Raw genomic sequence first — 55,120 nt, forward strand, 5'->3', positions numbered from 1 at the left:
GTCGACGCGGTCGGGCAGTCGGCCGCGGTCGTGTCGGCATCGTTCGACGTCCGCGAGGACCCCGGCCTGCTGGCCCGGCACGTGTCGGAGGACATCCGGCGCCGGGTCGACCGCTGCGAGCCGGAGCTGTTCTTCGCGCTCTCCGGAGTCGAGAAGCTGCCCGTCGGGGAGGCGACCGACAAGGTGGTGCGCCGCTGGATGGAGAGCGCCACGCCCGCGCCGAACCTCAGCAACCTCGGGGTGGTGACCGGCGAGGCACCGGCCACCGTGCGGCGGGTCTGCGTCGGCCTCGCACCGACCCCCAACCAGGTCTTCTTCATCGCGGCGACGACGTTCCGCGGGAAGACGACCTTCATCCTCAGCTTCGACCGCAACCGGGTGTCGATCGACCCCCAGGTCTTCACCGACACCCTCCGCGGCGAGCTCGCCGCGCTCATCGAGGAGGCTCCACCCGCCGTGACCCAGCCGTGATCGAGCTCCTGCGCCGCGGCGCCGAGCGCCAGCCCGACGCCCTCGCGATGATCGCCGAGGGCGGCGAGTGGAGCTATGCACGACTCACCGCCGAGGCGGAGGCGCTCGCCGGAGGACTGCGCGCGGCAGGCGTCACGCGCTTCGCGATCGTGTCCAACGACATCCCGCTCGTGGTCGCGCTGCTCGCCGCCTCGTCGCTGATCGGAGCGGAGGCGTGCACCTACGCGCCCGACATCACGGTCGAGGAGATGGCCCGACAGGCCGCTGCCTTCGCCCACGACGTCGTGGTGTCGGACCGTCCGGAGCTCGCCTCCGGTGGGGTGCGCATCGTGGCACCGGACGAGGTGCGGGGTGAGCGGGTCGCGGACGCCGTACTCCCGGAGCGGCGACCGCTCCTCGTGCTCACCACCGGCAGCACCGGCACGCCCAAGGGGGTGCGGCACGACTGGTCCCGGCAGCTGTCCCGGATGGCCTCTGCGCGCGACGGTTCCGGCCAGGTGTGGTTGCTGGCCTACGGTCCGCAGCAGTTCGCCGGCCTGCAGGTCCTGATCCACGTGCTCGGGACGGGCGCGACGCTGGTGGCGCCGTCCGTACGGCGACCGCAGGCCGTCCTCGAGCTCATCCACGACCACGCGGTGAGCCACATCAGCGCGACGCCGACCTTCTGGCGGTTCATGCTGGCGGAGTTCCGCGCCGACGCGCGGCCCGTGCCGCCGCTCCGGCAGGTCACCTTGGGCGGCGAGGCCGCCCCGGGAGCGCTGCTGGAGGAGCTGCGCGCGACCTGGCCCGAGGCTCGCATCTCGCACATCTACGCCGGGTCGGAGTTCGGATCGACGGGTTCGGTGCGCGACGGCGACGACGGTCTCCCGGTCTCCCTGCTCTCCGGGGCCAACGACGCCGACGTCAGCCTCAAGATCGTCGACGGCGAGCTCTACGTGCGGTCCGGGGCCAGCATGCTCGGCTACTACGGCGACGACGACCGCCCGCCCGACGAGTGGTGGCCGACCGGCGACCTGGTCGAGGTCGTCGGCGACCGCATCGAGTTCCGGGGCCGCAAGACCGACGTCATCAACGTGGGCGGGGTCAAGGTGCACCCGCTGCCCGTCGAGGACCGGGTCACGGCCGTCCCCGGCGTCCAGGCGGCGCGGGTCTACGGCCGCGCCAACGCCCTCGTCGGCGCCGTGGTGGCTGTCGACGTGGTGCTCGGGCCCGGAGCCGACGACAAGGCCGTCAAGGCCGCCATCCGCGGGGCCTGCGCCGACCTGCCGCGACCCTGGCAGCCCAAGAGCATCGTGGTCGTCGAGGAGCTGGTCATGAAGGAGAACAAGGTCGTCCGGGGTGGCGCGGGCGCGGACTAGGGGTCAGTCCGTCGGCGCGAGCTCCTCCTGGCGCCGAGGACGCGGACGCGTGCCTTGTGCAGCTGCGGCATCAGTCCGTAGATGACGATCGGGACCGCGACGGTGGCGAGCACGAAGGTGCGGAGCACCGGCGACATCGGGCGGAGCCAGTCCGCGAGCGTCAGGTTGATCAGGGTCAGGGTCGGGAACACGCAGAGCCAGATCATCAGCGCGAGCTGGTGCTTGGTCGGCGGGCCGATCGGACGGGCGTTCGGTTCGGACACGGTTACCTCTTCTCGTTCGTGAGTACGGCGTCGAGCACGTCCTGCTCGACGAGGTCGTTGTTGATGGCGATGGCAGCGGCGGAGCCCTGCCCTGCCGCGGTGATCACCTGGGCCCGGGGGTCGGCCGCGTTGCCGGCGGCCCAGACGTCCTCGACGGTCGTGCGACCGGAGGCGTCGACGAGGGGCCAGCCGAGGTGGTCGACGCCGGCGCCGAGTGCGACGAGCAGGGCGCTGTGCGGCACGAGGTGAGGCCGGACGAAGACGGCCGCCCGCGGGACCACCCGGCCGTCGGCGAGCTCGACGCCGGTCAGCCGGTCGTCCTCGACGACCAGCCGGGCGACCTCGCCCACGACGACCTCGATCCCACGTGCCGCGAGCCGCTCGACCTCCTCCCCCGTCAGCGGCGAGCTGCGCGCGAAGTACACGACGTCGGCGCTCCACTGCCGGACGAGCAGCGCGTGGGCAACCGCACCCGGCGCACCGCCGAGCACCCCGAGCGGCTGGTCGCGCACCTCGTGCCCGTGGCAGTACGGGCAGTGCAGCAGGTCTCTCCCCCAGCGTCCCGCGACACCGGGCAGGTCGGGAACCTCGTCGCGCAGCCCGGTGACCATCAGCAACCTCCGCGCGACGACGCTCCCGCCCGACGCGAGCGACAGCGCGAGCTCGCCCGTCGGCGTACGGACGACGTCGGTGACGGTGTCGGCGACGAGCTCGCCGCCGTACCCGAGGACCTCCTGGCGTCCCACGGCCAGCAGCTCGCTCGGCGCCATGCCGTCGCGCGACAGGAACCCCTGCATGCGCGCGGCAGGGGCGTTGCGCGGGCGGGCGGCGTCGATGACGACGACCGAGCGGAGCGCCCGGGTGAGGACGAGGGCGGCGGAGAGCCCGGCGGCTCCCCCGCCGATGATCGCGACGTCGTAGGTCCGGTCGGTGGTGTCCATGACAGGGAGCGTGCGGGCCCCGTCCCGACAACGGCAACATTTGTTGCCAGAACTGGGACGAACCGGGCCTGATGGGGCCATGGACGACGCCAGCACCCGCATCGCCGCCGCGCTCGACCAGGTCGGCCCGCGCCTCAAGAGCCTGCGCTCGCTGCGCAAGGTGAGCCTCGCGGACCTCGCCGAGCGCACCGGCATCTCCAAGAGCACCCTGTCCCGGCTCGAGACCGGGCAGCGCAGGCCGAGCCTGGAGCTGCTCCTCCCCCTCGCCCAGGCGTACGGCGTCCCGCTCGACGAGCTCGTCGGCGCCCCCGCGGTCGGCGACCCCCGGGTGCACCTCAAGCCGCACCAGGTCAACGGCCGCACGGTCATCCCGCTGACCCGCCAGGCCGGCGCCGTCCAGGTCTGGAAGATCGTCATCCCGACCACGAAGAGCAAGGTCGACCTGAAGACCCACGAGGGCTACGAGTGGATGTACGTCATCGCCGGCCGGCTCCGCGTCGTGATCGGCGAGCACGACCTGCTCCTCGGACCCGGCGAGGTGGCGGAGTTCGACACCCGGGTGCCGCACTGGTTCGGCAGCGACGGCGAGGCGCCCGTCGAGGTGCTCTCGGTGCTCGGCAAGCAGGGCGAGCGGATGCACGTGCGCGCCCGCCCGAAAGCGCGGTCACGCGACGACTGACGAGGCGTCAGCCCCGCAGCACCTTCTCCATCGCCTTGCCCTTCGCGAGCTCGTCGACGAGCTTGTCGAGGTAGCGGATCTTCTGCATCAGCGGGTCCTCCACGTCCTGCACCCGGACGCCGCAGACGGAGCCGGTGATCAGGGAGGCGTTGGGATTGAGGGTGGCGGCCGCGAAGAACTCCTCGAACGTGGTGCCGTCCGTCAGGCGCCTGCCCAGCTCGGCCTCGTCGAAGCCCGTCAGCCACGAGATGACCTCGTCGAGCTCCGCCTTCGTGCGGCCCTTCTTCTCCACCTTCGTCACGTAGTGGGGGTAGACCGATGCGACGCTGGCGGTGAAGATCCTGTGCACCGAACCAGCGTAGGTCCGGACCCGCCCACGAGGAGCCGAGGACATGACCACTTCTCCCATCATCGGAAGAGCCACCACCGGCCTCATGGGCCGGATGCTCGCCGGTGGCCTCGTGCTCCAGGTCGCCGGACTGCTCGTCGCCTGGTACGCCGTGCCCCGCACCACCATCTCCGTCGACGGGCCGGACGAGGTCGGCGACCGCACGGTGATGCTGCTCGGTGTCCTCATGTTCGGCCTCGGCGGGGTGCTGTCCCTGATCGCGGTGGTGGCGTTCGGCGTGCTCCTCGGTCTCCGCGCGCGTTCCGGCGACTGAGCCGCCGCAGGGGGTGGGCCGTCGGGCCGTCCACCTCGTGCCCGTACGGTTGCCACGTGGCGAAGGCGTTGCTCCTGGAGAACATCCACCCCGCGGCCGTCGAGGTCCTCGAGAGCTCCGGCTACGAGGTGGACCTCCGGCTGGGCTCGATGTCGGAGGAGGAGCTGTTCGAGGCGCTCCCCGATGTCAGCCTCCTCGGGATCCGCTCCAACACCACGGTCACCGAGCGCGTGCTCGAGCAGGCGCCCGAACTGGTCGCGATCGGCTGCTTCTGCATCGGCACCAACCAGGTCGACCTCCCCGCGGCCGCTGCGCGCGGCGTCGGGGTCTTCAACGCGCCGTACTCCAACACGCGCAGCGTCGTCGAGCTGGTGATCGCCGAGATCATCTCGCTCGCGCGACGGCTGCCGGAGAAGACGCAGCGGATGCACGAGGGCGTGTGGGACAAGTCCGCGCGCGGCAGCCACGAGGTCCGCGGCCGGGTCCTCGGCATCGTGGGCTACGGCAACATCGGCACCCAGCTCTCCACAGTTGCCGAGGCGCTCGGGATGGACGTGGTGTTCTACGACACCGCCGACAGGCCGGCACACGGCACCGCACGTCGCCTGCGCTCGCTCCGCGAGCTCCTCGAGGTCGCCGACGTGGTGAGCCTGCACGTGGACGGGCGGCCGGGCAATGCCGGCTTCTTCGGTGCGAACGAGTTCGCGGCGATGAAGCCGCGGGCGCTCTTCGTCAACGCCTCGCGCGGCATGGTCGTCGACTACGACTCGCTGCGCGACCACCTGCTCTCCGGGCACGTCGCAGGCGCCGCCGTCGACGTCTTCCCGTCCGAGCCGAAGGCCCAGGGCGACACCTTCGAGTCGGTGCTGCGCGGCCTCGACAACGTGATCCTCACCCCGCACATCGGCGGGTCGACCCAGGAGGCCCAGGAGGAGATCGGCTGGTTCGTCGCCGAGAAGCTGGCGCGCTTCGCCGGCGAGGGCAGTACGGCGCTCTCGGTCAACCTGCCGGCCGTCCTTCCCGCCCCGTTCACGCCCGGCCACCGGCTCGGACTGTTGCACCGCAACGTGCCCGGGGTGCTGGCCGAGCTCAACGCGGCGTTCGCCGCGGCCGGTGACAACGTCGTCGACCAGCGGCTGTCGACGCGCGACGACCTCGGCTACGTCGTCGTCGACGCGTCCGCACCGCTCTCGGCCGAGGCGGTCGCGCAGGTCGGCCAGGCGCCGTACACCCTCTGGGTGCGCACCTGGTAGCTGATGGCCCGGGCCCCCGCCCTCAGGTGCGGAGGTGGAGGTTGATGCGGGGTCCGTGGGTGTAGACCTCGCCGATGGGACGGGTGTGGTCGGGGGTGTGGAGGAGCCGGATGCGGCGGGTGCCGGCGGGGGTGACCAGGCGTGCGAGGCCGTGGGGGCTGGACCAGCGGTAGACCGCGAGGTCGAGCTGGTCGCAGCGGTAGGCCAGGTGGGTCTTGGCCCGGTGGTGGCGTCGGGTCAGGGGTGCGTCGTTGTGGTCACCGGTCTGCCCCGCCGGCCCGTCGGGGTCGTAGGGGTGAGGGTGGTCGTGGTCCAGGCGCTTCAACCCCCGGCTGGTGGAGTGGGGGAACACGTCACCGCCGGTCCTGAGCAGGGTGCGTTGCCTCACGAGGGTGGGGTGCTCATAGCCACTGACCCGGGTGGTCTTGTTGAGGTCGACCACCGGGAGGACCTCGACGTCGCGGTCTCGGAGGAGGTCGCCGAGCTGGTCGATGAGGATCGGACCGAAGTCCTCCACCCGCGCGACCCCGGCCAGGATCCCGCACAGGACCAGGTCGGTGACGTGCACCACGACCTGCGCCGGACGACGGTCACGACGCCGCTTGACCGGCTCAGGCCGGGACGGGTCAGGTTGGGAGGGGTCGGTGTCCTGGGTGGCGAGGAACGCTGCGGCCCTCTCCGGTGCGGTCAGCAACATCTCGAACGCCGCGGTGCGGCACTCCTCGATCGAGGGCCGGTCACCGGCGGCGTCGGCCTCGGAGTGCTCGTAGAGCGCTTCGGCGAGGTCCTCGACGTTCTCATGACCCCGCACCGCGGCCCCGGCGGGCAGCTTCGCGCTGATCCGCCGCGTCGCCGGCTCCCCGGTCTCCTCCACCACCTCACCAGGACGCACCCGCGACAGCCACACCCCGGTGCGGCGGGCATCCTCCTCCAACCGCGCCCGGTGCGCGGCGGGGTCGGCCTCGATGATCTTGGCCTCCGCGATCCGCAACAGCTCCCCCGGCGGCTGCAACCGCGCCCGCCAGATCGCCGCGTCCACGACCCCCACCCGGTCAGCGGGGAGCTTGCGCGTCATCCGGGCGATCCTGCGACCCACCCACGCATCGACCTCCAACCCCACCACCGCGCTCAACACCCGGGGAAGCCGGTGGCGCAGGTCCAACGCATCGGCCGCATCGTGCTCGGTGGCGACCACCCCCGCCTGCCGCGCCCACGCCAGCTCAGCGAAACACAGGTCCGCCACGCCCGGCGTCCCCTCACCACCGATCCGCCGCAGGTGGTCACCGCCCCGCCGCTTCGACACCGCCCCCGGGGCCTCCTGCGGATCACCCGAGTGCAGGTCACACCACGCCAACAACACCCCCAGGTCCCCCACCTCCGCCCGACGCCGCTCCCGCACACACTCCTCCGATGCTGCGAGCACACCCGCAGCATCGAGATCGGAGAGATCGGCGAACGCCATACGGTGATTCTAATAGAACATCTGTTCGTTTTCAAACCATGTCGACACCCTGTGGAGCAACCCCGCTCGGTACGTTGGGGACCATGCGCCCCACCCGCCGACGCCTGCTCTGGACGGGGCTCTGCGCAGCGCTGGTGCTCGTCGTCCTCGGGGGCCTGACCATCCACGGCACGCTCTGGCCCAACCGCCTCCTCGCCGCCCACTACGACGTCCGCGGCGTCGACGTCTCGCACCACCAGGGCCCGATCGACTGGGAGGCCCTGGCCGGCGACGACGTCGACTTCGCCTACATCAAGGCGACCGAGGGCTCCTCGCACGTCGACGACCGGTTCGCGGCCAACTGGCAGGACGCTCGCGACGCCGGCCTGGTCGTCGGCGCCTACCACTTCATGAGCTTCGACTCCCCTGGCGAGGACCAGGCGAGGAACCTCGTCGCCGCCGTACCTCCGACGCCGGGAATGCTGCCTCCGGTCGTCGACCTCGAGTCGTACGGCGAGTACGTGGACCACCTCCCCGACGCGAGCACCGTCCGGCCGATCCTCGACGACCTCCTCGCCGCGCTGGAGGAGGAGTACGGCGTCCCGCCGATCATCTACACGACCGGCGACGTGTTCGACGCCTACGTCGATGGTGCGTACGACGACAACCCCGTCTGGATCCGCTCGGTGCTCCTCCCACCCCACCTCCCGGGAGGCCGTGACTGGACCTTCTGGCAGTACTCCGACCGCGACCACCGGGACGGCATCGACGGTGGCGTCGACATGGACGTGTTCGCCGGGACCGAGGAGGAGTTCGCCGACCTCCGCCTGTAGTGCGCGAGCTGTGGCAGGGTGCCGCCCATGAGGCTCTTCGGCCGGCGCAGGCCCGACGACCCCGATGCCATGTGGTCCCTGGCGCAAGGCGTGGTGGACGGGCATCCCACGATCCTGCGCCGCAAGCACACCCGGCGGGACAGGTCGCGGCCCGTACGGGTGACGGTCAAGCTCGGCGTGGCCCGGCCCGACGAGCACGGCTTCCCCGACGGTGCCGAGATGGACCAGCTCTCGGAGATCGAGGAGCAGCTCTTCACCGAGCTCGAGCAGCACGGCGCGGAGCTGGTGCTCGTCATCACAGCCAACCGGGCCCGCGAGTTCATCGCCTACGGCGCCGACCACGAGTGGCTGGAGGCGTGGGGACCGACGGTCCTCGAGCGCTGGGCGGAGGGGCGCCCGGGCACCGGGGTCGAGGCCGCGCTGGAGCCCGACTGGGCGACGTACCGGGCCTTCCCCGTGCGCTGACGGCCCGGTACGCACGTCATCAGATGAACATTCGCGGGTTTTCGGTGCGGCGCCCTTTCGCTGCCCCACCCCTACCTGCGTATGCTGTTCCTTGTTGAAGGGGTGACCCCCACAAGGCCACTCCCCGCCGCCGATTGCTGGCGGTACATCTTCAATGTTCTTGGTTTTCGGTTCAGCTGGACATCAGACGCATGCAGATGTTTTCAGCTCCCCGCGGCCGGCACGGTGTCGGCCGCAGAACAACCGAAGGAAAGAACATGACGCAGGGCACCGTGAAGTGGTTCAACGCCGAGAAGGGCTTCGGCTTCATCGCGCAGGACGAGGGCGGCCCGGACGTTTTCGTCCACTTCTCCGCCATCCAGACCCAGGGCTACAAGAGCCTCGAGGACAACCAGCGCGTCGAGTTCGACGTCACCCAGGGCCCCAAGGGTCCCCAGGCCGAGAACGTTCGCGCCGTCTGAACCACGCACGACCGACAGCCCCACTCGCTTGCGAGTGGGGCTGTTCGCATTTCGGGGCGGTCAACGAGAGCGAGGCTCCTCGACCTCGCCAGAGAACTCGGCGACCTTGTCCGCCTTCACCCAGTCGCCGTTGGAGAGCTTGATCTCGAGCTGGTCCTCGCTCGTCCAGCGCGCACCGTCGACAGTGGACTCGCCCTGTTTGGTCGAGACCTTCAGGTGCCGATGGAAGGCCGCTAGGGCGAGCATCGTCTGCAGGTCGGACGGACGAGTCGCTTCGTCAGCCGTCGGCTTGCCCGGGCCGGCCCCCTTGCCCGCCCCGCGCCCTGGGTCGCGGCGCTGCCGTAGATGTCGATGAGTGCGCGGGCAACGAGTCCTCTTGCCTCGACGGCAGCGGTCGCAGCCGAGGCCCTCCCGCGTACGTCGCCGTCCATCACCTTGGCCAGCGAGAAGAGTCCGACGGCCAGCACCAAAGCGGTCGACAGGAGGGAGCTGGCGAGCACCAGGTCGTTCTGGTCCTTCAGCCACGCCGTGATCGTCGCGACAGAGCCGGCTGCCGCGCCCGTACCTGTGATTGTCTTGATGAGTTTCTGGGTCGACGTGGTGATGTTGAGCGTGAAGTCCTCGATCGCAGACTTCGTGCCCGCCGCCTGCTCCTCCGACTTCGGCAGCAGCGACAGCGTCCCCAGGACGGTCGTCAGCGCCTTGAGCTCGTCATCCGAGATTGCGAGTTTCCGGTCGTTCTCCCCCATGTCACGACTCTCCGCCCAGCGTTGTAGGGATGCTGACTCAGCATGAAACTCCTCGCCCCACCCAGGCGTGGCAGGTTCCGTCAAACTTTGCTTTGGCGCTCCCGTGGTACACAGACGCCATGGCGGACGACTTCAATCGGTCCTCGTGGGAGAGGCGGTGGTCCCAGGTGCTGAGGGACCACCCCGAGATGCTCGCCGAGAAGCCGCCCAACCGGATGCTGGTCGCCGAGGCGGGCGGCCTGACCCCCGGCCGCGCGCTCGACGCGGGCTGCGGGCACGGCGCGGAGACGATCTGGCTCGCATCGCAGGGCTGGACGGTGACGGCGGTCGACTTCTCGGCGGCCGCCCTCGACCACGGCCGCACGACGGCAGCGGCCCTGGGGCGTGAGCTCAGCGACCGCATCGACTGGGTGGAGGCCGACCTGGACAGCTGGGCGCCGACGCCTCGGGCCTACGACCTGGTGAGCTGCCTCTACGTCCACGTGGCCGGCGACATCCCCGAGACGGTCGCCCGGCTGGGCTCCGGGGTCGCGCCTGGCGGCACGCTCCTCATGACCGGCCACCTGCCGGTGGATCCCGAGACCGGCGAGCCGACCCGCGCCGCTGGGCAGACGCAGGTGACGGTCGACGGAGCGCTCGCCGCGCTCGGCGTCGGCTGGCAGGTCGAGGTCGCCGAGGAGCGGCGTCGCGAGGACGGGTCGGGGGCCGACGCCGTCGTGCACGCCGTGCGCCTCTAGCCCCTCAGGGCGTCAGCGCGGCCGTGATCTCCGCGGCCGACCCCTCGCGCACGGACGCGTGCCCGGTGCCCGCCCACAGGTGCGCGACCTGCGCGTCACCCGCGGCGGCCGCCGCGGCCCGGAGGGGCGCGGTCAGGTGGTGCAGCTGCGGATAGCCGGGCGGCGCATCGCGGTGCTCGGTCATGAACCGGTTGACCAGTCCGCGCGCCCACCGGCCGGTGTAGGCCCGGGTCACCCCGGTCTCCGCCGTCGACGGATCCCGCAGGGCCGCGCGATGGACCGGCCTGGTGCCGGCTTCGCCGGCGAGGAGGTACGCCGTCCCGACCTGTGCCGCGACCGCCCCGGTGTCGAGGACGCCTGCCACAGCGGCAGCGTCGGCGATCCCGCCACCGGCGACCACCGGCACCGGCACGGCCGCGACCACCGCGGCGAGCAGCTCGAGCAACGGCGTCCCGTCGGGCTCGGCCTCGAGGTCCCACGTGCCTCGGTGCCCGCCGGCCTCCGGCCCCTGCACGGCGAGCGACGCGGCGCCGCGCGCCACGGCCGAGCGCGCCTCCGCGACCGTGGTGACGGTGACCGCGGTGAGCACGTTGCGGTCGGCCAGCCGCCGCAGCGCGTCGGCGCTCGGGCAGCCGAACGTGAACGACACGACCTCGGGGCGAGTGTCCAACACGACCTCGAGCTTGCGCTCCCAGTCGTCGTCGTCCCACCGCGGCTCACCCAGTGCCGCTCCCAGCCGGGTGGCTTCCGGCTCGATCGCCCGCCGGTAGGCATCGACCGCGGCGGGATCGGCCTCGAAGGGAGCGACCAGGAAGAGGTTGACCCCCAGCGGACCCGAGGTCAGCGCGCGAGCGGCTTCGAGGTCGGCGGCCAGGGCGTCGCCGCCCCGGTAGCCGGCCGCCAGGAAGCCCAGCCCGCCCGCCTCGGTGACGGCTGCCGCGAGCGCCGGCGTGGTCGGTCCGCCGGCCATCGGGGCGCCCACGACGGGCACCCGCAGCTCCCGGAGGTCCAGCACGTGTCCAGGCTAGCGAGGCGGCGGGCGGCTACTCGGGCTTCTGCAGCGAGATCCACCGCCACAGCAGCACGGTGCCGGCCACCAGGCCGACGCCGATCAGCGCGTACCAGCCCTTGCTGGGCAGCGGGTCGGTCAGCAGGCCGATGACGACGCCCACCACCGGGACGGCGATCCAGACCAGGGCCATGCTGACCCACATCTGGGTGACGGACGGCGGCGGTTGGTCGCTCATCGGTGGCTCCTAGAGGCGGTGGGCGGCGGGGACGAGCTGTTCGATGGCGGCCAGGCCGGCGGTGTCGTCCTGGTGGACGACGGCCACGTCCCAGTAGGTCTGCGCCCGGATGCCGACCTTCTCCTCGAGCGGAGCGGTGTGCTCGCCGATCTCGTCGACCGTCGTACGGCCCAGGGCGTTGCCGCCGTTGCCCCACACGGCGACGTCGCTGTAGCCCAGCTTCGCCAGCCTCGGCCAGACGGCGAGCGGGTCGTTGCCGGCGATCCGGGACAGGCGGTGGTCGTACTCGAAGAAGAGCACCGGCCGGGCTCCGCCCCACGCCTCGGTGATCGCGGGCACCAGCTCGACGTCGTAACCGTCGGTGTCGCTCTTGATCAGCCGCAGGTCGGCGAAGGAGGGGTACTTGTCCCTCAGCGCCTCGGGCGTGATCGTCGGCAGCGCGTCGCCGACCTCGCCCTCGGCGAAGCGCGTCGTGCCGCCCGTACGGACGGCGGTCGTGGCCCCCGTGCCGGGGTCGGGGGTCAGCAGCGCCTCGACGACGGCGACCCGGGGATCGTCGTCGACGTTGAGGTGGAGGTACTCCAGGAAGTAGGGATCGGCCTCCACGCAGAGGATCTGGGCGTCGGTCGCGTGCAGGATCTGCAGCGCTGAGTCACCGACGTTGGCGCCGACGTCGAGCACCGTGACCGGCGCCGAGGGACCCGACTGGTCGGCGAGCGCGGCGGCGAGCTGCACGAGGTTCTGGCCGTAGGGGCCGTCCCCGGCGTAGTCGGGGAGGCGGTGCGGCCACGGCAGCACCATCTTCACGCCCTGGACCTCCCGCACCACCTTGCGGTGGGGGAAGCGGTCGCGCACCCACCACCCGACGTGGTGGCGGACGTTCGACGGCAGGTCTCGGAGCTTCGGGGGCACGACGGGCAATTTAGTGCTGACCTCCGTTGTCTTTCAGCAGGACCAGCCGGCGAACGCCTGGCCGGTCATCTCACGGAGGGCGGCGACCTCGGGGGCGAGCTCGGCGCGCAACCGGGCGAGGGACTCCTCGCTCGGCTCGGGACGCTCGACGGGCTTGCTGATCCGACGGGTCACGAAGTTGCGGAACTGGGTGAGCCGGTCGGTCGGCAACCTGTGCATCAACCGGATCAGGGCGGGACGGCGCAGCGCCTGGTACCACCCCGGGAGGGTGCCCTTGTCGCCGTAGGAGTTGCGCGGGCGCAGCGCCTCGTCGTCGAGGTCGATCGCCTCCAGCCCGAGGAACTCGAAGATCCGCTTCATCGTGGTCTGCGGGTCGTCGCGCAGGTCGGCGAGGTCGATCACCATCACCTGCGCGGCGTCGAAGCGGCGGTGGAGCTCGCGCAGCTGGGTGGCGTAGCGGCTCGGGGCCACGATCCGGTTGTGCGGCTGGTCGACGTCGGACAGCGCCGACTCGATGTCCTCGGTGATGACGCCCCAGGTCGCCTCCTCGACGTACTCCGCGATCGCCCGCTCGACGGGGTCGCGCACGAGGTAGAGCAGCTTGGCGTCGGGCACCAGGTCGGCCATGCGGTCGACGACGCCGGGGAAGACCGGCCACTTCGTGTACTGCGGCGTCGACTCCCCACGGTAGGTCGCACCGGCGTCGTAGTAGTCCTGGTAGCGCCCGATCCACGACCGGCAGTCGGGGTCGGTGAAGAACCGCATCTCCTTGTCGCGCGACATGGAGATCGCCGGGTGCAGCGCCAGGTAGTTGTGCAGGCTGGTCGACCCGGCCTTCGCCGCACCCACGACCACGAGGTTGGGGAGCCGGGACGGGTCCGGCGCCACCGGCGTCGAGTCACCGCGCGGGCGCCGGTCCTTGGCCGCGACCGAGAGGTCGCACCAGGGGCAGATGTCGTGCGGGTGGCCGTCCGCGGCCAGCAGCCAGCCGAGCTTGCGCATCTCGACCGTGGTGCTGCAGGAGATGACGGGCGGCACGCACAGGTCGCACTGCAACGAGACGAGCTCGTCGCGGCCGTCCCGGGCGAAGCGGGTGAGGACGGTCATCGACTACCGGCCGAGGAGGCGCGACATCTGCTCCATGTCGGCGTCGACCATCAGCTTGGCCAGCGCCTGGGCGTCGGTGTCGGGCTTCCAGCCGAGCACCTCGCGCGCCTTGCTCGCGTCGCCGATGAGCGCGTCGACCTCGGTGGGCCGCTCGTAGGCGTCGTTGTAGCGGACGTGGTCCTCCCAGTTGAGGCCGGCGTGGGAGAAGGCGTAGTCGCAGAACTCCCGCACGGTCGTGCCGATGCCGGTCGCGAGCACGTAGTCCTGCGGCTCGTCGTGCTGCAGCATCCGCCACATGCCCTCGACGTACTCCTTGGCGAAGCCCCAGTCGCGGATCGCGTCGAGGTTGCCGAGCGTGAGGTGGTCGGTGATGCCGAGCTGGATCGACGCGACACCGAGGGTGATCTTGCGGGTCACGAAGCTCTCGCCGCGGCGCGGGGACTCGTGGTTGAAGAGGATCCCGGAGACCGCGAAGAGGTCGTAGGCCTCGCGGTAGTTGACCGTCACCCAGTGGGCGTAGACCTTCGCGGCGCCGTAGGGCGAGCGCGGGTAGAACGCCGTACTCTCCGACTGCGGCGGCGGGGTCGCGCCGAACATCTCCGAGGTCGACGCCTGGTAGAAGCGGCAGTCGATCTTGGCCGCGCGGATCGCCTCGAGGAGGCGCAGCGTGCCGGTGGCGTCGGTCGACGCGGTGTACTCCGGCATCTCGAAGGACACCTTCACGTGGCTCTGGGCGCCGAGGTTGTAGACCTCGTGGGGCTCGATCTCGCGGATCAGGTTGACCAGGCTGACGCCGTCGGTCAGGTCGCCGTAGTGCAGGTGGAGCGAGGTGTTGGTGTGCAGGTGGTCGATCCGGCTGCGGTTGAGCGTCGACGCGCGCCGCACGAGCCCGTGCACCTCGTAGCCCTTGTCGAGCAACAGCTCCGCGAGGTAGGAGCCGTCCTGACCGGTGATGCCGGTGATGAGTGCGCGCTTCGTCACGCGGGTCACCGTATACGGCCGGTAGGGTGCTCGCGCTCCGAGTCCGCAACTTCGCAGCATCCGCCGCTCTCACCGTGAGGATCTCCCCCATGCACCTGGTCGTCGACGCGGTCGTCGTCCGGTCCGGCAGCTCCGCGATCGTCATCGAGCACCTGCTCCGCGGCTGGACCCAGGAAGCTCCCGACGACGAGGTCACGGTGCTGGTGGGCCCGGAGGGTCCGGCGTTCACGGTGCCCGACGGCTACCGCACCGAGACCGTCACGCCGCCGGTCCGTGGACCTGCCGGTGCGCTGTGGCTCCGCACCTTCGGCGTACGGCGGGCCGCCCGGGCCCTGCGTCCCGACGCCGTCCTCGCGGCCGTGCCCGCGACCGGGCTGGTCGGCTACGGGTCGGGCACCGGCAACCGGGGCCTGATCCTCTACGACCTGCGCCACGAGCTGCGCCCGCACCAGTTCTCGCGCAGGACCCGCTTGTCGCGCACCGTCTCGTGGAGCTGGACGATGAGTCGCGCCGACGGCATCTACACGATCTCCGAGCGCACCCTGCACGACCTCCAGGCGCGCCACCCGCGGCTGGCGCGCAACGGCGCGGCGGCACAGCTGGGCGCCGACCACGTCGACGACTGGCCGCGGGCCCACGGCGCGGGCGGGACGCCGTACGCACTGGCCTTCGGGCACTTCGGCAACAAGAACGCCGACGCGGTCATCGAGGGCTGGGCGCGGTTCTGCGCGACCGACCCGACCTGGCGGCTCCGGCTCGTCGGCATGGGCTCGGCCGACCGCGCCGCTGCGACCGAGCGCGTCGCCGCGCTCGGGATCGAGGACCGCGTCGAGCTGATGCCGTGGCTCGACGACCAGCAGTTCCAGGACTGCTTCGTGGGCGCCGGCCTGGTGGTCTTCCCCTCCGACTTCGAGGGCTTCGGCCTGCCCGCCATCGAGGCGCAGCGGCTCGGGATCCCGGTCGTCGTGTCCGACGACCCCGCGCTGGCCGAGGTGACCGGCGGCCACGCGGCGGTCGCGCGCTCGACCTCGCCCGCCGACCTCGCCGCGGCGATCGCCGAGGCGCTCGCCGCCACGCCCGAGCAGCTCGAGGCGGCGCGCGCCTTCACCGACCGCTTCGCCTGGCGGCGCACGGCACGGGTGGTGCGGACGTCCCTGCTCGCCTCAGACTGACAGGTAGCGGGCGTCGTGCTCGACGCCCGTGCGCAGGCGCTCGCGGTGCACCTGGACCATGCGACCGACGAGGTCGGCGAAGGTCGTGGTCGCGCGCCAGCCCAGCACGGCCGCGGCCGGCTCCGGGTCGGCGACCAGCACCGCGGTGTCGGCGGGCCGGATGAGCTCGGGATCCGTCACGACGTAGGGCGCGGGGTCGTCGATGCCGGCCGCGGCGAACGCCGTGACGAGCAGCTGGTCGAGCGTGTGGGTGACGCCGGTGCCGATCTCGAGGTCCTGCGGCTCGTCGCCACCGAGCATCCGGCTCATCGCGTCGACGTAGTCGCCTGCGAACCCCCAGTCGCGGCTGACGTCGAGGTTGCCGAGGCGCAGGCCGGTGCTGAGGCCGGCGGCGATCTCCGCGACCCCCCGCGTGATCTTGCCGGTGACGAACACCGCGGGCCGCAGTGGGCTCTCGTGGTTGAAGAGGCGCGCGGAGCAGGCGTGCAGGCCCCGCTTCAGGCGGGCCTCACGCACGGCCTCCTCGGCCGCCGCCTTGGCCGTGGCGTAGGGGCTGTGCGCGGCGGACCCGGCGACCTCGGCCGACGAGGCCTGGAAGAAGCGTGGCTCCCGGCCGGTGCGGTCGCGGAGCTCGACGAGCGCGTCGAGCAGCGTCACGACGGCCGTGTGGTTGACCGCCTCGGTGATGGCGGGCTCGTCCCAGCTGCGCGCGACCGAGCTGACGGCGGCCAGGTTGTAGACCTCGTCCGGCTCGACCGAGCCGACCAGGCCGCGCACGTCGTCACGCGCGCAGATGTCCATCTCGACCAGCTCGACACCGGTGAGGTAGGCGGCACACAGGTCCGCGGGCGCGGTGCCCGGCAGCGTGGCGCCGACGACGCGCGCACCGGCAGCCAGGAGCAGGCGGGAGAGGTAGATGCCGTCCTGCCCGGTGACCCCGGTGACCAGGACGGTCCGTCCCTGGAGATCGCGCACGGGCGTCAGCGTAGGGAAACGCCCGCGCCGGCGGGCGCCTTCGGGCGCTTCCGGACGGCGCGGCGCCCGACCGGGGCGGTGTCGCTGGGGGTCTGGAGCAGGGCGGGGTCGAGCATCGCCAGGGCGGCCAGGGAGGCGGGGACCCACATCGTGCGGTCCCAGAGCCCGGGGAACGTCGGCGCGACGCCCATGAACACCCACACGACATAGGTCAGCCGTCGCATCGGGTGGAGGGAGAAGAGCGGTCGGGCCAGCGGGTAGAGGACGAGCAGGTACGCGAGCAGCCCGATCACCCCGGTGGCGACCGCCGCCTCGAGGTAGACGTTGTGGAACTGCTCGACCCCGTCGAAGCCGGACCCGAGGATGGGTGAGCTCCAGAACCGGTCGAACCCGACGCTCAGCGCGGCGTCGCGCACGTTGTCGGACGCGGTCGCGGTCCCTTCCCCAGCCAGCCGGCCGATCGCGGAGCCCTCGCCGCTGAGGCTGACGATCAGCGGCAGGCTGATCACGCCCAGCGAGGCGAGGATCGCGAGGCCGATGCCGGCGAGCGCGGACCGCTCGACGATGGGGACGAGCAGGATGATGACGACCAGCACCACGACGGCGGCACGGCTGCCGCTCATCACGATCGAGGCCATGCTGGTGGCCACGAAGCCGGCCAGGATCACGCGGGTGCGCACGTCCTTGTGGTGGCGGACCAGGTAGAGCACGATCGCGATCGACGTCAGGCCTGCGACGCCGAACGCGTTGGGGTGGTGGGTGAGACCGTCGTAGCGGCCGCCGTACACCGGACCCTCGACGACCGCCTTCATCGTGCTGAGCAGGTGTCCGCCGAGGTAGGACCAACAGAGGATGTCGACGATCTTGTAGTGCGGGCGCCACCACGCCATCACCAGCGGGAGCGCGCCGACGAAGAACAGCCACTGCACCGCGTAGAACGCGTTGACGAAGAGGTTGCCGGTGATCATGACGGCGATCAGGCTGCAGATCGACATCAGCATCAGGCCGAGGATGTAGATCGTCGGCACCTTGAGCCGGTTGCCGACGAAGGTCGGCGCCAGGTGGATGATCGCGGCGATCACGAAGACGTCGGTCGGCGGGACGCCGCCGGTGATGTTCTCGATGCCGCGGTACATCGGCGCGGACGCGAAGGCCGCCATCATGCAGGCGATGCCGGTGGTGCGGGGCCCGACGGTGAGCAGCACGACGAGGTACGCCGCCAGGACGATCGCGACCGCTGCGTAGAGCAGTCCCTGGCTGGCCACGGCGACGAGTGCGGCGGTCAGCAGGAACGCGACGCAGGTGACGATGATCCCCCGGTCCGTCCTCGTGCTCACTGGTCCTCCACTCCCGGCAACGCCCGGAGTCTACGGTGACGCGTCATCCCCCGGCGAAGGGCGGCAGGAACTCGACCGTCGCCCCTGGCTCCACAACGACCGAACCCGGCTCCCGGCTACCGACGGGTCGGTCGCCGACCAGGACGGAGCAGACCGCCAGCACGTCGGCGAACCGGCCACCGGGGTGGCGCGCGACCGCCGCGGCGACCACCTCCGCCAGCGTCAGCGGACCGGTCGTGTCGAGCGCGTCCTCCGCGACGCCCGCTGCCGACCGGGCGGCAGCCCAGTAGCGGACCCGGATGACCTGCGTCTCATTCACCGCTCGCTCCCTTCCGCGTCGTCCGCACGTTTCGGTATCGTGCCCCAAAGGAAAACCGGCCGAGGCCCAGTGTTGCGTTTCGGTCTCTCAACGGCACGTCGTGCCAGTGAGGAGACCCGCGATGAGCACTCTCCTACTCCTGACCAGCGCCCTGCAGCCCTCGGCCGAGGTGCTGCCCGGTCTCGCCCTGCTGGGCCACCAGGTGAAGATCCTGCCCGCCGAGGGCAGTGCGCTGCTCGAGGCCCCCGACTCCGACCTCGTGCTCGTCGACGGGCGCCAGGACCTCGCCGGCTCACGCGACCTCTGCCGGCTCATCCGCACCACCGGCACGGACGTGCCGGTCCTCCTCGTCGCCACCGAGGGCGGGCTCTCGGTCGTCTCGCACGACTGGGGCATGGACGACGTGGTGCTGCACACCTGCGGTCCCGCGGAGCTCGAGGCCCGCATCAAGCTCGCGATCGGCAGGCTCAACGCCACCCGCGACGCGGCCGACCCCGAGGCCCACGTGATCCGCAGCGGAGAGGTCGTCGTCGACGACGCCACCTACACGGCCAAGGTCGGCGGCCGGGTGCTCGACCTGACGTTCAAGGAGTTCGAGCTGCTGAAGTTCCTCGCGCAGCACCCCGGCCGGGTCTTCTCGCGCCAGCAGCTGCTCCAGGAGGTCTGGGGCTACGACTACTTCGGCGGCACCCGCACCGTCGACGTCCACGTGCGGCGGCTGCGTGCCAAGCTCGGCCCCGAGAACGAGACCCTCATCGGCACCGTCCGCAACGTCGGCTACCGCTTCGTGCTGCCGGCCAAGGACGGGGCCAAGGACGCGACGGCCGAGTCCGCCCGCGCGGCCGAGTCCAGCGACGCCTAGAGTCGCGGGCGTGAGCGCGCCCGACCCCCTCGCCGCCATCGCGGCCGTGCGACGGGCCTGTCTCGTCGCCGACGGGCACGACCCGGTCGACGAGGCGGTCCACCTGCGGCTCAAGCACCGCGGCCTGGACGCGACCGACTCCTGGGTCGAGGACGACGGCTTCGCGCTGCGACACGCGGCCGCGCTCGACCTCGCCGTGGCGCCCGACGCCCGCGGCGCCGGGCTGGGCGGGCGGCTCGCCGCCCTCGCCACGGCCGACGACGGCCCGCTCGCGGCCTGGTCGCACGGCGACCACCCCGCCGCGCGCCGCCTCGCCGCGCGCCTGGGGTTCGCCCGCACGCGGGAGCTGTGGGTGATGCGCCGGCCCGCCGCCGTACCGCTGCCGGAGGTGGCCGTGCCGCCGGGCGTGACGATCCGCGGGTTCGAACCCGCGGACGCCGACGCGGTGCTGGCCGTCAACGCCGCCGCCTTCGCGCACCACCCCGAGCAGGGCGCGATGTCGATGGCCGACCTCGAAGAGCGACGGGCGGAGCCGTGGTTCGACCCGGCGGGCCTGCTGCTGGCGGTCGACGAGGACGGCGCGCTACTGGGCTTCCACTGGACCAAGCAGCACGACGCCGAGCACGGCGAGGTGTACGTCGTCGGGGTCTCCCCCGACGCCCACGGGCGCGGTCTCGGCAAGGCGCTCACGATCGCCGGCCTGCGCTATCTGGCCGCGTGCCGTATCGAACAGGTGCACCTGTTCGTTGAGTCCGACAACGAACCTGCGCTCCGGCTCTACTCCGGCCTCGGGTTCACCCACCAGCCCGCGGACACGCACGTGCAGTACGAGCGCACATCCCACCAGCCGCAACCGTCACACGAAGCCCCTTCTCACAGATAGCATCGACCATCATGAGCTCGGTCACCGACGACGAGCCCACGCCTGACGAGCCTGGGCTCGATGAGTCGCGCCGTGGACGCGGCCGCTCGCGCCTCCCCTGGCGCCGTCGGGAGGAGGAGCCCGAGCTCGCCGAGATGGACGCCGAGGAGGTCGAGGCCTTCATCCGGCGCAGCGCCGAGCTCGACGATGCCGAGGAGCCGGACGACCTCGACGACGACCCCGACGAGGCACTCGACCTCGACGAGCCCGAGGACGAGGGGCCGTTCGAGGACATCGCGGGTCGCGTGACCAGCCGGCCGAAGCCGATCCACCGCGAGCAGCCCGACTACGACCAGTTCGCGCCCGACGGCGACGACGACGTCGACTGGTCCTCGCTCGTGGTCCCCGATCCGGCGCCCCGCAGCCGGGCCAGCACCTCCGCCCCCACTCCGGGACCGGCGAGGACCCCCGACCCGCTGGGCGACCCGCTGGCCGACCCGCTGGACGAGACGCTGGACGAGACGTCGGGCGACCCGTTGGGGGATCCGCTGATCGACCCGCTCGACGCCGAGGCGATCGCGGCCGTCGCGGCCGAGCCGCTCCCGGCGGAGTCCCTGCTGCCGCTGGAGCGCGAGCACGTCGAGGTGCCCGAGGGGGGTGAGGCGCTCGCCGCGCCCGACATCGACGCGGCCCGCAAGGTGATCGCCGACGCACTCGACATCGGGTTCGCCGAGCCGCTGCCCGACGCGCCCGCCGGCCGCAAGCTCTGGCCGCGCCGCAAGGGCGACGTCGTCGTCCCCCGACTGACCCCCGCACCCGAGACGCCCGAGGGCGCCGAGGTGCCGCCCGAGCTCGACACCGCCCACACCGAGGCGGTCGCCGCGCTGGCCGCCCAGCTGCGCCGCGACGCGGAGATGGCCGCGGCCGAGCAGGCCGCCGAGCGGCTCGCGGCCGAGGAGGCTGCCGAGCGCGCGGCACGGGCACGCGCCGAGGCCGACCGGCTCGCCGAGGAGCAGGCCGCGCTCGCCGCCGACGCCAACCGCGCCCGCACCGAGGCCGAGGACGTCGCCCGACGCGCCGCCGAGGCCCGCGAGGCCGCCGAGGCCGCCGCCCAGCAGACCGCCGAGCTCGCCAACGCCGAGTCCGCACGCCGTGAGGACGCCGAGCGCAACGCCCAGCTCCAGGCCGACCGCGCGGCCGCCGCGCACGCGGAGCGGGTCGAGGCCGAGGCCTTCGCCCGCCAGCAGGCCGCGCTGGCCGCCGAGGCGGCGTCGGCCCGGCAGGAGGCCGAGATCGCGGCCGAGGAGTACGCCGACCTGGCCCGCCGCGCGCACGAGGAGCGGGCCGCCGCCGAGGACCGCGCCCGCGCGGTCGCCGAGGCCGCCGCTGCCGCGGCCGCCGAGCACGCAGAGTTCTCCCGGCGCATGCTCGAGGAGCGCGAGGCCACCGAGCGCAGCTCTGCCGAGATCGCCGCCGCGCGCGCCGCGGCCGAGGAGTCGGCCCGTCAGCAGGCCGCGCTCGCCCAACAGGCCTACCAGGCGGCCGAGGTCGCCGAGCACCGCGCCCGGGTGCTCGCGGAGGAGGCCGCCACCAGTGCAGCCGTGCACGGTGCCCGCGCCCAGGAAGCGGTCGACCACCGCCTCGCGGCCGAGGCGGCCGCCGCCGAGCACGCCCAGCTGGCCCGCGAGGCGCACGAGGCCCGCGAGGCTGCCGAGATCGCCGCCCAGGAACAGGCCGAGCTGGCCCGGATCGCGCTCGAGACCGCCGAGGCCGCCGAGCAGCGGGCGCAGCAGGCCTCCGTCCGCGCCGAGGAGCAGGTCAACGCCCGTCTGGCCGCCGACGAGTCGGCCGCGCAGCAGGCGCGGGCCGCCGCCGAGGCGCACGAGGCACGCCGGCTCGCCGAGGAGGCCGCCCGCGAGCAGGTCGAGCTCGCCCGCGAGGCCCAGGCCGCGGCCGCCGCCGCCCACGAGTCCGCCGCCGCTCTCGTCGCCGAGGGTCAGGCCGCGTCCGAGGCGTTCGCCGCCGAGCGCGAGGCCGCCTCTGCCGCGCTCGCCGACGCCGAGCGGATCGCCGCCGACGCCAACCAGGCCCGCGTGGACGCCGAGAACCGCGCCCGGGACGCGATGACGGCCCTCGAGGAGTCGTTCGTCACCCAGCAGAGCGCGCTCTCCGCCGTGCAGGCCGAGCTCCTCAAGGCCGAGCAGCAGGCCCTCCAGCACGCCCAGGCGCGCGCCGAGGCCGAACGCATCGCCGCCGAGCAGGCCCAGGCCCGCGCCGAGGCCGAGACCCGCGCCGCCGCACTCGCTCTCGAGATCGAGGAGGCGCGCGCCCGCGCCGCGTCCGTGGCGTCCGCGGCGCCGGTCGTCCCCGAGGTCGTCGAAGAGCCGGAGCCCGAGCCTCAGCCCGAGCCCGAGCCGGAGACCGTGCTGGAGCCGGAGCCGGAGCCGGAGACCGTGCTGGAGCCCGAGCCGGAGCCGGAGCCCGAGGTCGTCGAGGAGCCGGAGCCCGCTGGGCCCACGGCCGCGGAGAGCCTGCTCGACCGATGGGCCGCGATCAAGCAGAACACCGGCTGGGAGGCCACCGCCCCGGTGCCGGCCGAGCCGCAGCCCGAGCCGGAGCGCGACCTCGGCGACCAACCCGACCTCGACGACGAACTGGGCTTGGACGGCGAGCTCGACCTCGAGGACGAGCCACCGGCGGACGGCCCCACGGCGGCCGAGAGCCTGCTCGACCGGTGGACCGCTCTCACCGCTCCTGTGCCCGCGCCCGCGCCGGTCGCCGACGTCGAGCCCGAGGAGCCGGCCCCGCAGGAGCCTCAGCACCGGACCCTGTTCGACCGCTGGAACGCTCTGAAGGAGTCGACGTCGGGCGCGCAGGTCACGCCCGAGCCCGAGCCCGAGCCGGAGGAGCCCCTAGCCGAGGTTGACGAGGTTGACGAGGTTGACGAGGTTGACGAGGTCGACGAGGTCGACGAGGTCGACGAGGTCGAGGACGACGGGTTCGACGTCTTCGACGAGGACTTCGCGGCCGACGATGACGACTTCGAAGACCTGGCCGCGACCGAGATCGAGCCCGAGCCGGAGCCCGAACCGGAGCCCGAACCGGAGCCCGAGCCCGAACCGGAGCCCGAGCCCGAGCCGGAGCCCGAGCTGGTCGGGACCGCGGCCAAGCACACGCCGTACCACTCGCGCCGCGGCAGCGGCATCCTGCCGCTCTTCGCGATCCTGGCGGCCCTCGGCTGCGCGGCCCTCGTGGGCAAGGCGGCGCTCGAGGGCACGCTGCGCGACGACATCCAGTACAACGCGATCCTCAGCGGTGTCACCTTCGTGCTGCTCCTCTACGCGCTCCGCGCGATCGGCAGCACCCGCAAGGTCGACCTCGACGACCACGGTGTGCTCAAGGTCCTGATCGGCGACTACAGCAGCACGTTCGACCTCACCAGCCCGAGCACCCAGATCGAGCAGGTCGGCAACCCCGGCCAGCGGACGTGGAAGATCCAGATCCTGCGCCGCAGCATGGCGCCGGTCGAGATCGACGCGAAGAGCGTGGACCCCCGTACCTTCGTCGAGGCACTGCGGCAATGGCGACCGGACCTGTAGGCGAGTCCCCCGTGGACTCGCTGGAGGCCGAGCGCGACGCCCTCGCCGCGCGGTGCGCCGAGGCGGAGCAGCTGCTCGAGGAGGCGATGACCGAGCTCGCCGCCGCCCAGCAGCGGATCGTGGAGCTCGAGGCCACGGTCGCCGCCGACGAGCCCTTCTCGATCTTCGACAGCAGCGGCGACGACCTGCGCCCCGCCGGTGGCTTCGCCCGCGACGGCAGCGACCCCCGCGTGCTGTCGATGCTGCTGGCCGCCACCGCCGTCGTCGCCGGGCTGGTGGCGCTGCTCGCGCTCCTCAACGGCAACCTCGGCACGCCGTTCGGGTTCGCGATGGTCCTCGCCACGCTCGCGCTCGCCTGGGCAGCGGCTCGCACGCGCGTGCAGTCGGTCGAGGTCAGCGTGTCGAACGGCGTCGTGTACGTCGAGCAGGGCGAGTCCAAGCACCGCTTCGACCTGCGCAACGAGGGCACCCGGCTGGAGATGCAGGGCTCGCCGGGCGACAGCTACTGGCAGGTGAGCTTCCAGCGCCGGGGGCTGGACCCCTTCGTGATCGACGGCGACATGGTCGACGCGGAGGAGTTCGTCCGGCAGCTGCGGGAGTGGCGACCGGACCTCTGAGGGTCCCTGCCTCAGACGAGGGCCGCGCGCAGCCGGCCGGCCAGCTCCTCGACAGCCGCGCGCGGGGCGGTGCCGACGCCGACGATGTTGAGGAAGCCGTGGATCAGGCCGGGGTGCCGCTGCAGCTCGACCTCGACGCCCGCCTCGGCGAGCCGGCGCGCATAGTCCTCGCCCTCGTCGCGGAGCGGGTCGAAGCCGGCGGTGACGACGTACGCCGGCGCCAGCCCGGCCGGGATCTCCGCGTCGACCACGGACGCCCGCGGGTCGAGGAGGTCCTCCTTGGTCTCGAAGTGGCTGCGCTCCGCGCGGTCCATGAACTCGCGGGTCAGGTAGAAGCCCTCGCCGAAGAGCTCGAGGCTGCGGTTGTCGCGGTCGAGGTCGGTGCACGGGTAGATGAGCAGCTGCCAGGCGAGCGGCAGGCCCTCGCGCGCGGCCGTCAGCGCGGCCGAGGCGGCCAGGTTGCCACCGGCGGAGTCGCCGCCGATGGCGATCCGCGCCGGGTCGGCACCCAGCGCGTCCGCGTGCTCGTGCACCCAGCGCACGGCCGCGTCGATGTCGTCGTGCGCCGCCGGGAAGACGTGCTCGGGCCCGAGCCGGTAGGTCAGCGCGAGGACCGGCACGCCGGAGAGCTCGGCCAGCACGCGGCACGGCGCGTCGTGGGTGTCGAGGTCGCCCTCGATGAAGCCGCCGCCGTGGACGAAGAGGAACAGCGGCCCGGGTCCCGCGACGGCCGGGCGGGTCGGCAGGTAGTGCCGGGCCGGGCGCCCGGCGACGCTGAGCTCGCGGGTCTCCCCGATCGGCTGGGTGCCGCCCACCAGCGCGGTCTCGCTGCGCATCGCCCGGCGCATCCGCTCGATCGGCACCTCCTCGTCGCGCCGGCGCACCAGCGACTGCAGCACGAGCATGACCTGCAGGTCGGGAGCCAGGGTCTGCCCGTCGACGACGACTGGGCGCAGTCGGGCGAGGTGCTGGAGCGGGGTGGACATCGCGGCGCGCAGGGCGAGGCGCTCGGCCACGGCATAGGGGTTCACGCCGACCAACGGTAACTGTCAGTCAGATGACTTGCACTTCGCCGACGCCATCTCCCGTTCACCCAGCGGTGCCACACTCTGCGCATGCCGCACGAGCACGCTGACGCCGCGGGCGCCGACCCTGCCGGTCCCGCGCACGACGGGACGCCCCCGACGCTGGCCGCCGTGCCGTCGTACGCCCCGACGGAGGTCGACCTCGAGGCCATCGCCGAGGTCGCCGACCGGTTCCTCGACCGGGAGCTCTCGTGGCTGCGGTTCAACCAGCGGGTGCTCGAGCTCGCCGAGGACGACAGCCTGCCGCTGCTCGAGCGCACCCGCTTCCTCGCGATCTTCACCAGCAACCTCGACGAGTTCTTCATGGTCCGGGTCGCCGGGCTCAAGCGCCGCATCGCGACCGGGCTGGCCGTGCGCGCCGTCTCCGGCCTGATGCCGCGCGAGGTGCTCGAGACCATCTGGAAGGAGGCCGACCAGCTCTCCCAGCGCCAGGCGGAGGTGTTCCGCGACCAGGTCGCACCGGCCCTGCTCGAGGAGGGCATCGAGCTGGTCCGCTGGGGCGACCTCGACAAGGACGAGCAGCGCGCCTGCAAGCGCCTCTTCAAGGAGCGCATCTTCCCGGTGCTGACGCCGCTGGCGGTCGACCCCGCCCACCCGTTCCCCTACATCTCGGGGCTCTCGCTCAACCTCGCCGTCGTCGTGCGCAACCCCCGCACCGGCAAGCAGCACTTCGCCCGGGTCAAGGTCCCGTCCAACTTCGACCGGTTCGTGCCGCTGGGCAACGACCGCTTCGTGCCGCTCGAGGACGTCATCAGCGCCCACCTGGAGCGGCTGTTCCCCGGCATGGAGGTGCAGGAGGCGCACACCTTCCGGGTCACCCGCAACGAGGACGTCGAGGTCGAGGAGGACGACGCCGAGAACCTCCTCGCCGCACTGGAGAAGGAGCTGCTGCGCCGCCGGTTCGGGCCTCCGGTGCGACTGGAGGTCGAGGAGTCGATCGCCCTGTCCGTGCTCGACCTCCTGGTCTCCGAGCTCGACATCAGCAGCGAGGAGGTCGTCCGGCTCCCCGGGCCCCTCGACCTCCGCGGGCTGCACGGCATCGCCGACCTGGCCCGCGAGGACCTGAAGTACCCCGCGTTCGTGCCGAGCACCCACCCGCTCCTGGCCGAGGTGGAATCGGCCGCGCCGGTCGACGTCTTCAAGGCGCTGCGCCGCCACGACGTGCTCGTCCACCACCCCTACGACTCCTTCGCCACCTCCGTGCAGCGGTTCATCGAGCAGGCGGCGGCCGACCCGCACGTGCTCGCGATCAAGCAGACCGTCTACCGCACCTCCGGCGAGTCCCCGATCATCGACGCGCTCATCGACGCCGCGCAGGCGGGCAAGCAGGTGCTCGCGCTCGTGGAGATCAAGGCGCGCTTCGACGAGCAGGCCAACATCCGGTGGGCGCGCAAGCTGGAGCAGGCCGGCTGCCACGTGGTCTACGGCCTGGTGGGGCTCAAGACCCACTGCAAGCTCGCCATGGTCGTGCGCGACGAGCCCGACGGCATCAAGCGCTACATCCACATCGGCACCGGCAACTACAACGGCAAGACGGCACGTTCCTACGAGGACCTCGGCCTGCTGACGACCAACGAAGCAATCGGCAACGACGTCGCCCACCTCTTCAACAACCTGAGCGGCTGGTCGCGCAAGGCGCGCTACGACGAGCTGTTGGTGGCGCCCGACTCGGTGCGCGCCGGCCTCGTCGACCAGATCCACGCGGAGATCGCCCACCACCGAGCCGGGCGGCCGTCGGGCATCCGCTTCAAGGTGAACTCGATCGTCGACGAGCAGCTCATCGACGCCCTCTACCTCGCCTCGCGCGAGGGGGTGCCGGTCGAGCTGCTGGTCCGCGGCATCTGCGCGCTGCGCCCGGGCGTCCCCGGCCTCTCCGAGAACATCACCGTGCGGTCGATCCTCGGGCGCTTCCTCGAGCACAGCCGGATCTTCTGGTTCGCCGGCGGCGGCGACCCCGTGGCCTGGATCGGGTCGGCCGACATGATGCACCGCAACCTCGACCGCCGCGTGGAGGTGCTGGTCAGGCTGCCGACCGAGGAGAGCCGGGTGGAGGTGCAGACCCTGCTCGAGCAGGCGTTCTCCGCGGACACCGATGCCTGGGTGCTCGGACCGGACGGCGAGTGGGTCCGGCACCCCGGTGCGGTGCACCTGCAGGAGTTCCTGATCGAGCGGCACCGCAGCCGCCGAGGCTGACTCCGAAGGTGGACGGCAGGTGAACAACGGGTGACGAGCCCGTGGCCGCCCGCTCACGGTGTCCGGAGTCACGCCTGATCACCCCACGACAGGTTTGGCAGCAGGCGATGTTCACCCCCTAGCATGATGGCGTTCGTCTCCACCTCAACGGGAGTCACTGTGGGTCTGCGTCTGCGTCCGGTCGACACGTCGTTCTACGACTTGTTCAGCAAGTCGGCCCAGCACCTCGTCACCGGGGCCGAGCTCCTGGCCGAGATGCTCTCCGAAACCTCTGACAACGACGACGTCGCTCGCCGGATGCGCGAGGCCGAGCACGCCGCCGACGAGACCACCCACGAGATCGTGCGGAAGGTCAACAGCACCTTCGTCACGCCGTTCGACCGGGAGGACATCTACAACCTCGGGTCCGGCCTCGACGACGTCATGGACATGATGGACGAGGCCGTCGACCTGATCCTGCTCTACGAGGTGGTCGCCATCCCGGCCGAGTTCTCCGAGCAGGTGAGCATCCTCCAGCGCTGCGCGGAGCTGACCGCCGAGTCGATGCCCAAGCTGCAGTCGATGAAGGGGCTCGACGACTACTGGATCGAGATCAACCGCCTCGAGAACGCCGGCGACAAGTTCCACCGCCGCACCCTCGCGAACCTCTTCTCCGGCGAGCACAAGACGATCGAGGTGCTCAAGCTCAAGGACGTGGCGGAGTCCCTCGAGGGCGCGATCGACGCTTTCGAGAAGGTCGCCAACATCGTCGAGCAGATCGCCGTCAAGGAGTCCTGAGCAGGTGGAGCTCGCGATCCTGATCGCGTTGGTGTGCATCGCCCTGGCGTTCGACTACACCAACGGGTTCCACGACGCCGCCAACGCGATCGCCACGTCGGTTTCCACGCGGGCGCTGACGCCACGGATCGCGCTGACGCTCGCGGCCGTCATGAACTTCATCGGCGCCCTCATCGGCACCGAGGTGGCGCACACCGTCGCCGACACGATCGGCGCGATCAACGGCAGCCACGGACTGCTCATCGTGCTCGGTGCCCTGGTGGGCGCCATCACGTGGAACCTCATCACCTGGTACTTCGGGCTGCCGTCCTCCTCCTCCCACGCGCTCATCGGCGGCCTGGTCGGCGCGGGCATGGTCGGTGGCGCGACGGTCAACTGGACCACCATCAAGGAGAAGGTGCTGATCCCGATGGTGGCCTCGCCCATCATCGGCTTCGCCCTGGCGTTCGCGCTGATGATGCTGTTCCTCTGGGTGCTGCGGAAGCGCAACCCGCACGCCATCAACCGCAACTTCCGCGCGCTCCAGGTCTTCTCCGCGGCCGCGCTCGCACTCGGTCACGGCCTGCAGGACGCGCAGAAGACGATGGGCGTCATCCTGCTCGCCCTCGTCACCTACGACCCCGAGCGCTTCGACATCGACCACCTCCCGATCTGGGTGATCCTCGCGGCGGCCGGCGCGATCAGCCTCGGCACCTACTCCGGCGGCTGGCGCATCATGCGCACCCTCGGCCGGAAGATCATCAAGCTCGACCCTCCGTCGGGCTTCGCCGCCGAGACGGTCGCCACCAGCGTCCTCTACGTGATGGCGATCCACTTCAAGGCTCCGGTCTCGACGACCCACACCATCACCTCCGCCGTGATGGGTGCCGGCGCGACCCGCGGCCGCGGAGCGGTGCAGTGGAACATGGCCGGCACGATCCTCATGGCGTGGGTGCTGACCTTCCCCTGCGCCGGCCTCGCCGCCGCAGCGGCCTACGGCCTGCTCAACGGCGTCCTGCCGGTCTGACGGCCGGCACCCCGGCTCACACGGTCAGCGAGTAGCCCCGGCCACGGATCCGTCGTACGACGGCCGCGGAGCCCAGCCGCCGGCGCAGCCGTGTCACGTGCATGGCGATCGTGTTGCCACCGGGCCGGGTCTCCTCGGTACCCCAGAGCGCCTCGCGGAGCTCGTCGTCGGTCACCACGCCGGGCGCGCGCAGCATCAGGGCGCGCAGCAGCTCGAACTCCTTCAGCGGCAGGTCGGCGATCCGCTCCCCCGCGATGAGCACCCGGTAGGCCGCCGCGTCGAGCTCGATCGGACCGACCGCCACGCGCGCGTGGTCCTCCAGGGAGCGCGAGGAGTGCCTGAGCAGCTCCCACAAGCGGTCGGCGGTGAACGGCCGGGCGGCGATCACGCACAGCGTGCCGTGCCGTCGTACGACCGAGGCGAACTCCACCACCCCCATCCCGGGAGCGTCCGGCGCGACGACGACCGTGTGCGGGTCGAGGCGGCCGTACTCGACGAGTCCGTCCACGGTGGTCGCGACCCGCGTGAGGTGGACCCCCCGTCCTGCCATGGCATCGGCCAGCTCGGCATCCTCCGGCCCGGGGTCGACCAGGAGCAGCTGGGCTCCGACCGTCTCGGGCCACCGGTGGAGGAAGAGGCGACGCCCGGAACGCACGCCCATCGTCAGGATCAGCCGAAACGGCCCGAGATGTAGGCCTCGGTCGCTGGGTTGTCCGGGTTGGCGAACATCTTCGTCGTCGGGTTGAACTCCACGAGGTGGCCAGGCTCGCCGGTCGCCTTGAGGTTGAAGAACCCCGTCTCGTCGGAGACGCGCGCCGCCTGCTGCATGTTGTGGGTGACGATCACGATCGTGAACTCGGACTTGAGCTCGTGGATCAGGTCCTCGATCGCCGCCGTCGAGATCGGGTCGAGTGCCGAGCACGGCTCGTCCATGAGGAGCACCTGCGGCTCGACCGCGATGGCGCGGGCGATGCAGAGCCGTTGCTGCTGACCGCCGGAGAGGCCCATGCCGGGCTTGCCCAGGCGGTCCTTGACCTCGGTCCAGAGGTTCGCCCCGCGCAGCGACTTCTCGACGATCGCGTCGGCCTCGGACTTCTTCATCTTCTTGGAGTTCAAGCGGTTGCCCGCGAGGACGTTGTCGTAGATCGACATCGTCGGGAACGGGTTGGGCCGCTGGAACACCATGCCCACCTGCCGGCGAACCGCGACCGGGTCGACGTCGGCGCCGTAGAGGTCCTGCCCGTCGACGACGATCTTGCCCTCCACGCGAGCGCCCGGGATCACCTCGTGCATCCGGTTCAGCGAGCGCAGGAAGGTGGACTTGCCGCAACCCGAAGGACCGATGAACGCGGTGACCGCGCGGGCGCGGATCGACATGGTGACCCCCTCGACCGCGAGGAAGCTCCCGTAGTAGATGTTCAGGTCCGAGACGTCGATGCTCTTGGCCATTGCCGAATCCCTTTCAGTGCCCGGTCTTCGGGGCGAAGATCTTGCCGATGATGCGTGCGGCCAGGTTGAGGACCATCACGATGATGATCAGCAGCAGGGCGGCGCCCCACGCGAGCTCGAGGGGGTCCTGGCCCTGCTTGTACTTGCTGATGATGAAGACCGGCAGCGTCTCCATCCGGCCCGAGAGGATGTTGGTGTTGACCACGTCGACGGCACCGACGGCGACGAGCAGCGGGGCGGTCTCGCCGATGACCCGGCTGATCGCCAGCATCACGCCGGTCAGGATCCCGCCGAACGCGGTCGGGATCACCACCTTCAGGATCGTGCGCCACTTCGGCACGCCGAGGGCGTACGACGCCTCGCGGAGGTCTGCCGGCACCAGCCGCATCATCTCCTCGCCTGCTCGCACGACCGTGGGGATCATCAGCAGGGACAGGGCGACCGAGCCCATGATGCCGCTGCGCGTGCCCGGGTCGCCGAGCTCGGTGAAGAGCGCGACGGCGAAGAGGCCCGCCACGATGGAGGGGATGCCGGTCATCACGTCGACGAGGATCGTGACGATCCGAGCCAGCGCGCTGCCCTTGCCGTACTCGACGAGGTAGATCGCGGTCATCAGGCCGATCGGCACCGAGATCACCGCGGCACCTGCCGTGACGACCAGGGTGCCGAGGATGGCGTGCTTGATGCCGGCGCCCGGCAGCTGCTTGAAGGTCACCGGGTCCAGCCGCGAGGTCTGGTCGTGGGTGAGGAACGACCAGTCGATCGCGGGGATGCCCTGGATGAACGTGTAGGACAGCACCCACACCAGCGGGACCAGTGCGCCGAGCACGGCGTAGCAGACAAGGATCGTCATCAGCCGGTCGACGGCGCCACGGCGGCCCTCGACGGCGTAGGCCCAGGTGGGGAGCGCGACGACCAGCACGGCGGCGGCGAGGACGAGGACCGCCACCCAGGGGATCTGGAGGACCACGCCCACCAGCCCGCCGAGGGCGAGCGCGACCACGCCGGCGAGGAGCGGCGCCTGCCGCGGCAGCCGGGCAGCGGTCAACGGGAGCGCCGTCGTCGCGAAGTCAGCGGCGTAGTCGTCGGTGACGCTCACGAGAACCGCCTCTCCGACCGGGCCACGATCCAGCGGGCCGCGAAGTTGACGAGGAAGGTGAAGACGAAGAGCACGAGGCCGGTCGCGAGGAGCACCACCTGGAGGTCGACGTCCTCGCCGTGGAAGTTCTGCGCGATGTTGCTCGCGATGGTCGCCGGGTTGTCGGAGGTGAGGATCTTGAACGTCACCTTCGGGCCCTGCGCGTTGAGCACGAGCAGCACGGCCATCGTCTCTCCCAGCGCCCGGCCCAGGCCGAGCATCATCCCGGCGATGATGCCGGAGCGGGAGTGCGGGAGGACCGCGTAGCGGACCATCTCCCAACGGGTGGCGCCGAGCGCCAGGGCCGCCTCCTCGTGGAGGCGCGGCGTCTTGCTGAAGACCTCGCGGCAGATCGCCGTGGCGATGGGCAGGATCATGATCGCCAGCACGATGGCGGCGAGGAAGACGGTGCGACCGGTGGCGGAGAGGGTGCCGCCGAAGAGCGGCACCCAACCGAGCTCGGCGTTGAGCCACTCCTGGATCGGCTTGCTCGCGGGAGCGAGGGCCTTCAGGCCCCACAGGCCGAAGACGACCGACGGCACGGCAGCGAGGAGGTCGATCACGTAGGCGATCGGGGTGACCAGGCGGCGCGGGCCGTAGTGCGACAGGAACAGCGCGACGCCGATCGCGAAGGGCATCGCGATCGCCATCGCCAGCACGGCGACGAGAGCCGTGCCGAACAGCAGCCCGGCGGCGTACGGCGAGAAGCTGGTGTAGGGCGCGTAGAGCGACTTGTCCGCGGTGAACCCCGCCGACCCGCGGATCGCGAGGAACACGAACACGGCGGCGAGCGCGACCATGATGCTCACGCCCGCCGCCGTTGCGGCGCCCTGGAAGATGCGGTCGCCCAGCCCGCGGCGCCCGAGGAGGGACTCCCCCTCGGGCGCCGCGGGCCGGTCAGTCGTGGAGCTCACGATCAGGAGATCTTGTCGATCTGCGCCTGGGCCTGGTCGGCGATGTCGCGAGGCAGCTCGGCAGAGAAGGCGTTCGCGGCGGCGGCCTTCTGGCCGTTCTCCGAGATCACGTAGCTGAGGAACCCCTTGACGACCTTCGCCGCGTCGGCGTCGTCGTAGCTCGGGCACGCGATCTCGTAGGAGGCGAGGAAGATCGGGTACGTGCTCGGGTCGGTGCTCGTCCGGTTGAGGTCGAAGGTGATGATCGACTCCTCCGTCCCGGCGGTCCGCTCCGAGGCGGCCAGCGCGGCCGCGGCACCGTCGGCCGACGGCGCGACGTAGGTGTCGCCGACCTTGATCTTCGCGATGGCCAGGCCACTGCCCTGCACACCGGCGTCGTCGGCGTAGCCGATCGTGCCGTCGCCGGCCTTGACCGAGTCGACCATGCCCGAGGTGCCCTCGCCGGTCTCACCGGTCGTGGTCGGCCAGTCCGAGCTGTGCGGGGTCTTCCACACGTCGCCGGCGGCCTTCTCGAGGTAGTCCGTGAAGTTGTCGGTCGTGCCCGACGAGTCCGACCGGTGCACCGGGGTGATGTCGGTGCTCGGCAGGTCGGCGTCGGGGTTGTCGGCCTTGATGGCGTCGTCGTCCCACGTCGTGATGGAGCCGTTGAAGATGCCGGCGATCGTCGCGGGCGAGAGCTGCAGGTCGTCGACACCGTCGAGGTTGTAGACCACGTCGACCGGCGAGATGAACGCCGGGAACTCGATCGGGGTGGCGCCGCAGGTCTCGGTCGCCGAGGCGATCTCGTCGTCGCTCATCGCCGAGTCGGAGCCGGCGAACAGGTAGGCGCCGCTGATGAAGTTCTCGCGGCCGGTGCCCGAGCCGACCGCGTCGTAGGTGATCGTCACGTCGGGGTTGTCGGCACCGAAGCCGGCGCGCCAGGCCTCCTGGGCCGACTCCTGGGCGGACGAGCCGCCGGCGGCGACGTCTCCGCTGAGTCCGCTCACGCCCGAGCCGCCGTCGGTGCCGCCCTTGTCGTCGTCGGAGCAGGCCGAGAGCGAGAGCGCCAGGGCGAGCACGGCGACGCCCGGGACGACTGCCCGGCGAATGTGGGTCACGTTCAAGAGATTGCCTCTCAGAAGCTGAGGGGCTGCGGTGTCGGAGGCCCCCCGTAGGTACTGGACGAGAAGGACGTTAGGGAGCACTGGTAACGCAACATCCGGACACGACTGAACGCGAGGTGAACAGGCAGCGTCGACTGCGCGACCGGGCGCGACGCGGGTCACACGCCCCGTCGCAGGAGGCCACGGAGGCCTGGGCTCAGTGGGTGCGGTGCCGCTCGACGGCCACCACGACGCCCTTGCGCACGTGCAGGACGAGCAGCTCGGCGAGGTCCAGCTCCTCCCCACGCCGACCCGCACGCAGACCGGCCGCGTCGAGCACGAGCGGGAGCACCGGCCGGTGCGAGCAGAGCACCGCGCCGGCGTCGCCCTCGAGCAGCTCCTCGACGATCTTGCGCACGCCCTTCTCGCTCACGAGCTCCTCGCTCAGGCGGCGACGGGTCTCGACCTCCCAGCCGGTCATCTCGGCGTAGGGGGCGACGGTCTGCCGGCACCGCAGGCTGGGAGAGGTCACGACCCGGGTGACGTCGTAGGCCGCCAGGAGGGGCACGAGGCGGTCGGCGTCGGCCGCACCCGACTGCAGCAGCGGCCGCTGCCGGTCGTCGCCGCGCCACGCGCTCCGGGCGCGGGCGCGGGCGTGGCGCAGCACGACCACGGGATGGGTGCGCCGGCGTACCCTCACCGCCTCGGCGAGCGTCGCCTGGTCATAGGGGTACGTGAGCATCGCCTCCGCCGCGTCGAAGCGCACCCACGCGACCTGGTCGATCTCGTCGTTAGGGCGGTAGAGCGAGACGTCGTCGCCGCCGACCACCCGGCCGGTCCAGTAGTCCACCCTCTTCATCCGCCGGCCGTTGGCATAGCGCTGGCCTGTCAGCGGCGGGCCGAGCCGGACGTGGACGCCGGTCTCCTCCGCGACCTCACGCACCGCCGCGGCCGTCGGGTGCTCCCCGCGCTCGAGCTTGCCCTTGGGGAAGGACCAGTCGTCGTACTTGGGCCGGTGCACCAGCAACACCTCCCGCCCGGGCCGGAAGGTCACCACCCCGGCGGCGCGCACGTCCGGGGGCGACGCGGGCTTGCTGGTCGTCACGGCGTTAGTGTCACACCTGCCCGCCCCGAGAGGAGAGACCGTTTCCATGTCGGTGCCCCGTCGTCGTCTCCTGTTCATCGGGGCCGTCGTGATCGTCCTCGTCGCGGCCGCCGCGGGCGTCGCGTGGTTCGTCACCTCGCGCGACGACGCCGACCCCACGCGCCTCGAGCGCGCGGTCGGCATGGCCCCCCAGGACACCGAACGCTTCAGCTGGACCGACTGGGCGGGCGTGCGCAAGGAGCTCGGCAGCGACGTGTCCGCCGCCTCCTCCACCGACGACGTCGACGCCTTCCTCTCCGACGGATTCGACGCCGACCTCACGTCCGTCTCGGCGCTCGTCGAGTCCGCACCGACGATGCAGACGGAGTACGGCGTCTCTCCCGCCTCGGCCGACTGGGAGCTCCTGGCGCAGGGCGAGCACGGTGCGCTGCTGCTCATCGGCGTGCCGGCCTCGCTCGACCTCGACCGCGTCGGCGACAACCTCGAGGGGCTCGGCTACAGCCGGCCGAGCGTCGCCGACGGGGTGTGGATGGGCGGGCCCGACGTGCTCGCACGGATCGGGCAGGTGACCCAGGAGCTGGCCTTCGCCTCCGTCGACGCCGACCGTCACGTGCTGGCCTTCAGCGACGAGGCGGAGACGCTGGAGACCTGGCGCGACTCCCAGCGCGGCACCTCCGACGACGACGGCCTCGCCGCGACCCTCCCGCACCTGACCGGCGCCCTGTCCGCCGCGCTCTACACCGGCGCCTACGCCTGCGTGGCGCTCTCGATGACCCAGGCCGACGACGTCGACCGCACCCGCGCCGGCGAGCTGATCGCGCAGGCCGGCAAGGTCAACCCGCTGAGCGGCTTCGCGATCGCAGCCCTGCGCGGCGGCGACGTGCGGGTGGCGATGTCCTTCGAGAACGAGGACCAGGCCCGCACCAACGCCGACTCCCGCGCGAAGCTCGCCTCCGGCCCCGCACCCGGCCAGGGTGGCGCCTTCTCCGACCGGTTCGAGCTCGGTCCCGTGAAGGCCGACGGCGACGTCGTCACCATGGAGCTCGACCCGCTCCCCCAGACCTACACGTTCTCCGACCTCGCCAACGGTCCGCTGCTCTTCGCCACCTGCTGAGGGGGATAGTCCCCCACCTTTGGCATCTCAGATCGACGATAAAAGGTGCCGAACGTGGGGGACTATCCCGAATTTCGCGGGTCACCGGTGCCTGTAGCCGAGGAGTCGGGCGCGGTCCTCGGGGCTCAGCGCGCGTCGCGCGGCGACGGTGTCGGTCGAGATCCACCCGGGAGGTGGCTCGATGGTCCAGGTCCGAGGCGTACGACGGCGGCCGGCCCGCCGGTACGCGGCCTCCACCCTGGTGAGGAAGTGATCGCGGCGGTCCCCCGCCGAACGCACGACAGCCTCGAGGTAGTGGTCGCGGAAGCGAGCGTCGCGACGGACGTCGACGAGGTATTGACCCGGCTCGAGGTGGTCCGAGCCGTTGTACTCGATGACGACGCCGGCGGCAGGGTCGATCAGGTCCGGGGTGCCGACATGACGCCCTGCGAGGTCGAAGACCGGTCGGTTCTGGAGCAGCGGACCGTAGCCGGCGATCTCGCACAGCAGCTTGCTGTCGGCCTCCATCGGCGACCAGGCGTTCTCGCCGACGCACGGCAGTGCTTTCCGCGCTTGGGGCACCCCGGTCCACGACGACTGGGCACCGATCATCGCCGTTGCCTCGGCGACCGACACCAGGTCGGCGTAGGCGGCCATCGACAACGCGATGACCGCGTCCCCGAGAGTGTCGGCGTAGCGCATGGCGAACGATGCCGACCACAAGGCGTTCGTCACCCTGACACCATCGACGACCTCGATCACCTCGGGCGAGCAACCTTCCCCACAGGGGAGGATCCCGTGCTGCGGCCGAATGTTGTGCGTGCTGATGAGGATCGGCACCGGCTGTCGTGCGCCCGACCGATCCCGTCCTGACAGCCATCGCGCGCCCAGCCAACGCAGGGCGGCCCATCCGGTGACCGCGCCCTGCGGCGGCACGACCGCCGAGGCCTCGAGGATCCGCTGCTCGACGTCGCCACCATCCACGTGCGCCGGCACGTAGAAGCCTCGGCTCGTGCGTCGCCAGCGCGGCCCCCGTGCCTCGCCGCGGGTGGGACCGTCGACGCCCAACGGATCGCGACGGACCGGCCGCACCAGGCCCCTCCGCGTCGTTCCGATGTCCGGATCCACGCGAGCGAGCGTCACCCCACGAGGCTGCTCGGCGCGACCACCGGCGGAGTTGTCCACAGACGGCAGGCCGTCACGCGAGGTAGTCCCCCACGTTCGGCACCTCGAAATGCCGAATTCAGGTGCCGAACGTGGGGGACTATCCCCCGTTGGGGGATTCAGCGCTCCGGGCGGAAGCGGCGCAGGCGGAGGCTGTTGGTCACCACGAAGACGCTGGAGGCGGCCATGGCGGCGCCGGCGAGCATCGGGTTGAGGAGGGCGGCGGCGGCGAGCGGCAGCGCGGCGACGTTGTAGGCGAAGGCCCAGAACAGGTTGCCGCGGATGGTGGCGAGGGTCCGCCGCGAGAGTCGTACGGCGTCGGCGGCGACCCGCAGGTCACCCGAGACGATCGTCAGGTCGCTCGCCTCGCGGGCGACGTCGGTGCCGGTGCCCATCGCGATGCCGAGGTCGGCCTGCGCGAGCGCAGCGGCGTCGTTGACCCCGTCGCCGACCATCGCGACGACCCGGCCCTCGTCCTGCAGCGCGCGGACGAACGCGACCTTGTCGGCAGGGAGTACGCCGGCGCGCACCTCGTCGATGCCGACCTCGGCGGCCACGGCGCGGGCCGCGCGCTCGTTGTCGCCGGTCAGCAGCACGGGCCGCAGCCCTAGGCCGCGCAGGCGGGCGACGGCATCGGCGGAGGAGTCCTTCACCGTGTCCGCCACCACGAGCACCCCGCGCGCCCGGCCGTCCCAGCCCACCGCGACGGGGGTGGCACCGGCCGCCTCGGCAGCGGCCACGGCGTCGGCGAGGACGTCGGACACCGCCAGGCCGCGGGCGGTCAGCAGCGACGGGCGACCGATCACCGCCGCGAGGCCGTCGACCGTGCCGCTCACGCCGAGCCCCGGTTCGTTGACGAAGTCGGCCAGCGAGCCGGAGACGGTGGCCGTCGTGACGGCGCGGGCGATCGGGTGCTCCGAGCCGCTCTCGAGCGTGGCGGCGATCCGCCGTACGTCCTCCTCGGAGGCGCCGTCCGCGACCACCTCGGTCAGCCGCATCTCCCCGGTCGTGACCGTGCCGGTCTTGTCGAGCACGACGGTGTCGACCACCCGCGTGGCCTCGAGCACCTCGGGCCCGCGGATCAGGATGCCCAGCTGTGCGCCGCGGCCGGTGCCGACCATCAGGGCGGTCGGCGTGGCCAGGCCGAGCGCGCACGGGCAGGCGATGATGAGGACGGCGACCGCGGCCGTGAGCGCGATGTCCCACCCCGCTCCGGCGCCGATCCAGAAGCCGAGCGTGCCGACGGCCAGCGCGATCACCACCGGCACGAACACCCCGGAGATCCGGTCGGCCAGACGCTGGGCCCTCGCCTTGCCGGCCTGGGCGTCCTCGACCAGGCGGGCGAGCTGGGCGAGGTGGGTGTCGGAGCCGACGCGGGTCGCCCGCACCACGAGCCGCCCGGAAGCGTTGACGGTGGCACCGACCACCTCGTCGCCAGGACCGACCTCGACCGGCACGGACTCGCCGGTCAGCATCGAGGCGTCGACCGCGGACCGGCCGGTGACGACCTCCCCGTCCGTGGCTACCTTCTCCCCAGGGCGTACGACGAACAGGTCCCCGGGCTGCAGGGCCTCGACCGGGACCCGGGTCTCCGGACCGTCGGGACCGTCGCGCAGCACCGCGACCTCGCGCGCACCGAGGTCCGCGAGCGCACGCAGGGCGTCGCCCGCGCGCCGCTTCGAGCGCTTCTCGAAGTAGCGCCCGGCCAGGAGGAACGTGGTCACGCCCGACGCGGTCTCGAGGTAGATGTCCCCCAGCCCCGACGACGGGCCGGCGCCGCGGTCGGGCACCAGGTCGAACGGATGGGTCATCCCCGTCATGCCGGCGTCGCCCCAGAAGAGCGCCACCAACGACCACCCGAACGCCGCGAGCACCCCGACGGAGACCAGGGTGTCCATGGTCGTCGCACCGTGCCGGAGGTTGGTCCACGCCGCCCGGTGGAAGGGCCACGCACCCCAGGTCGCCACGGGCGCCGCGAGGGTGAGGGACGCCCACTGCCAGTAGTCGTACTGCAACGCCGGCACCATCGCCATCGCGATCACCGGCACCGTCAGCAGGGCCGCGGTCACCAACCGTTGGCGGAGCGCGGTGAGCTCGGTGTCCGCCTGGGATTCGCCCTCCTGCGGAGGGGCGACCTGGGGGCGTCGCACGGTCGCGCCGTAGCCCGCCGCCGCGACCGTCGAGAGGAGCGTGTCCTCGTCGACGGAAGCCGGGGCCCTGACCGTGGCGCGCTCGGTGGCGTAGTTGACGGTCGCGACGACGCCGTCGAGCTTGTTGAGCTTGCGCTCGATGCGGTTCGCGCACGACGCGCAGGTCATGCCGGTGATGTCGAGGTCGAGCTCAGTGGTCATGCCCGCCCCTCTCCATCTCCATCTCGGTGTCGTCCTGGTCGCCGCCCTCGGGGCCGTCGACCGTGATCGTGAAGTCGGCCGTGTGGACCCGTCCGCCGTGCTGGAAGTCCAGGAACAGCCGGTAGCGCCCGGCCTGGTCGAGCTCGGCGTGGAACGGGATCTCCGGTCCGGGACCCGCGTCCTCGGGGTGCACGTGCAGGTAGGCCAGGTCGTCGGCGCGGATCGCCACCAGGTGGCCGTAGGCGCCGAGGTAGGGCTCGAGGTCGGTGACGTCGTGGCCGCCACGGCTGACGTGGAGGGTGAGCATGGCGCCGTCGCGCTCGAGGCGCACCACGTAACCGTCGACGTGCGACACGACCTGGTCGGGACCGATGCCGCGCGGGGCGAAGTCGCCGGCCACGCTCAGGTCCGACTCCGCCACCGCCTGCTCGCCCCCGGTAGGGACGAAGTCGGCGTAGAGCCGCCAGGTGCCGGCATCGAGCCCGACGGGCACCGACCACACGCCGCTCGCACGGTCGAGGGTCGGGTGGACGTGGCGGAACTCGGCGAGGTCGCGTCGTACGGCGATCAGGTGCAGCTCCTTCTCGTGCTGGAGCTCGTAGGAGGTGACCGGCGTCCCCGACGCGTCGAGGATGCGGAACGCCAGGTGCGCGCGGCCGCCGTCGACGACGTCGTGCGCGAGGGCCAGGCGGTACTCCCCCGCTGTCGTCGCGTCGTGCGTGTCGGCGTCGTGGCCGTGGCCCGCCGAGGCCGTGTCGACGGGACCGACGAGCCGGCCGACGCCGAGGGCCGCGCCGAACACCACGACGAGCACGCCGCCGTACGTCAGGACCCGCTGCCAGACCGCCATGCCCGCTCCGTCAGACCAAGGTGTAGCCGGCCTCGGCGACCGCGGCGTCCACCGCGGCACGCTCGAGGGGTCCGGCGCTCGTGACGACGACCGTGCCGGTCTCGACGCTGACGTCGACGTCCTCGACGCCGTCGATCTCGCCGATCTCCTCCGACACCGACGCGGCGCAGTGGCCGCAGGTCATGCCGGTCACCTGCCAGGTGCTCTGCTCGCTCATCCTTGCCTCCTTCTCCGATGGATGTGAACGGGACGGTCAGGAGCGGACCAGGCGGCTGATGGCCGCCACCGCCTCGGTGACCTTCTCCTTGGCCTCGGCGTCGCCGGCGCGCGCCGCATCGACCACGCAGTGGTTCATGTGCTCCTCGAGGAGCTGGATCGAGAAGGAGTGGAGGGCACTGGTCATCGCCGACACCTGGGTCAGGATGTCGATGCAGTACTTCTCCTCTTCGACCATGCGCTGCAGGCCTCGCGCCTGCCCCTCGATGCGGCGCAGCCGCTTGAGGTGGTCGTCCTTGCGGCCGATGTAGCCGTGCTGGTGCTCGTGTTCCACAGGGACACCATACCCCCCTATGGTATTTAGTCAAGCAGCAGGAAAGAGCCGCCCCGTCACCCGGGCGGCTACGGCGGCTCAGGCCACGTCGTCCTCGGACGGCACGCCGAGGATGCGGTCGATCTCCTCGGCCGGCAGCGGACCGTCGGAAGCGGTCGCGGCGATGATCAGGTTGGTCGTCAGCTCGACCTCTCTGAGCAGGTCGGAGTCCTCGAGAGCAACGTCGAACGGGTCCGCCACGATTCTCTCCACCTCCCGAGTCTGCTGTTCCGATATATCTTGCCCACCGGCGGCGAGCCGAAACCTGAAACCACGCAAAAATTACGAGGCCCCGCCGGTCGCCCGGCAGGGCCTCGCCTGAAGACTGGTGTCTCCCGAGATGCCGAGGTCACGCCCCGGCCCGACCCCTGAGGGTCATAGGGGTCGAACGTTCTCCGCCTGCGGACCCTTCGGGCCCTGGGTGACGTCGAACTCGACCTTCTGGTTGTCCTCCAGGGACTTGTAGCCGGAGGAATTGATCGCCGAGTAGTGCACGAAGACGTCGTCGCCGCCGCCCTCCTGCTCGATGAAGCCGAAACCCTTCTCGGCGCTGAACCACTTCACGGTGCCCTGAGCCATGGTGCTCGTTACTCCTCTTCTCGAGGGAGGACCGTCCCTTCGACGACCCACCCGCCAGGGACACTACCAAGCGATTTCAGCGCCCGGTGGGCCCAGCGCATAGGATCTCGGCGATCAGCATGAAGGTTCCGCCACAGCGCTGTGACAGGCCGGTGAACGCACCCGCGCCCGCCCGCGCGCTCCCTAGACTCCAGGCATGAGGGCCGTGATCCGGGGAGCTGTCGCCGTCGTACTCCTGCTCGCGATGGGGGCCGCACCGGCCGCGCCACCGGCCGGAGCTCGGCCTCCGGCCGCGGACCGTACGACGGACCACACCGTCACCAAGGTGATGGTGATCGTCGTCGAGAACCACTCGCTGCGGCAGATGCAGCGGCAGATGCCACGGACCTTCGCCTTCGCGTCGCAGTACGCCTACGCGACCGACTACCGCGCGATCCGTCACCCCTCGCTGCCCAACTACATCGCGATGGTCGCGGGCAGCACCCTCAGCGTCACCGACGACCACGACCCGTCCGCACACCACCTCCGCGGAGCGACGGTGTTCAGCCAGGCGCGAGCCAACGGCAGGACGGCGAAGACGTACGCCGACGCGATGCCCTCGCGCTGCGCCCTCCAGAGCTCCGGCGACTACGCCGTGCGCCACAACCCGTGGACCTACTTCGTCGACGACCGCCGGGCCTGCCTCCGCCACGACGTGCCGGTCACCGCACTGCGTCGCGACGCCCGCCGGGGTCATCTGCCGAACGTCGGCTTCCTGATCCCCGACCTCGTGCACGACGCGCACGACGCCTCGCTCGCCGATGCCGACGCCTGGATCTCCCGGCGCATCGGTCAGCTGACCGCCGGCCCCGATTGGACCTCGGGGCACCTCGCGATCGTGGTGACCGCCGACGAGGACGACCGGCTGTCCGGCAACAAGGTGCTGACCCTCGTCGGCTCGCGCTACCAGGACCAGCGCGTGGTCACCGAGCACCTGACGCACTACTCCCTGACCCGGTTCATCGAGGACGTCCTCGGCGTGCACCACCTGAGGCACGCGCGGCGGGCGCCCGACATGACGGCCGCCTTCGGCGTCCAGGTCGGCTGAGCCGGGCCCGTCCTGCGATACTGCTCGTCGGCTGCGCCCGCGCGGCCGGGGGCCCCTAGCTCAATTGGCAGAGCTGAGGACTTTTAATCCTTAGGTTGTGGGTTCGAGTCCCACGGGGCCTACCCTCGCCGGATGCGCCTCCTCGCGACAGTCCTGGCCGTCGTGCTCCTCGGGTGGGCGACGCCGGCGTACGCCGATCCGCTGCCCTCCGGCGACGACGTCGACTACCAGCTGGGCGGTGCGAGCGACGACATCCCCGACACGGTCGGCATCGTCGTGCGCGACCGGCGGGCCGCGCCGATGCCCGGGCGGTTCAACGTCTGCTACGTCAACGGCTTCCAGACCCAGCCCGACGAGAAGCGGTTCTGGCGGGGGCACTGGCGGCTGGTGCTGAAGGACCACGGCCGCGCGGTCGTCGACTCGCAGTGGGGCGAGTGGCTGCTCGACCTCCGCACCCCCGCGAGGCGCCGCGCCCTCGCGCGCATCGTCGGGCGGTGGACGGAGAGGTGTGCGCGCGACGGGTTCGACGCGGTCGAGTACGACAACCTCGACTCCTTCACCCGCAGCCGCCACCTGCTCAGCCGTGACCAGGCGACGGCGTTCGCGCGCCTGCTGGTCCGCCGGGCGCACGACGCCGGGCTCACGGCCGGGCAGAAGAACCTCGCCTCGTGGGACGGAACGACGGTCGGCTACGACTTCGCCGTGTCGGAGGAGTGCGGGCGGTGGCACGAGTGCCGGCGCTACCACCGCTCGTACGGCGACCAGGTGCTCGCGATCGAGTACCGCCGGCGGGACTTCGACCGCACGTGCGCTGCGTACGGCGAGCAGTGGCCGGTCGTGCTCCGCGACCTCGACCTCACCCCGGACGGGCGCCACCGCTACTGCTGAGCCGGCGGGTCAGCGGCAGTCGGCGCAGGTCCCGACGAGCTCCAGGCTGTGGCTGACCTCGGCGAAGTCGTGCTCGCGGGCGACCGACTCCGCCCACGTCTCCACCGCCGGACCGGTCACCTCGACCGTGCGCCCGCACGAGCGGCAGACGAGGTGGTGGTGGTGGTGGGTGCTGCAGCGCCGGTAGACCGCCTCGCCGCCGGCGCCCTGCAGCACGTCGACCTCGCCGACGTCGGCCATCGCCTGCAGCGTGCGGTAGACCGTCGCCAGGCCGACCTTGTCGCCCGCGTGGCGCAGGGCGTCGTGGATGTCCTGCGCGCTCTGGAAGTCCGTGGCCTCCTGCAGCACCTCGGAGATCGCGCGGCGCTGGCGGGTCGGCCGCAGCGTGGTCGACTGCTCGGGCACGGTCCCTCCTCACATGAGACTGGCTCTCAATCTACCGGCCCGGTGGGCCGAACCCTCCCCGCGGCGTCCGCAACCGGCGTACATTCGTGGCCAGAGGAAGGGAGGCCTCGTCGTGGGGGAGCTTGACGAGATCGATTTCGGAGCGGACACCGACTCCATCAGGCGCTGGCTGGCGAAGCGAGCGACCTATGCCGGCGAGCTCGGCGACCCTGCCGGCGGCGGCAAGCACCGCGAGGACCCGCCCGGCACCGTGGACCCGAGCCGCCTCACCGTGCCGAACGCGCGCGACGCCGGGCAGGACGTGCTCCAGGCCCTGGTCGCTCCGAAGCCTCCCGTCGCCCGCCAGTGGCCGGCGCCGTACAAGAAGGTCGAGCCGGTCGTCGAGGAGGCCGGGCCGGAGCCGGTGCCGGCCGTGCACACCAACCCGCCGCCACGGACCGGCACGACGCCGGGCCACCGGTCGCCGTACGCCTCGACGCCGGAGCAGGAGGAGGAGCTGGTCGCGAGCCGCTCCACCAACGCTGTCTTCAAGCCCCGCACCTGGCCGCGCCACACGATGAGCGCGATCGTGCTCGTCGTCGCCGCGGCCACGGCGCTCGCCGGCTACTCGGCGAGCCAGGAGCGCACTACGGTGAGCTACGGCATCGTGGTGCTCTGCGCACTGCTGCTCATGGTGGTGTGGGCCGTGCGCGCCAGCACGTCGATCACCGAGATGGCCGTGATCCGTGGCCAGCTCGAGATCATCCGCGACGGCAAGTTCGAGATGGTCGACCTCGCGAGCCCCTACACGCCCGTGCTGGTCGAGGGGAAGCCCGGCCGCCGCGGCTGGAAGGTGCTCGTCGAGCGCCACGACCAGCCGCTGCTCGTGCTCGACAAGACCATGGTCGACCCCGTCGTCTTCATGGCCGTCCTCCAGCGGCTCCGCCCCGACCTGCGGGAGCCCACCGCTAGGTCGTCGGCCTGAGCGCAGCGGCCGGGACCACGATCCAGTAGCGGCGCTTGCCGTTGCGGACGTCCTCGAAGACGCCGCCGCCGGCCTCGATCGTGCGTGCCGACGCCAGGTTGTCGCTGTCGCAGGTGACGAGGACCCGGTCGATGCCGAGCTCGCCCGCCCGTCGTACTCCCAGCGCGAGGGCGCGCGTCGCATGGCCCTGGCGTCGCCGGGCCGGTCGCACGGAGTAGCCGATGTGACCGCCCTCCTCCAGCAGCCAGTCGTTGAGCTCGTGGCGCAGGTTGAGGAAGCCGATGACCTCCTCGCCGGAGCCGCTGCCGTCGGTGATCCAGTAGTAGGTCGACGGCACCTTGTCGTCCTCGGGATCGCCCAGTGCGCTCACCGCCAGGGCCGCGACCAGCTCCTCGCACGCGGCCTCGGTGGGCAGGACGGGGTGGTCGAGGACCCATGCGCCCGAGCCGTGCATGAACTCCTCGCCGAAGTCGGCCACGGTGGCGGCCCAGCTGGGGAACCACCGGGGGTCGGGCAGCACGAGAGCAGTCATGGAACCTGTTCTACCCTCACGGGGTGACCGGGTTCCAGGAAGAAACGGCGACCGACGAGGAGATCGCGGCCGAGGCGGCGCTCTACACGCCGTTCACCGACGCCGTCCGCGCGCTCGTCGACGTCACCATCCGCACCGAGGTCGACCCCGACGAGATCCGGGCCGCGCAGGTCGAGGTGGAGGCGATCGTCGAGCGGCTCAGGAAGAAGCAGATCGACGGGTCGTACGGCGTCCGCTTCCGCCGCGACGGCACGCGGGGCCGCAACTGGGGCAACACGGTGATGGGCCTGCGCAACCCGGTCGCGCCCCCGCTCCACATCCACAGCGACCGGCAGGGCAAGGCATGGAGCGACTTCCGGCTGGGCGCGCCGTACGAGGGCCCGCCGGGGCTGGTCCACGGCGGCGTGGTCTCGCTGCTGCTCGACCAGGTCCTCGGCCACGCCGTGAGCACCAGCGGGCGGCCGGGCATGACCGGCACCCTCTCGATCGTCTACCGCAAGGGCACGCCGCTCGGGGAGGACCTGCGCTGCGAGGCGTGGGTCGACCGCCGCGACGGCATCAAGACATGGGGCAAGGGCCGCATCCTCGACGCGGCCGGGGAGGTCACCGCCGAGGCCGAGGGGATCTTCATCCTGCCCCGCTGGGCGCGCGACCTCGACGCCCTCCGCGCGGCGGCGGAGGCGACCGAGGCGGGCTGAGCCCGCTCGGTCAGACGCCGGAGCCGACCGGACTGGCCTTCACGCCGCGCGCCTGCTCGTCGGTGAGCCGGACCTCCTCGAGAGCCTGCTCCTCGAGCTCCTCGCGGCGACGGCGCTCGGCCTCGGCGTCGTACTCGCCCGGCTGGGAGACCAGGTCGGACGTGCCGCCGGTGAGCCGCTGGAGCGCCACCCGGGCGAAGATCTGCTGCTCGGTCGAGGTGCGCTCGGACCGACCGCGACCGAGGAACGAGATCAGCCAGTGCAGGACCGCGGTCACGCGGTTCTTGAAGCCGGTGATGTAGACGAGGTGGACGCCGAGCCACATCAGCCAGGCCACGAAGCCCGTCAGCCGCAGCTTGCCGACCACCGCGACCGCCCGGAACCGGCTGATGATCGCCATCGAGCCCTTGTCGAAGTAGTGGAACGGCTTCTGCGGCGCCTTGCCCTTGAGCCGCCCGTCGATCTCCTTGGCGGCGTACTTGGCGCCCTGGATCGCGACCTGCGCGACACCCGGGAGGTTGTCGAGGGCGATCATGTCGCCGACCACGAAGACCTCGGGGTAGCCCGGGAGCGTGAGGTCGGGGTTCACCGCGATGCGGCCCGCGCGGTCGAGCGGGGCACCGGTCTGCTCGGACAGGGTCTTGCCGAGGGCGTTGGCCTGCACGCCAGCGGCCCACACCTTGGTGACCGAGGCGATCTTCTCCTCGGTGCCGTCCTTGTACTTCACGACCAGCCCGCGCTCGTCGACCTCGGACACCAGCGCGCCGAGCATGACCTCGACGCCGAGGTCCTCGAGCTTCTTCTTCGTCCAGGTGCCGAGACGCGCGCCGAACGGCGGCAGCACCTGGGGAGCGGCGTCGACGAGGATCACGCGAGCGCGGCGGCTGCTGATCGCCCGGAAGTCGCGGGTGAGCGTGCGGTGCGCGAGCTCGGCGATCTGGCCGGCCATCTCCACGCCGGTGGGTCCGGCGCCGACGACGACGAAGGTCAGCAGGTGGTCGACGTTCTCGCCGCGGGCCGCGCCGAGCTCGGCCATCTCGAAGGCGCCGAAGATCCGACCGCGCAGCTCGAGGGCGTCGTCGATGCTCTTCATGCCGGGGGCGAACTCGGCGAACTGGTCGTTGCCGAAGTAGGACTGGCCGGCGCCGGCGGCGACGATGAGCGAGTCGTACGGCGTCGTCAGCTCGCGTCCGAGGACGTGCGAGGTGACGGTCCTGGCCTCCAGGTCGATGTCGGTGACCTCGCCGAGGAGCACCTGGGCGTTCTTCTGCTTCGCGAGGACCTCGCGGGTCGGGGGCGCGATCTCGCCCTCCGAGAGGATGCCGGTCGCGACCTGGTAGAGCAGCGGCTGGAAGAGGTGGTGGCTGGTCTTGGCGATCATGGTGACGTCGACGTCGGCGTTGCGGAGCGCCTTGGTGCCGAACAGACCACCGAAGCCGGAGCCGATGACCACCACCTGGTGCCGGTCGGAACGGGGCACGAGGGCGCGTTCGGGATTCGATGCCTCAGCGGTCATGAGAGCCTCCTGGGACCTGCTCGAGTCGGACGGCGGGGGACGCCGTCGTCGGGCCGGTAACCATCTTCTCGCCTACCGATACCGGGGCCCAAACGGCCGCCGACGTCACCTCCGTCACAGCCGCCCGTTGGAGGGGTCAGAAAACCTCGCAAGTCGCATGTTTGACGCGCTCAGGCGGAGGGTAGTGACTGCAGGATTGGTGCAGCGGCCCAGCGATCGGACGCCAGGCGATGCGGAAAGGGGCGCACTTTGCCGGACCGGCAGGTCTTGACCCTGACCGCAGGTCCCCGAAGCGTGCAGGAGGCACGCCGATGGGCCTTGCAGACGTGCGTCCAGATCGGCCGTCAGGACCTCGCCGAGTGCGCCGAGCTGGGGGTCTCCGAGCTCGTGACCAACGCGGTCCTCCACGCCCTCCCGCCGATCCGCCTCGAGCTCCGCGGCACCGCCGGCCACCCCCGCATCGAGGTCAGCGACGGCTCCGTCGTACCTCCCCAACCGGGCTCGGTCGCGGGCGGGATCGACCTCGACGCCTTCGACCTCGACGCCTTCGACTCCGGGAAGACGGGCGACATCGACATCTCCGAGCTGTCCGGGTTCGGACGGGGCCTCGACATGGTCGCCCGGGCCTCGCGCGCTTGGGGCGCGGTGATCGAGGACGACGGCAAGACGGTCTGGTTCGAGCCGGCCAGCGACTTCGCCGACACCGGCGCCGACTTCCAGCTGATGGCCCCACCCGACACCGGGGAGCCGCGCACCCGGCTCGGCGAGGTCGCCATCCAGATCAAGGGCGTGCCGGTGCACGCCTTCTCGCGCTTCCAGCGCCACTACCGCGACCTCCGGCGCGAGATCCGCCTGCTCGCCCTCGCCCACGAGGACGACTACCCCCTGGCCAAGGTGCTCTCCGACCACTTCAACGCCCTGGAGATGCCGCTGCGCTCGGGGATGGGCCGCGAGCAGGTCGACGAGGCCCTCGAGGCGGGCTCGGAGACGACCGACCTGCGGTTGCGGATGCCGCCGCACATCGCGCGCCAGATCGGGGAGCTGATTGACCTGCTCGACGCCGCCGACGACTTCAGCCGCGCCGAGCGGTTGCTGACCGCCTCGCGCTCCCCCGAGCAACGAGCGTTCCAGATCTGGTTCCTCAGCGAGTTCCGGCGCCAGGCCGCGGGCGCCGCCCCGCAGCCCTGGTCGGGCAACGAGCAGACCGCCCCTACGATCCTGTCGTGACCCACCTGAGCCCGCGACTGCTCCTGGCGGTCGCGGCGGGAGGTGCGGTCGGCGCGGTCGCGCGCTACCTCCTCGGCGAGCTCGCTGCGGACGGCGGCGGCTTCCCGTGGACCACCTTCGCCATCAACGTCGTCGGCTGCACCCTGCTCGCCGGCCTCGAGCTGCTGCCCCTGGCCCGCCGGTCGGCCTTGTGGGCCGCTGCTCTGGGCCCTGGGGTCCTCGGCGGCTTCACCACCTTCTCGACCTACAGCGAGCAGCTGCGGTCGATGCTCGACGCGGGTGACGTGCTGCTCGCCGCGCTGTACCTCCTCGGGACCCTGACCGCCTGTCTCGTGGCCGTCACCGTCGTCGGTCGGGTCGCGCCGCCCCTGCCCGAGGAGGACGAGCTGTGACGGTCCTGCTGGTCGCCGTGGGCGCCGCCGTCGGGGCGCCGGTGCGGTTCACCCTCGGCAAGCTGCTCGACAGGCGCCTCCACCACGGCACGCTGCTCGCCAACACGCTCGCGTCGCTCGTCCTCGGGCTGGTCGTCGGCTGGTCGGTGGGCGAGGCGACGTACGCGCTCGTCGCCACGGGCTTCTGCGGCGGCATGTCGACGTACTCCTCCTTCGCCGTGCAGGCCCGCGACCAGGGGCCGCGCCTGGGACTTGCGTACGTCGCCGTCACCATCGCACTCGGGCTCGCAGCCGCGACGCTGGGCTACGTCCTCGCTCAGGCGTAGCCGAGGTCGTGCAGGCGGTCGTCGTCGATGCCGAAGTGGTGGGCGACCTCGTGGACCACGGTGATCCGGATCTCGTCGACCAGGTCGTCCTCGTCGTCGCACATGTCGAGCAACGGGCCCCGGAACAGGAAGATGCGGTCGGGCAGGTCGGGCAGCCAGGTGCTGTCGCGCTCCGTCAGCGCCACGCCGTCGTAGAGCCCGAGCAGGTCGCCGGGCTCGTCCTCCGGCGGCTCCTCCTCGACGAGCACGACCACGTTGGTCACCAGCGAGGCGATCTCGTCGGGGATCGCGTCGAGTGCCTCCTCGACGAGCGCGTCGAAGCGCTCGGGACTCATCTCGACCGGCATCCCGCCATTGTGCCCGGAGGCCGGCGGCCCCGGACGACGAGAAAGCCCGGACCTGACGGTCCGGGCTTCTCTCTGCGACCCCGACGGGACTCGAACCCGCGGCCTCCGCCGTGACAGGGCGGCGCGCTAACCAACTGCGCTACGGGGCCTCGTGCGACCCAGGTGCGAGCACCTGCGAAGCGGTGGGAACTCTAACTCATGGTGCCCGAGCCCTCCCAATCGAGGGGCCTCCCGGCTCCTCCGCACCCCCTACCGGATTCGAACCGGCGCTACCGCCGTGAAAGGGCGGGGTCCTGGGCCGCTAGACGAAGGGGGCCCGCTGCGCCGTACGTGCCTCGGCGCAGCCCGGACAGCATAGACGTGGAGGTACGGCGACGGCCTAACCAGCATCCATGAGCGGCTCGAGGTAGAGCCACTTCCAGGAGTCCGCTCCGAGCGACGGAGGGGCGACGTTGCGACCCGTCGGGACACCTGGGGTCGGGAGGCCGCCCTCGAACCGGCCCGTGTCGAGGTTGAAGGTCCCGAGGTCGGGCGCCACCCGCGGGAGGTTCTGTGCGCCGCGGGCGTTGCTCTTGGTCGGCGGCTCGGCGCAGTGCGCGTCGAGGTTGAGGGGGACGTCCTTGAGATCGCTCGGGCTGCGGCGCTTCGTGCCCTCGTAACCCTTGTAGCAGGGGCTCTGGGTGGTGATGACCAGGCCGATGTGGGCGTCGTAGAGGCCGGTCTGGGGGCTCTTGGCCGTCACCGTGAACGCGCCCTCGAGCATCGCCGGGTAGAAGAGGAAGAGCATCCGCACGCCGGCGAGGTTCTTCACCACCACCCGCCCGGTGGTGACCACGTTGTTGAGGAGGTCGGAGAGCTCGGCCTCGTTCTGCTCCAGGAAGGTGCGCAGCTGGTTGGCCGTGAAGGAGCCGGAGTCGATGACCTTGCGCAGGTCCTTGTCGGCGCCCGCCACCGCGCCGGTGAAGACGCGCAGCTGGCTGGCGAAGGTGCGCAGCGAGCTCTCCGAGCCCACCTGGGTCTTGAGCACCGTGTTGGAGTCGCGGATCAGCGCGGTCGTGACGTCGAAGTTCTCGTCGGCCGCCTCGATGAAGTCGTTGCCGGTGTCGATGATCTTCTGCAGGTCCTCGCCCGTGCCGTCGAAGGCGACGCCGAGCTCGTGGACCGTGGTGCGCAGGGCGTCCTGGTCGACGCTGCCGACGGTGGTGGCGATGTCGCCGAGCAGCTTCTCGGTCTGGATCGGCGTGGCGACGTCGGAGATCTCCGAACCGTCCGTCAGGTAGGGCCCGTCGTCGGTGTTGGGCTGCAGCTCGACGTACTGCTCCCCCACCGCCGACCGGTTCCCGACCAGGGCACGGGTGTCGGACGGGATCTCGTCCCACTTCTCGTCGATGTCGAGGTAGACGTCGACGCCGTCGCGGGTCAGGACGAGCTTGGACACCTTGCCGATGCCCACGCCGCGGTAGGTGACCTCGCCGCCGGCGAAGATGCCGCCCGACTCGGGGTAGTGCGCGACCACCGTGTAGCTCTGGTCGAAGATCAGGCGGTCGAGCTGCGCGTAGCGCGCGCCCACGAACGACACCCCGAGGAGGGTGATCACCGCGAACACCAGCAGCTGGACCTTGGTTCGCCGGGTGATCACGGGTAAAGGGTGTCATGCCCCGCCTCGCTTTCGCCGGTCGGCACCTCCTCGGGTAAGGTGTGCCACTGCTCGGGCAGGTAGCTCAGTTGGTACGAGCGATCGCCTGAAAAGTGATAGGTCGGCGGTTCGACCCCGCCCCTGCCCACCGAGCGAGACCGGCCCCGGTCAGCAATGCTGGCCGGGGTCGGCTACGTTCGCGAGGTGGACTTCCTCACGAAGCTCAACGTGGTCGTCACGGGCCCCGCTGACGCGCAGCCGATGGTGTTCGCGCACGGCTTCGGGTGCGACCAGCAGATGTGGCGTCACGTGGCTCCGTCGTTCGCGGACCGCTACCGGGTGGTGCTCTTCGACTACGTGGGCTGCGGGGGCACCGACTCCGGGACCTGGGACCCCGAGCGCTACGCCTCGCTGGACGGCTACGCCGCAGACCTCCTGGGACTGGTCCGCGAGCTGGACCTCCACGACGTGGTCCTGGTCGGGCACTCCGTCTCGTCCATGATCGGCGCGCTCGCGGTGGCCGAGGCGCCTGAGCGCTTCGACCGGCTCGTGATGGTCGGGCCGTCGCCGCGCTACATCGACGACGAGGCCGCGGCCTACGTCGGCGGTTTCACCGAGGACGACATCGACGAGCTGCTCGGCGCGCTGTCGAGCAACTACCTCGGCTGGTCGGCCGCCATGGCCCCGGCGATCATGGGCAACGCCGACCGGCCCGAGCTCGGCGAGGAGCTCACCGAGAGCTTCTGCAGGATGGACCCGGCCATCGCTCAGCAATGGGCACGAGCGACGTTCCTCTCCGACAACCGTCGAGACCTGCCGCGGGTGAGCGTCCCCACGCTGGTCCTCCAGTCCCGCAACGACGTCATCGCCCCGGTGGTCGTCGGGGAGTACGTCCGCGACCGGCTGCCGGAGGGCGAGCTCGTGGTGCTGGACGCGACCGGGCACTGCCCCAACCTGAGCGCGCCGGCGGAGACGATCGAGGCCATCGCGGAGTTCGTCGACGGAGGCAGGCGGCACCCGTGACCGACGGCGCCGACGACGCGTTCCTCGCAGCCCTGCTCGAGGACGACCCCGTCCAGCTCTACGACCAGGCGCCGTGCGGGTTCCTGTCGACGACGCCCGACGGGGTGATCGTCAAGGTGAACGCCACCTTCTGCCGGTGGCTCGGCATCGCTCGCGACGACCTGGTGAACCGCCGGTCGTTCGTCGACCTGCTGACGGCGGGCGGCCGGATCTACCACGAGACGCACTACGCGCCTCTGCTGCGCCTGCACGACAAGGTCCGCGAGCTCGCCCTCGAGCTGCGTCGGCCCGACGGCACCCGCCTGCCCGTGCTGGTCAACGCGACCCTGGTGCGTGACGAGGAGGGCCGGCCGCGGCAGATCAGGACCGCGGTGTTCGATGCCCGCGAGCGGCGTCGCTACGAGCTCGAGCTGGTGGCGGAGAAGACGCGCGCGGAGGCCTCGGAGGCCCGCGCCCGCGACCTGGCGCGGACGCTGCAGCGGACCCTGATGCCGCCGACCGAGCCCCGCATCCCGGGTCTCGACCTCGCGACGGCCTACCGGCCGGCGGACGACGACCTCCTCGTCGGCGGTGACTTCTTCGACGTCTTCCGGATCGGCCCGGACGAGTGGGGGGTGCTCCTGGGCGACGTCTGCGGCAAGGACGCCCAGGCCGCGACGGTGACCGCCCTGGCCCGCTGGACGTTGCGCGCCGCAGCCACCGAGTCGCCCGGCACGGCCGACGCCATCGCCAACCTCAACGAGCTGCTGCGCGGCCACGACTCCGAACGCTTCTGCACCGCCGTGCTGGTCCGGCTCCGGCCCGAGGACGCGGCATGGCGGTGCGTGATCAGCGTCGCCGGACATCCGCCACCGCTCCGGCTCGACGGCAGCGGCAGCGTCGTCGACATCGAGGACATCGGGCCCCTGGTGGGCGTGATCGACGATGCGCGGTTCCCCGAGGTCGAGGTCGTGCTGGCTCCTGGCGAGGGGCTCGTCCTCTACACCGACGGCGTCACCGACGCCCGGCGTGGCTCGGAGTTCTTCGACGATGCCCGCTTGGCCGCCGCGCTCGCCGCCCACGGGCCGGACCCGCGCGCTGCGGTCGACGGCCTGGTCGGCGACGTCGAGTCCTTCTGCAGCGGGGCGGCCACCGACGACCTCGCCGTCGTCGCGCTGCGCGTGCCCCTGCCCTGACGCGCCTTGTCCCGCCTTGCACCCTGGGAGGGTGCAGACCTTCCTGCCCTATCCGGACTTCGACCGATCGGCGCGCGCCCTCGACACCAAGAGGCTCGGCAAGCAGCGGGTCGAGACGATCCAGGTCGTGCGCGGGCTCACCTGGGAGGGGTACGGCTGGCGGCACCACCCGGCCGTCCGGATGTGGAAGGGCTACGAGGAGGCGCTCGGCCGCTACGGGCTCACCTGCTGCGCCGTCTGGACCGAGCTGGGGTTCGGCGACACCTGCGCGCTCACGATCGCGACCGACCTCCGGGCCGCGGGCATCGACTCGGTGCGCTCGCAGGAGCAGCTTGCCGCCGCGGGCGCGCTGCCGCCGTGGCTGGGCCAGGAGGACTTCCACCTCAGTCACCGGTCGTCCCTCCTCCGCAAGGACCCCGACCACTACGCCCCGCTCTTCCCCGGCGTGCCCGACGACCTGCCCTACGTCTGGCCGAAGCCGGACTTCTGATCCGTTCGCGTCGGGGTACTTCGACGCCATGCGACCGAAGTGGGACGGCGGACCGGCCGAGCTGGTGCTGGTCCGTCACGGCGAGAGCGTCGGAAACCTCGCCGACGTGGCGGCCCAGGACGCCGGGGCCGAGGTGCTCGACCTCGACGCACGCGACGCCGACGTCGAGCTCTCGGACACCGGACGCGACCAGGCACGCGCGCTGCGCCGCTGGGTCGACGGGCTCGACGACGGCTCCGGACCGACGGTGGTGGTGACGTCGCCGTACCGCCGCGCGGCCGACACCGCCGCCCTCGCGCTCGAAGGCCTCGACCTCACCGTCGGCTTCGACGAACGGCTCCGCGAACGCGACCTCGGCCAGCTCGACGGCCTGACCGGCGCCGGCATCCGAGCGCGGCACCCGGAGGAGGCGGCCCGCCGCAAGAAGCTCGGGAAGTTCTACTACCAGCCGCCGAGCGGCGAGAGCTGGGCCGACGTCGCCCTCCGCGTGCGGTCGTTCCTGCACGACCTCCGGTGCGGGTACGACGGCGAGCGGGTCTGGCTGTTCACGCACCAGGCGGTGATCATGTCCTTCCGTTTCGCGCTCGAGGGGATCGACGAGGCGGAGCTCCTCGACCTCGACCGGACCGTGCGGATCCCCAACTGCTCGGTGACGACGTTCCGGCGGTCCGGTGGGCTCTTCGAGCTCGACGGCTTCGCGGAGACCGACGCCCTCGACCACCACGACGTCGACGTC

The 55,120-nt window shown here is 71.7% G+C and carries 62 protein-coding genes and 4 tRNA genes (2 of these 66 cut by a window edge); 31 read left to right on the forward strand and 35 right to left on the reverse strand.

Going from position 1 to position 55,120, the window contains the following annotated elements:
• Window positions 1-471: the 3' end of a phthiocerol/phthiodiolone dimycocerosyl transferase family protein gene (locus ACAX67_RS13560; protein ID WP_370704378.1), read on the forward strand. 813 nt of this gene lie to the left of the window's left edge; the window shows 471 of its 1,284 coding nt (coding positions 814-1,284); the start codon falls outside the window, past its left edge; it ends in the stop codon at window positions 469-471.
• Window positions 468-1,829 carry a class I adenylate-forming enzyme family protein gene (locus ACAX67_RS13565; RefSeq protein WP_370704379.1) on the forward strand — a complete coding sequence of 454 codons (1,362 nt, stop codon included), beginning with the start codon at window positions 468-470 and terminating at the stop codon, window positions 1,827-1,829. Before ACAX67_RS13560 ends, ACAX67_RS13565 begins: the two co-directional genes overlap by 4 nt.
• On the opposite strand, the gene ACAX67_RS13570 is transcribed toward ACAX67_RS13565, so the two are convergent.
• Both ACAX67_RS13570 and ACAX67_RS13575 read right to left on the reverse strand, forming a co-directional pair.
• Window positions 1,826-2,092, reverse strand: coding sequence for a putative antibiotic biosynthesis monooxygenase (locus ACAX67_RS13570; RefSeq protein WP_370704380.1), 267 nt, complete (start codon window positions 2,090-2,092; stop codon window positions 1,826-1,828). The genes ACAX67_RS13565 and ACAX67_RS13570 overlap by 4 nt on opposite strands.
• 2 nt (window positions 2,093-2,094) lie before the next feature.
• Complete coding sequence (locus tag ACAX67_RS13575; protein WP_370704381.1) at window positions 2,095-3,033, reverse strand: NAD(P)/FAD-dependent oxidoreductase; 939 nt, start codon at window positions 3,031-3,033, stop codon at window positions 2,095-2,097.
• Between the two features lie 79 nt (window positions 3,034-3,112).
• On the opposite strand from ACAX67_RS13575, the gene ACAX67_RS13580 reads away from it, so the two are divergent.
• A complete protein-coding gene (locus tag ACAX67_RS13580) occupies window positions 3,113-3,712 on the forward strand; it encodes a helix-turn-helix domain-containing protein (protein ID WP_370704382.1) in 600 nt (199 codons plus the stop codon).
• A 7-nt stretch (window positions 3,713-3,719) separates the two neighbouring features.
• Here ACAX67_RS13580 and ACAX67_RS13585 read toward each other — a convergent pair whose 3' ends face one another.
• Complete coding sequence (locus ACAX67_RS13585) at window positions 3,720-4,061, reverse strand: DUF2200 domain-containing protein (protein WP_370704383.1); 342 nt, start codon at window positions 4,059-4,061, stop codon at window positions 3,720-3,722.
• Between the two features lie 43 nt (window positions 4,062-4,104).
• On the opposite strand from ACAX67_RS13585, the gene ACAX67_RS13590 reads away from it, so the two are divergent.
• On the forward strand, window positions 4,105-4,374 hold the full coding sequence (locus ACAX67_RS13590; RefSeq protein WP_370704384.1) for a hypothetical protein: 270 nt from the start codon (window positions 4,105-4,107) through the stop codon (window positions 4,372-4,374).
• A gap of 56 nt (window positions 4,375-4,430) precedes the next feature.
• Window positions 4,431-5,627, forward strand: coding sequence for a phosphoglycerate dehydrogenase (gene serA, locus ACAX67_RS13595; protein ID WP_370704385.1), 1,197 nt, complete (start codon window positions 4,431-4,433; stop codon window positions 5,625-5,627).
• Window positions 5,628-5,649: 22 nt separating this feature from the next.
• Here serA and ACAX67_RS13600 read toward each other — a convergent pair whose 3' ends face one another.
• The gene (locus tag ACAX67_RS13600) at window positions 5,650-6,930 is read right to left on the reverse strand and encodes a hypothetical protein (RefSeq protein WP_370704386.1); all 1,281 of its coding nucleotides are present in this window, start codon (window positions 6,928-6,930) and stop codon (window positions 5,650-5,652) included.
• 242 nt (window positions 6,931-7,172) lie between these two features.
• Here ACAX67_RS13600 and ACAX67_RS13605 point away from each other — a divergent pair, with 242 nt between their 5' ends.
• From ACAX67_RS13605 to ACAX67_RS13615, 3 genes are all read left to right on the forward strand, one after another.
• Entirely contained in the window at window positions 7,173-7,901 is a 729-nt protein-coding gene (locus ACAX67_RS13605; RefSeq protein ID WP_370704387.1) for a GH25 family lysozyme, read from the forward strand.
• A gap of 27 nt (window positions 7,902-7,928) precedes the next feature.
• Window positions 7,929-8,366, forward strand: coding sequence for a DUF695 domain-containing protein (locus ACAX67_RS13610; RefSeq protein WP_370704388.1), 438 nt, complete (start codon window positions 7,929-7,931; stop codon window positions 8,364-8,366).
• Between the two features lie 257 nt (window positions 8,367-8,623).
• On the forward strand, window positions 8,624-8,827 hold the full coding sequence (locus ACAX67_RS13615) for a cold-shock protein (protein ID WP_370704389.1): 204 nt from the start codon (window positions 8,624-8,626) through the stop codon (window positions 8,825-8,827).
• Between the two features lie 60 nt (window positions 8,828-8,887).
• On the opposite strand, the gene ACAX67_RS13620 is transcribed toward ACAX67_RS13615, so the two are convergent.
• Entirely contained in the window at window positions 8,888-9,073 is a 186-nt protein-coding gene (locus ACAX67_RS13620) for a hypothetical protein (protein ID WP_370704390.1), read from the reverse strand.
• Complete coding sequence (locus ACAX67_RS13625; RefSeq protein ID WP_370704391.1) at window positions 9,061-9,576, reverse strand: hypothetical protein; 516 nt, start codon at window positions 9,574-9,576, stop codon at window positions 9,061-9,063. Before ACAX67_RS13625 ends, ACAX67_RS13620 begins: the two co-directional genes overlap by 13 nt.
• Before the next feature lie 119 nt (window positions 9,577-9,695).
• Between ACAX67_RS13625 and ACAX67_RS13630 the strand changes: the two genes are divergently transcribed.
• The gene (locus ACAX67_RS13630; RefSeq protein ID WP_370704392.1) at window positions 9,696-10,313 is read left to right on the forward strand and encodes a class I SAM-dependent methyltransferase; all 618 of its coding nucleotides are present in this window, start codon (window positions 9,696-9,698) and stop codon (window positions 10,311-10,313) included.
• 4 nt (window positions 10,314-10,317) lie between these two features.
• On the opposite strand, the gene ACAX67_RS13635 is transcribed toward ACAX67_RS13630, so the two are convergent.
• Genes ACAX67_RS13635 through gmd form a run of 5 tightly spaced genes read right to left on the reverse strand, consistent with a single transcriptional unit; the run spans window position 10,318 to window position 14,560 of the window.
• Entirely contained in the window at window positions 10,318-11,328 is a 1,011-nt protein-coding gene (locus ACAX67_RS13635; RefSeq protein WP_370704393.1) for a nitronate monooxygenase, read from the reverse strand.
• A 28-nt stretch (window positions 11,329-11,356) separates the two neighbouring features.
• A complete protein-coding gene (locus ACAX67_RS13640) occupies window positions 11,357-11,560 on the reverse strand; it encodes a hypothetical protein (RefSeq protein WP_370704394.1) in 204 nt (67 codons plus the stop codon).
• Between the two features lie 9 nt (window positions 11,561-11,569).
• Window positions 11,570-12,472, reverse strand: a complete 903-nt coding sequence (locus tag ACAX67_RS13645) for an FkbM family methyltransferase (RefSeq protein WP_370704395.1) — start codon at window positions 12,470-12,472, stop codon at window positions 11,570-11,572.
• Between the two features lie 33 nt (window positions 12,473-12,505).
• Entirely contained in the window at window positions 12,506-13,579 is a 1,074-nt protein-coding gene (locus ACAX67_RS13650) for a sulfotransferase family protein (RefSeq protein WP_370704396.1), read from the reverse strand.
• Window positions 13,580-13,582: 3 nt separating this feature from the next.
• Window positions 13,583-14,560: a GDP-mannose 4,6-dehydratase gene (gene gmd / locus ACAX67_RS13655; RefSeq protein WP_370704397.1), complete on the reverse strand. Its 978-nt coding sequence runs from the start codon at window positions 14,558-14,560 to the stop codon at window positions 13,583-13,585.
• Window positions 14,561-14,649: 89 nt separating this feature from the next.
• On the opposite strand from gmd, the gene ACAX67_RS13660 reads away from it, so the two are divergent.
• The gene (locus ACAX67_RS13660) at window positions 14,650-15,732 is read left to right on the forward strand and encodes a glycosyltransferase (protein WP_370704398.1); all 1,083 of its coding nucleotides are present in this window, start codon (window positions 14,650-14,652) and stop codon (window positions 15,730-15,732) included.
• Here the strand turns inward: ACAX67_RS13660 and ACAX67_RS13665 are convergent.
• From ACAX67_RS13665 to ACAX67_RS13675, 3 genes are read right to left on the reverse strand one after another with little or no spacing between them, the layout of a single operon-like run.
• Window positions 15,724-16,707, reverse strand: a complete 984-nt coding sequence (locus tag ACAX67_RS13665) for a GDP-mannose 4,6-dehydratase (RefSeq protein WP_370704399.1) — start codon at window positions 16,705-16,707, stop codon at window positions 15,724-15,726. The two genes, ACAX67_RS13660 and ACAX67_RS13665, sit on opposite strands and share 9 nt — an antisense overlap.
• 5 nt (window positions 16,708-16,712) lie before the next feature.
• The gene (locus tag ACAX67_RS13670) at window positions 16,713-18,044 is read right to left on the reverse strand and encodes an O-antigen ligase family protein (protein ID WP_370704400.1); all 1,332 of its coding nucleotides are present in this window, start codon (window positions 18,042-18,044) and stop codon (window positions 16,713-16,715) included.
• A 43-nt stretch (window positions 18,045-18,087) separates the two neighbouring features.
• Window positions 18,088-18,363, reverse strand: a complete 276-nt coding sequence (locus ACAX67_RS13675; RefSeq protein WP_370704401.1) for a MoaD/ThiS family protein — start codon at window positions 18,361-18,363, stop codon at window positions 18,088-18,090.
• Between the two features lie 121 nt (window positions 18,364-18,484).
• Between ACAX67_RS13675 and ACAX67_RS13680 the strand changes: the two genes are divergently transcribed.
• From ACAX67_RS13680 to ACAX67_RS13695, 4 genes are read left to right on the forward strand one after another with little or no spacing between them, the layout of a single operon-like run.
• Window positions 18,485-19,225 (forward strand): response regulator transcription factor, encoded by a 741-nt coding sequence (locus tag ACAX67_RS13680; protein ID WP_370704402.1) that lies wholly within the window; start codon window positions 18,485-18,487, stop codon window positions 19,223-19,225.
• Window positions 19,226-19,235: 10 nt separating this feature from the next.
• Window positions 19,236-20,108: a mycothiol synthase gene (gene mshD, locus ACAX67_RS13685; protein WP_370704403.1), complete on the forward strand. Its 873-nt coding sequence runs from the start codon at window positions 19,236-19,238 to the stop codon at window positions 20,106-20,108.
• 11 nt (window positions 20,109-20,119) lie between these two features.
• Window positions 20,120-23,686 (forward strand): hypothetical protein, encoded by a 3,567-nt coding sequence (locus ACAX67_RS13690; protein ID WP_370704404.1) that lies wholly within the window; start codon window positions 20,120-20,122, stop codon window positions 23,684-23,686.
• 11 nt (window positions 23,687-23,697) lie between these two features.
• Entirely contained in the window at window positions 23,698-24,303 is a 606-nt protein-coding gene (locus ACAX67_RS13695; RefSeq protein WP_370704405.1) for a hypothetical protein, read from the forward strand.
• A gap of 11 nt (window positions 24,304-24,314) precedes the next feature.
• On the opposite strand, the gene ACAX67_RS13700 is transcribed toward ACAX67_RS13695, so the two are convergent.
• Complete coding sequence (locus tag ACAX67_RS13700) at window positions 24,315-25,334, reverse strand: alpha/beta hydrolase (RefSeq protein ID WP_370704406.1); 1,020 nt, start codon at window positions 25,332-25,334, stop codon at window positions 24,315-24,317.
• 84 nt (window positions 25,335-25,418) lie between these two features.
• On the opposite strand from ACAX67_RS13700, the gene ACAX67_RS13705 reads away from it, so the two are divergent.
• The 3 genes from ACAX67_RS13705 (at window position 25,419) to ACAX67_RS13715 (ending at window position 29,364) form a co-directional block, all read left to right on the forward strand.
• On the forward strand, window positions 25,419-27,581 hold the full coding sequence (locus ACAX67_RS13705) for an RNA degradosome polyphosphate kinase (RefSeq protein WP_370704407.1): 2,163 nt from the start codon (window positions 25,419-25,421) through the stop codon (window positions 27,579-27,581).
• 159 nt (window positions 27,582-27,740) lie between these two features.
• Window positions 27,741-28,358: a DUF47 domain-containing protein gene (locus ACAX67_RS13710; protein ID WP_370704408.1), complete on the forward strand. Its 618-nt coding sequence runs from the start codon at window positions 27,741-27,743 to the stop codon at window positions 28,356-28,358.
• A gap of 4 nt (window positions 28,359-28,362) precedes the next feature.
• Window positions 28,363-29,364: an inorganic phosphate transporter gene (locus ACAX67_RS13715; protein WP_370704409.1), complete on the forward strand. Its 1,002-nt coding sequence runs from the start codon at window positions 28,363-28,365 to the stop codon at window positions 29,362-29,364.
• A 16-nt stretch (window positions 29,365-29,380) separates the two neighbouring features.
• On the opposite strand, the gene ACAX67_RS13720 is transcribed toward ACAX67_RS13715, so the two are convergent.
• The 6 genes from ACAX67_RS13720 to ACAX67_RS13745 form a co-directional block, all read right to left on the reverse strand.
• Window positions 29,381-30,025: a winged helix-turn-helix domain-containing protein gene (locus ACAX67_RS13720; protein ID WP_370704410.1), complete on the reverse strand. Its 645-nt coding sequence runs from the start codon at window positions 30,023-30,025 to the stop codon at window positions 29,381-29,383.
• 8 nt (window positions 30,026-30,033) lie between these two features.
• Window positions 30,034-30,813, reverse strand: a complete 780-nt coding sequence (gene pstB, locus ACAX67_RS13725; RefSeq protein ID WP_370704411.1) for a phosphate ABC transporter ATP-binding protein PstB — start codon at window positions 30,811-30,813, stop codon at window positions 30,034-30,036.
• Between the two features lie 13 nt (window positions 30,814-30,826).
• Complete coding sequence (gene pstA, locus ACAX67_RS13730; RefSeq protein ID WP_370704412.1) at window positions 30,827-31,912, reverse strand: phosphate ABC transporter permease PstA; 1,086 nt, start codon at window positions 31,910-31,912, stop codon at window positions 30,827-30,829.
• A complete protein-coding gene (gene pstC / locus ACAX67_RS13735; RefSeq protein ID WP_370704413.1) occupies window positions 31,909-32,865 on the reverse strand; it encodes a phosphate ABC transporter permease subunit PstC in 957 nt (318 codons plus the stop codon). The genes pstA and pstC overlap by 4 nt, the downstream gene beginning before the upstream one ends.
• 2 nt (window positions 32,866-32,867) lie before the next feature.
• The gene (pstS, locus tag ACAX67_RS13740; protein ID WP_370704414.1) at window positions 32,868-33,962 is read right to left on the reverse strand and encodes a phosphate ABC transporter substrate-binding protein PstS; all 1,095 of its coding nucleotides are present in this window, start codon (window positions 33,960-33,962) and stop codon (window positions 32,868-32,870) included.
• 202 nt (window positions 33,963-34,164) lie between these two features.
• A complete protein-coding gene (locus ACAX67_RS13745) occupies window positions 34,165-35,052 on the reverse strand; it encodes an NUDIX hydrolase (RefSeq protein WP_370704415.1) in 888 nt (295 codons plus the stop codon).
• A gap of 46 nt (window positions 35,053-35,098) precedes the next feature.
• Here ACAX67_RS13745 and ACAX67_RS13750 point away from each other — a divergent pair, with 46 nt between their 5' ends.
• Entirely contained in the window at window positions 35,099-36,166 is a 1,068-nt protein-coding gene (locus ACAX67_RS13750) for a hypothetical protein (RefSeq protein WP_370704416.1), read from the forward strand.
• Window positions 36,167-36,247: 81 nt separating this feature from the next.
• Here the strand turns inward: ACAX67_RS13750 and ACAX67_RS13755 are convergent, their stop codons facing one another.
• The 7 genes from ACAX67_RS13755 to ACAX67_RS13785 form a co-directional block, all read right to left on the reverse strand.
• A complete protein-coding gene (locus ACAX67_RS13755) occupies window positions 36,248-37,141 on the reverse strand; it encodes a hypothetical protein (RefSeq protein WP_370704417.1) in 894 nt (297 codons plus the stop codon).
• Between the two features lie 287 nt (window positions 37,142-37,428).
• Entirely contained in the window at window positions 37,429-39,660 is a 2,232-nt protein-coding gene (locus tag ACAX67_RS13760; protein ID WP_370704418.1) for a heavy metal translocating P-type ATPase, read from the reverse strand.
• A complete protein-coding gene (locus ACAX67_RS13765) occupies window positions 39,650-40,510 on the reverse strand; it encodes a DUF8832 domain-containing protein (protein WP_370704419.1) in 861 nt (286 codons plus the stop codon). The genes ACAX67_RS13760 and ACAX67_RS13765 overlap by 11 nt, the downstream gene beginning before the upstream one ends.
• Before the next feature lie 10 nt (window positions 40,511-40,520).
• Window positions 40,521-40,727, reverse strand: a complete 207-nt coding sequence (locus tag ACAX67_RS13770) for a heavy-metal-associated domain-containing protein (protein WP_370704420.1) — start codon at window positions 40,725-40,727, stop codon at window positions 40,521-40,523.
• A gap of 36 nt (window positions 40,728-40,763) precedes the next feature.
• Window positions 40,764-41,060, reverse strand: coding sequence for a metal-sensitive transcriptional regulator (locus ACAX67_RS13775; protein WP_370704421.1), 297 nt, complete (start codon window positions 41,058-41,060; stop codon window positions 40,764-40,766).
• Between the two features lie 78 nt (window positions 41,061-41,138).
• The gene (locus ACAX67_RS13780) at window positions 41,139-41,312 is read right to left on the reverse strand and encodes a hypothetical protein (RefSeq protein WP_370704422.1); all 174 of its coding nucleotides are present in this window, start codon (window positions 41,310-41,312) and stop codon (window positions 41,139-41,141) included.
• 162 nt (window positions 41,313-41,474) lie between these two features.
• Entirely contained in the window at window positions 41,475-41,678 is a 204-nt protein-coding gene (locus ACAX67_RS13785) for a cold-shock protein (RefSeq protein ID WP_370704423.1), read from the reverse strand.
• Window positions 41,679-41,874: 196 nt separating this feature from the next.
• On the opposite strand from ACAX67_RS13785, the gene ACAX67_RS13790 reads away from it, so the two are divergent.
• The 3 genes from ACAX67_RS13790 to ACAX67_RS13800 all read left to right on the forward strand — a co-directional run bounded on the left by ACAX67_RS13790 (window position 41,875) and on the right by ACAX67_RS13800 (window position 43,653).
• Window positions 41,875-42,765 carry an alkaline phosphatase family protein gene (locus ACAX67_RS13790; protein WP_370704424.1) on the forward strand — a complete coding sequence of 297 codons (891 nt, stop codon included), beginning with the start codon at window positions 41,875-41,877 and terminating at the stop codon, window positions 42,763-42,765.
• 49 nt (window positions 42,766-42,814) lie between these two features.
• Window positions 42,815-42,887: transfer RNA gene (locus tag ACAX67_RS13795), tRNA-Lys, on the forward strand.
• Between the two features lie 10 nt (window positions 42,888-42,897).
• A complete protein-coding gene (locus ACAX67_RS13800; protein WP_370704425.1) occupies window positions 42,898-43,653 on the forward strand; it encodes an endo alpha-1,4 polygalactosaminidase in 756 nt (251 codons plus the stop codon).
• Window positions 43,654-43,662: 9 nt separating this feature from the next.
• Here the strand turns inward: ACAX67_RS13800 and ACAX67_RS13805 are convergent, their stop codons facing one another.
• Window positions 43,663-44,058, reverse strand: a complete 396-nt coding sequence (locus ACAX67_RS13805; RefSeq protein ID WP_370704426.1) for a Fur family transcriptional regulator — start codon at window positions 44,056-44,058, stop codon at window positions 43,663-43,665.
• A gap of 112 nt (window positions 44,059-44,170) precedes the next feature.
• On the opposite strand from ACAX67_RS13805, the gene ACAX67_RS13810 reads away from it, so the two are divergent.
• On the forward strand, window positions 44,171-45,022 hold the full coding sequence (locus tag ACAX67_RS13810) for a hypothetical protein (protein ID WP_370704427.1): 852 nt from the start codon (window positions 44,171-44,173) through the stop codon (window positions 45,020-45,022).
• Here the strand turns inward: ACAX67_RS13810 and ACAX67_RS13815 are convergent.
• The gene (locus tag ACAX67_RS13815; RefSeq protein WP_370704428.1) at window positions 45,006-45,554 is read right to left on the reverse strand and encodes a GNAT family N-acetyltransferase; all 549 of its coding nucleotides are present in this window, start codon (window positions 45,552-45,554) and stop codon (window positions 45,006-45,008) included. The genes ACAX67_RS13810 and ACAX67_RS13815 overlap by 17 nt on opposite strands.
• A gap of 23 nt (window positions 45,555-45,577) precedes the next feature.
• Here ACAX67_RS13815 and ACAX67_RS13820 point away from each other — a divergent pair, with 23 nt between their 5' ends.
• Window positions 45,578-46,252, forward strand: a complete 675-nt coding sequence (locus ACAX67_RS13820; RefSeq protein WP_370704429.1) for a PaaI family thioesterase — start codon at window positions 45,578-45,580, stop codon at window positions 46,250-46,252.
• 10 nt (window positions 46,253-46,262) lie between these two features.
• Here ACAX67_RS13820 and ACAX67_RS13825 read toward each other — a convergent pair whose 3' ends face one another.
• The gene (locus ACAX67_RS13825) at window positions 46,263-47,768 is read right to left on the reverse strand and encodes an NAD(P)/FAD-dependent oxidoreductase (protein ID WP_370704430.1); all 1,506 of its coding nucleotides are present in this window, start codon (window positions 47,766-47,768) and stop codon (window positions 46,263-46,265) included.
• Between the two features lie 318 nt (window positions 47,769-48,086).
• On the opposite strand from ACAX67_RS13825, the gene ACAX67_RS13830 reads away from it, so the two are divergent.
• Genes ACAX67_RS13830 through ACAX67_RS13840 form a run of 3 tightly spaced genes read left to right on the forward strand, consistent with a single transcriptional unit; the run spans window position 48,087 to window position 49,713 of the window.
• Window positions 48,087-48,995, forward strand: coding sequence for an ATP-binding protein (locus ACAX67_RS13830; RefSeq protein ID WP_370704431.1), 909 nt, complete (start codon window positions 48,087-48,089; stop codon window positions 48,993-48,995).
• Entirely contained in the window at window positions 48,992-49,387 is a 396-nt protein-coding gene (locus ACAX67_RS13835; RefSeq protein WP_370704432.1) for a fluoride efflux transporter FluC, read from the forward strand. Before ACAX67_RS13830 ends, ACAX67_RS13835 begins: the two co-directional genes overlap by 4 nt.
• Entirely contained in the window at window positions 49,384-49,713 is a 330-nt protein-coding gene (locus ACAX67_RS13840; RefSeq protein ID WP_370704433.1) for a fluoride efflux transporter FluC, read from the forward strand. Before ACAX67_RS13835 ends, ACAX67_RS13840 begins: the two co-directional genes overlap by 4 nt.
• Here the strand turns inward: ACAX67_RS13840 and ACAX67_RS13845 are convergent.
• The 4 genes from ACAX67_RS13845 to ACAX67_RS13860 all read right to left on the reverse strand — a co-directional run bounded on the left by ACAX67_RS13845 (window position 49,704) and on the right by ACAX67_RS13860 (window position 51,699).
• On the reverse strand, window positions 49,704-50,060 hold the full coding sequence (locus ACAX67_RS13845; RefSeq protein ID WP_370704434.1) for a metallopeptidase family protein: 357 nt from the start codon (window positions 50,058-50,060) through the stop codon (window positions 49,704-49,706). The two genes, ACAX67_RS13840 and ACAX67_RS13845, sit on opposite strands and share 10 nt — an antisense overlap.
• Before the next feature lie 75 nt (window positions 50,061-50,135).
• Window positions 50,136-50,209 (reverse strand) — tRNA-Asp (locus tag ACAX67_RS13850).
• 94 nt (window positions 50,210-50,303) lie between these two features.
• Window positions 50,304-50,376: transfer RNA gene (locus tag ACAX67_RS13855), tRNA-Glu, on the reverse strand.
• A 63-nt stretch (window positions 50,377-50,439) separates the two neighbouring features.
• Window positions 50,440-51,699: an MlaD family protein gene (locus ACAX67_RS13860; protein WP_370704435.1), complete on the reverse strand. Its 1,260-nt coding sequence runs from the start codon at window positions 51,697-51,699 to the stop codon at window positions 50,440-50,442.
• 71 nt (window positions 51,700-51,770) lie between these two features.
• On the opposite strand from ACAX67_RS13860, the gene ACAX67_RS13865 reads away from it, so the two are divergent.
• From ACAX67_RS13865 to ACAX67_RS13885, 5 genes are all read left to right on the forward strand, one after another.
• Window positions 51,771-51,844, forward strand: a tRNA-Phe gene (locus ACAX67_RS13865).
• Between the two features lie 56 nt (window positions 51,845-51,900).
• Window positions 51,901-52,719: an alpha/beta fold hydrolase gene (locus tag ACAX67_RS13870; RefSeq protein ID WP_370704436.1), complete on the forward strand. Its 819-nt coding sequence runs from the start codon at window positions 51,901-51,903 to the stop codon at window positions 52,717-52,719.
• Entirely contained in the window at window positions 52,716-53,894 is a 1,179-nt protein-coding gene (locus tag ACAX67_RS13875) for a SpoIIE family protein phosphatase (RefSeq protein WP_370704437.1), read from the forward strand. Before ACAX67_RS13870 ends, ACAX67_RS13875 begins: the two co-directional genes overlap by 4 nt.
• A 31-nt stretch (window positions 53,895-53,925) precedes the next feature.
• Complete coding sequence (locus tag ACAX67_RS13880) at window positions 53,926-54,384, forward strand: MSMEG_6728 family protein (RefSeq protein ID WP_370704438.1); 459 nt, start codon at window positions 53,926-53,928, stop codon at window positions 54,382-54,384.
• Window positions 54,385-54,412: 28 nt separating this feature from the next.
• Window positions 54,413-55,120, forward strand: the 5' portion of a protein-coding gene (locus tag ACAX67_RS13885; protein WP_370704439.1) for a histidine phosphatase family protein. 45 nt of this gene lie beyond the right edge of the window; the window shows 708 of its 753 coding nt (coding positions 1-708); the start codon lies at window positions 54,413-54,415; the stop codon falls past the right edge of the window.

Origin of the sequence: Nocardioides candidus, from assembly GCF_041321175.1 — a bacterium.
Lineage (GTDB): Bacteria > Actinomycetota > Actinomycetes > Propionibacteriales > Nocardioidaceae > Nocardioides.

Coding starts and splice junctions, on each gene's coding strand:
- ACAX67_RS13575 (WP_370704381.1), bottom strand. CDS start 3,033: ATGGACACCACCGACCGGACCTACGACGTCGCGATCATCGGCGGGGGA.
- ACAX67_RS13580 (WP_370704382.1), top strand. CDS start 3,113: ATGGACGACGCCAGCACCCGCATCGCCGCCGCGCTCGACCAGGTCGGC.
- ACAX67_RS13590 (WP_370704384.1), top strand. CDS start 4,105: ATGACCACTTCTCCCATCATCGGAAGAGCCACCACCGGCCTCATGGGC.
- ACAX67_RS13605 (WP_370704387.1), top strand. CDS start 7,173: ATGCGCCCCACCCGCCGACGCCTGCTCTGGACGGGGCTCTGCGCAGCG.
- ACAX67_RS13610 (WP_370704388.1), top strand. CDS start 7,929: ATGAGGCTCTTCGGCCGGCGCAGGCCCGACGACCCCGATGCCATGTGG.
- ACAX67_RS13615 (WP_370704389.1), top strand. CDS start 8,624: ATGACGCAGGGCACCGTGAAGTGGTTCAACGCCGAGAAGGGCTTCGGC.
- ACAX67_RS13620 (WP_370704390.1), bottom strand. CDS start 9,073: ATGCTCGCCCTAGCGGCCTTCCATCGGCACCTGAAGGTCTCGACCAAA.
- ACAX67_RS13625 (WP_370704391.1), bottom strand. CDS start 9,576: ATGGGGGAGAACGACCGGAAACTCGCAATCTCGGATGACGAGCTCAAG.
- ACAX67_RS13630 (WP_370704392.1), top strand. CDS start 9,696: ATGGCGGACGACTTCAATCGGTCCTCGTGGGAGAGGCGGTGGTCCCAG.
- ACAX67_RS13640 (WP_370704394.1), bottom strand. CDS start 11,560: ATGAGCGACCAACCGCCGCCGTCCGTCACCCAGATGTGGGTCAGCATG.
- ACAX67_RS13650 (WP_370704396.1), bottom strand. CDS start 13,579: ATGACCGTCCTCACCCGCTTCGCCCGGGACGGCCGCGACGAGCTCGTC.
- ACAX67_RS13660 (WP_370704398.1), top strand. CDS start 14,650: ATGCACCTGGTCGTCGACGCGGTCGTCGTCCGGTCCGGCAGCTCCGCG.
- ACAX67_RS13680 (WP_370704402.1), top strand. CDS start 18,485: ATGAGCACTCTCCTACTCCTGACCAGCGCCCTGCAGCCCTCGGCCGAG.
- ACAX67_RS13690 (WP_370704404.1), top strand. CDS start 20,120: ATGAGCTCGGTCACCGACGACGAGCCCACGCCTGACGAGCCTGGGCTC.
- ACAX67_RS13705 (WP_370704407.1), top strand. CDS start 25,419: ATGCCGCACGAGCACGCTGACGCCGCGGGCGCCGACCCTGCCGGTCCC.
- ACAX67_RS13720 (WP_370704410.1), bottom strand. CDS start 30,025: ATGGGCGTGCGTTCCGGGCGTCGCCTCTTCCTCCACCGGTGGCCCGAG.
- pstB (WP_370704411.1), bottom strand. CDS start 30,813: ATGGCCAAGAGCATCGACGTCTCGGACCTGAACATCTACTACGGGAGC.
- ACAX67_RS13750 (WP_370704416.1), top strand. CDS start 35,099: ATGTCGGTGCCCCGTCGTCGTCTCCTGTTCATCGGGGCCGTCGTGATC.
- ACAX67_RS13760 (WP_370704418.1), bottom strand. CDS start 39,660: ATGACCACTGAGCTCGACCTCGACATCACCGGCATGACCTGCGCGTCG.
- ACAX67_RS13765 (WP_370704419.1), bottom strand. CDS start 40,510: ATGGCGGTCTGGCAGCGGGTCCTGACGTACGGCGGCGTGCTCGTCGTG.
- ACAX67_RS13770 (WP_370704420.1), bottom strand. CDS start 40,727: ATGAGCGAGCAGAGCACCTGGCAGGTGACCGGCATGACCTGCGGCCAC.
- ACAX67_RS13785 (WP_370704423.1), bottom strand. CDS start 41,678: ATGGCTCAGGGCACCGTGAAGTGGTTCAGCGCCGAGAAGGGTTTCGGC.
- ACAX67_RS13790 (WP_370704424.1), top strand. CDS start 41,875: ATGAGGGCCGTGATCCGGGGAGCTGTCGCCGTCGTACTCCTGCTCGCG.
- ACAX67_RS13800 (WP_370704425.1), top strand. CDS start 42,898: ATGCGCCTCCTCGCGACAGTCCTGGCCGTCGTGCTCCTCGGGTGGGCG.
- ACAX67_RS13815 (WP_370704428.1), bottom strand. CDS start 45,554: ATGACTGCTCTCGTGCTGCCCGACCCCCGGTGGTTCCCCAGCTGGGCC.
- ACAX67_RS13825 (WP_370704430.1), bottom strand. CDS start 47,768: ATGACCGCTGAGGCATCGAATCCCGAACGCGCCCTCGTGCCCCGTTCC.
- ACAX67_RS13845 (WP_370704434.1), bottom strand. CDS start 50,060: ATGCCGGTCGAGATGAGTCCCGAGCGCTTCGACGCGCTCGTCGAGGAG.